Origin of the sequence: Leptospira fluminis (genome assembly GCF_004771275.1) — a bacterium.
Lineage (GTDB): Bacteria > Spirochaetota > Leptospiria > Leptospirales > Leptospiraceae > Leptospira_B > Leptospira_B fluminis.
The window spans coordinates 286,865-344,192 of sequence record NZ_RQEV01000011.1; the positions used below are offsets into that span (position 1 = coordinate 286,865).

The 57,328-nt window shown below is 46.1% G+C and carries 62 protein-coding genes (2 of these 62 cut by a window edge); 28 read left to right on the top strand and 34 right to left on the bottom strand.

All coding sequences use genetic code 11. From position 1 onward, the window contains the following. Positions 1–433, top strand: partial view of an AEC family transporter gene (locus tag EHO61_RS11480; RefSeq protein WP_135813722.1) — the 3' end only. It extends 584 nt beyond the left edge of the window; the window shows 433 of its 1,017 coding nt (coding positions 585–1,017); the start codon falls outside the window, past its left edge; the stop codon is at positions 431–433. Continuing rightward, positions 403–1,503 carry an ankyrin repeat domain-containing protein gene (locus tag EHO61_RS11485; RefSeq protein ID WP_135813814.1) on the top strand — a complete coding sequence of 367 codons (1,101 nt, stop codon included), beginning with the start codon at positions 403–405 and terminating at the stop codon, positions 1,501–1,503. The genes EHO61_RS11480 and EHO61_RS11485 overlap by 31 nt, the downstream gene beginning before the upstream one ends. Here EHO61_RS11485 and EHO61_RS11490 read toward each other — a convergent pair. Together EHO61_RS11490 and EHO61_RS11495 are read right to left on the bottom strand one after the other, a co-directional pair. Next, the gene (locus tag EHO61_RS11490) at positions 1,500–2,054 is read right to left on the bottom strand and encodes an LOG family protein (protein ID WP_135813723.1); all 555 of its coding nucleotides are present in this window, start codon (positions 2,052–2,054) and stop codon (positions 1,500–1,502) included. The genes EHO61_RS11485 and EHO61_RS11490 overlap by 4 nt on opposite strands. A gap of 42 nt (positions 2,055–2,096) precedes the next feature. Then, a complete protein-coding gene (locus tag EHO61_RS11495) occupies positions 2,097–3,020 on the bottom strand; it encodes a cation diffusion facilitator family transporter (protein ID WP_135813724.1) in 924 nt (307 codons plus the stop codon). A 136-nt stretch (positions 3,021–3,156) separates the two neighbouring features. Here EHO61_RS11495 and EHO61_RS11500 point away from each other — a divergent pair, with 136 nt between their 5' ends. After that, a complete protein-coding gene (locus EHO61_RS11500; RefSeq protein ID WP_246032105.1) occupies positions 3,157–4,425 on the top strand; it encodes an LA_2444/LA_4059 family outer membrane protein in 1,269 nt (422 codons plus the stop codon). Between the two features lie 55 nt (positions 4,426–4,480). Here EHO61_RS11500 and EHO61_RS11505 read toward each other — a convergent pair whose 3' ends face one another. Then, positions 4,481–4,999 (bottom strand): DUF6580 family putative transport protein, encoded by a 519-nt coding sequence (locus EHO61_RS11505; RefSeq protein ID WP_135813725.1) that lies wholly within the window; start codon positions 4,997–4,999, stop codon positions 4,481–4,483. 110 nt (positions 5,000–5,109) lie between these two features. On the opposite strand from EHO61_RS11505, the gene mazG reads away from it, so the two are divergent. Together mazG and EHO61_RS11515 are read left to right on the top strand one after the other, a co-directional pair. Beyond that, positions 5,110–6,312: a nucleoside triphosphate pyrophosphohydrolase gene (gene mazG / locus EHO61_RS11510; RefSeq protein WP_135813726.1), complete on the top strand. Its 1,203-nt coding sequence runs from the start codon at positions 5,110–5,112 to the stop codon at positions 6,310–6,312. A gap of 104 nt (positions 6,313–6,416) precedes the next feature. Beyond that, positions 6,417–7,286, top strand: a complete 870-nt coding sequence (locus EHO61_RS11515; protein WP_135813727.1) for a response regulator — start codon at positions 6,417–6,419, stop codon at positions 7,284–7,286. Here the strand turns inward: EHO61_RS11515 and EHO61_RS11520 are convergent. From EHO61_RS11520 to EHO61_RS11540, 5 genes are all read right to left on the bottom strand, one after another. Continuing rightward, entirely contained in the window at positions 7,283–7,933 is a 651-nt protein-coding gene (locus tag EHO61_RS11520; protein WP_135813728.1) for a hypothetical protein, read from the bottom strand. The genes EHO61_RS11515 and EHO61_RS11520 overlap by 4 nt on opposite strands. Positions 7,934–7,937: 4 nt before the next feature. Then, positions 7,938–9,134 (bottom strand): NADP-dependent isocitrate dehydrogenase, encoded by a 1,197-nt coding sequence (locus tag EHO61_RS11525; protein WP_135813729.1) that lies wholly within the window; start codon positions 9,132–9,134, stop codon positions 7,938–7,940. Between the two features lie 66 nt (positions 9,135–9,200). Further along, positions 9,201–9,776 (bottom strand): hypothetical protein, encoded by a 576-nt coding sequence (locus tag EHO61_RS11530; protein ID WP_135813730.1) that lies wholly within the window; start codon positions 9,774–9,776, stop codon positions 9,201–9,203. Positions 9,777–9,884: 108 nt separating this feature from the next. Then, positions 9,885–10,187 (bottom strand): hypothetical protein, encoded by a 303-nt coding sequence (locus EHO61_RS11535; RefSeq protein ID WP_135813731.1) that lies wholly within the window; start codon positions 10,185–10,187, stop codon positions 9,885–9,887. A gap of 13 nt (positions 10,188–10,200) precedes the next feature. Further along, positions 10,201–10,734 (bottom strand): RNA polymerase sigma factor, encoded by a 534-nt coding sequence (locus EHO61_RS11540; RefSeq protein ID WP_135813732.1) that lies wholly within the window; start codon positions 10,732–10,734, stop codon positions 10,201–10,203. Between the two features lie 235 nt (positions 10,735–10,969). On the opposite strand from EHO61_RS11540, the gene EHO61_RS11545 reads away from it, so the two are divergent. Together EHO61_RS11545 and EHO61_RS11550 are read left to right on the top strand one after the other, a co-directional pair. Next, positions 10,970–11,404 (top strand): LIC_13246 family protein, encoded by a 435-nt coding sequence (locus tag EHO61_RS11545; protein WP_135813733.1) that lies wholly within the window; start codon positions 10,970–10,972, stop codon positions 11,402–11,404. Positions 11,405–11,493: 89 nt separating this feature from the next. Next, entirely contained in the window at positions 11,494–12,621 is a 1,128-nt protein-coding gene (locus EHO61_RS11550; RefSeq protein ID WP_135813734.1) for a hypothetical protein, read from the top strand. Positions 12,622–12,646: 25 nt separating this feature from the next. Here EHO61_RS11550 and EHO61_RS11555 read toward each other — a convergent pair whose 3' ends face one another. Continuing rightward, complete coding sequence (locus tag EHO61_RS11555) at positions 12,647–14,425, bottom strand: apolipoprotein N-acyltransferase (protein ID WP_135813735.1); 1,779 nt, start codon at positions 14,423–14,425, stop codon at positions 12,647–12,649. A 190-nt stretch (positions 14,426–14,615) separates the two neighbouring features. On the opposite strand from EHO61_RS11555, the gene murA reads away from it, so the two are divergent. Continuing rightward, positions 14,616–15,914, top strand: coding sequence for a UDP-N-acetylglucosamine 1-carboxyvinyltransferase (gene murA, locus EHO61_RS11560; RefSeq protein WP_135813816.1), 1,299 nt, complete (start codon positions 14,616–14,618; stop codon positions 15,912–15,914). Next, a complete protein-coding gene (locus tag EHO61_RS11565; RefSeq protein WP_135813736.1) occupies positions 15,911–16,606 on the top strand; it encodes a 4Fe-4S dicluster domain-containing protein in 696 nt (231 codons plus the stop codon). The genes murA and EHO61_RS11565 overlap by 4 nt, the downstream gene beginning before the upstream one ends. A 20-nt stretch (positions 16,607–16,626) precedes the next feature. On the opposite strand, the gene EHO61_RS11570 is transcribed toward EHO61_RS11565, so the two are convergent. From EHO61_RS11570 to EHO61_RS11590, 5 genes are read right to left on the bottom strand one after another with little or no spacing between them, the layout of a single operon-like run. Beyond that, a complete protein-coding gene (locus EHO61_RS11570; RefSeq protein ID WP_135813737.1) occupies positions 16,627–17,118 on the bottom strand; it encodes a hypothetical protein in 492 nt (163 codons plus the stop codon). 6 nt (positions 17,119–17,124) lie between these two features. Then, on the bottom strand, positions 17,125–17,424 hold the full coding sequence (locus EHO61_RS11575; protein WP_135813738.1) for an LIC13255 family lipoprotein: 300 nt from the start codon (positions 17,422–17,424) through the stop codon (positions 17,125–17,127). 5 nt (positions 17,425–17,429) lie between these two features. Beyond that, complete coding sequence (locus tag EHO61_RS11580) at positions 17,430–18,011, bottom strand: LEA/WHy family protein (RefSeq protein WP_135813739.1); 582 nt, start codon at positions 18,009–18,011, stop codon at positions 17,430–17,432. Beyond that, positions 17,999–19,027 (bottom strand): zinc-binding dehydrogenase, encoded by a 1,029-nt coding sequence (locus tag EHO61_RS11585; protein ID WP_135813740.1) that lies wholly within the window; start codon positions 19,025–19,027, stop codon positions 17,999–18,001. The genes EHO61_RS11580 and EHO61_RS11585 overlap by 13 nt, the downstream gene beginning before the upstream one ends. A 14-nt stretch (positions 19,028–19,041) precedes the next feature. Beyond that, positions 19,042–19,362, bottom strand: coding sequence for a (2Fe-2S) ferredoxin domain-containing protein (locus tag EHO61_RS11590; protein ID WP_135767946.1), 321 nt, complete (start codon positions 19,360–19,362; stop codon positions 19,042–19,044). A gap of 192 nt (positions 19,363–19,554) precedes the next feature. Between EHO61_RS11590 and EHO61_RS11595 the strand changes: the two genes are divergently transcribed. Both EHO61_RS11595 and EHO61_RS11600 read left to right on the top strand, forming a co-directional pair. Further along, positions 19,555–20,025, top strand: coding sequence for an LIC13259/LIC11441 family protein (locus tag EHO61_RS11595; RefSeq protein WP_135813741.1), 471 nt, complete (start codon positions 19,555–19,557; stop codon positions 20,023–20,025). A gap of 25 nt (positions 20,026–20,050) precedes the next feature. Next, positions 20,051–21,010 (top strand): hypothetical protein, encoded by a 960-nt coding sequence (locus EHO61_RS11600; RefSeq protein WP_135813742.1) that lies wholly within the window; start codon positions 20,051–20,053, stop codon positions 21,008–21,010. Here EHO61_RS11600 and purF read toward each other — a convergent pair. Next, positions 21,007–22,473, bottom strand: a complete 1,467-nt coding sequence (gene purF, locus EHO61_RS11605; protein WP_135813743.1) for an amidophosphoribosyltransferase — start codon at positions 22,471–22,473, stop codon at positions 21,007–21,009. The two genes, EHO61_RS11600 and purF, sit on opposite strands and share 4 nt — an antisense overlap. 40 nt (positions 22,474–22,513) lie before the next feature. Between purF and EHO61_RS11610 the strand changes: the two genes are divergently transcribed. The 12 genes from EHO61_RS11610 to EHO61_RS11660 all read left to right on the top strand — a co-directional run bounded on the left by EHO61_RS11610 (position 22,514) and on the right by EHO61_RS11660 (position 33,769). Further along, the gene (locus EHO61_RS11610; RefSeq protein ID WP_135813744.1) at positions 22,514–23,683 is read left to right on the top strand and encodes a ribonuclease D; all 1,170 of its coding nucleotides are present in this window, start codon (positions 22,514–22,516) and stop codon (positions 23,681–23,683) included. Further along, positions 23,679–24,317, top strand: coding sequence for an NUDIX hydrolase (locus EHO61_RS11615; protein WP_425460351.1), 639 nt, complete (start codon positions 23,679–23,681; stop codon positions 24,315–24,317). Before EHO61_RS11610 ends, EHO61_RS11615 begins: the two co-directional genes overlap by 5 nt. Before the next feature lie 272 nt (positions 24,318–24,589). Next, a complete protein-coding gene (locus EHO61_RS17240; RefSeq protein ID WP_167884861.1) occupies positions 24,590–24,766 on the top strand; it encodes an LIMLP_16695 family PerRB-regulated protein in 177 nt (58 codons plus the stop codon). Beyond that, positions 24,763–25,155: a hypothetical protein gene (locus EHO61_RS11620; protein WP_135813745.1), complete on the top strand. Its 393-nt coding sequence runs from the start codon at positions 24,763–24,765 to the stop codon at positions 25,153–25,155. Before EHO61_RS17240 ends, EHO61_RS11620 begins: the two co-directional genes overlap by 4 nt. 62 nt (positions 25,156–25,217) lie before the next feature. Further along, positions 25,218–25,805: an RNA polymerase sigma factor gene (locus EHO61_RS11625; RefSeq protein WP_135813746.1), complete on the top strand. Its 588-nt coding sequence runs from the start codon at positions 25,218–25,220 to the stop codon at positions 25,803–25,805. Next, complete coding sequence (locus tag EHO61_RS11630; RefSeq protein ID WP_135813747.1) at positions 25,786–26,157, top strand: hypothetical protein; 372 nt, start codon at positions 25,786–25,788, stop codon at positions 26,155–26,157. The genes EHO61_RS11625 and EHO61_RS11630 overlap by 20 nt, the downstream gene beginning before the upstream one ends. After that, complete coding sequence (locus tag EHO61_RS11635; RefSeq protein WP_135813748.1) at positions 26,154–26,558, top strand: hypothetical protein; 405 nt, start codon at positions 26,154–26,156, stop codon at positions 26,556–26,558. The genes EHO61_RS11630 and EHO61_RS11635 overlap by 4 nt, the downstream gene beginning before the upstream one ends. Before the next feature lie 241 nt (positions 26,559–26,799). After that, a complete protein-coding gene (locus tag EHO61_RS11640; RefSeq protein ID WP_135813818.1) occupies positions 26,800–27,504 on the top strand; it encodes a response regulator in 705 nt (234 codons plus the stop codon). Beyond that, positions 27,494–28,885, top strand: a complete 1,392-nt coding sequence (locus EHO61_RS11645; protein ID WP_135813749.1) for a HAMP domain-containing sensor histidine kinase — start codon at positions 27,494–27,496, stop codon at positions 28,883–28,885. Before EHO61_RS11640 ends, EHO61_RS11645 begins: the two co-directional genes overlap by 11 nt. A gap of 98 nt (positions 28,886–28,983) precedes the next feature. After that, a complete protein-coding gene (gene argJ / locus EHO61_RS11650; protein WP_135813750.1) occupies positions 28,984–30,135 on the top strand; it encodes a bifunctional glutamate N-acetyltransferase/amino-acid acetyltransferase ArgJ in 1,152 nt (383 codons plus the stop codon). Between the two features lie 26 nt (positions 30,136–30,161). After that, positions 30,162–31,412, top strand: coding sequence for a hypothetical protein (locus EHO61_RS11655; protein WP_135813751.1), 1,251 nt, complete (start codon positions 30,162–30,164; stop codon positions 31,410–31,412). Continuing rightward, complete coding sequence (locus EHO61_RS11660) at positions 31,409–33,769, top strand: PP2C family protein-serine/threonine phosphatase (RefSeq protein WP_135813752.1); 2,361 nt, start codon at positions 31,409–31,411, stop codon at positions 33,767–33,769. Before EHO61_RS11655 ends, EHO61_RS11660 begins: the two co-directional genes overlap by 4 nt. A gap of 481 nt (positions 33,770–34,250) precedes the next feature. On the opposite strand, the gene EHO61_RS11665 is transcribed toward EHO61_RS11660, so the two are convergent. The 16 genes from EHO61_RS11665 to EHO61_RS11740 all read right to left on the bottom strand — a co-directional run bounded on the left by EHO61_RS11665 (position 34,251) and on the right by EHO61_RS11740 (position 49,730). Beyond that, entirely contained in the window at positions 34,251–34,916 is a 666-nt protein-coding gene (locus EHO61_RS11665; RefSeq protein WP_135813819.1) for a hypothetical protein, read from the bottom strand. A gap of 63 nt (positions 34,917–34,979) precedes the next feature. Beyond that, entirely contained in the window at positions 34,980–36,098 is a 1,119-nt protein-coding gene (locus EHO61_RS11670) for a suppressor of fused domain protein (protein WP_135813753.1), read from the bottom strand. Beyond that, positions 36,095–36,349: a hypothetical protein gene (locus tag EHO61_RS11675; RefSeq protein WP_135813820.1), complete on the bottom strand. Its 255-nt coding sequence runs from the start codon at positions 36,347–36,349 to the stop codon at positions 36,095–36,097. Before EHO61_RS11675 ends, EHO61_RS11670 begins: the two co-directional genes overlap by 4 nt. Before the next feature lie 399 nt (positions 36,350–36,748). Further along, on the bottom strand, positions 36,749–36,988 hold the full coding sequence (locus tag EHO61_RS11680; protein ID WP_135813754.1) for a hypothetical protein: 240 nt from the start codon (positions 36,986–36,988) through the stop codon (positions 36,749–36,751). A 63-nt stretch (positions 36,989–37,051) separates the two neighbouring features. After that, the gene (locus tag EHO61_RS11685) at positions 37,052–37,363 is read right to left on the bottom strand and encodes a hypothetical protein (protein WP_135813755.1); all 312 of its coding nucleotides are present in this window, start codon (positions 37,361–37,363) and stop codon (positions 37,052–37,054) included. 273 nt (positions 37,364–37,636) lie between these two features. Beyond that, the gene (locus EHO61_RS11690; RefSeq protein WP_135813756.1) at positions 37,637–39,178 is read right to left on the bottom strand and encodes a thiolase C-terminal domain-containing protein; all 1,542 of its coding nucleotides are present in this window, start codon (positions 39,176–39,178) and stop codon (positions 37,637–37,639) included. Positions 39,179–39,187: 9 nt separating this feature from the next. Next, positions 39,188–39,628 carry a MaoC family dehydratase gene (locus EHO61_RS11695; protein WP_135813757.1) on the bottom strand — a complete coding sequence of 147 codons (441 nt, stop codon included), beginning with the start codon at positions 39,626–39,628 and terminating at the stop codon, positions 39,188–39,190. Positions 39,629–39,661: 33 nt separating this feature from the next. Next, positions 39,662–41,278 (bottom strand): acyl-CoA dehydrogenase family protein, encoded by a 1,617-nt coding sequence (locus EHO61_RS11700; protein ID WP_135813758.1) that lies wholly within the window; start codon positions 41,276–41,278, stop codon positions 39,662–39,664. Positions 41,279–41,296: 18 nt separating this feature from the next. After that, positions 41,297–43,189, bottom strand: coding sequence for an AMP-dependent synthetase/ligase (locus tag EHO61_RS11705; RefSeq protein ID WP_135813759.1), 1,893 nt, complete (start codon positions 43,187–43,189; stop codon positions 41,297–41,299). A gap of 162 nt (positions 43,190–43,351) precedes the next feature. Beyond that, positions 43,352–43,537, bottom strand: coding sequence for a cysteine-rich CWC family protein (locus tag EHO61_RS17450; protein WP_135813760.1), 186 nt, complete (start codon positions 43,535–43,537; stop codon positions 43,352–43,354). A 2-nt stretch (positions 43,538–43,539) separates the two neighbouring features. Next, a complete protein-coding gene (gene ligA, locus EHO61_RS11715) occupies positions 43,540–45,657 on the bottom strand; it encodes an NAD-dependent DNA ligase LigA (protein WP_135813761.1) in 2,118 nt (705 codons plus the stop codon). A gap of 16 nt (positions 45,658–45,673) precedes the next feature. Then, positions 45,674–46,651: a peptidoglycan DD-metalloendopeptidase family protein gene (locus EHO61_RS11720; protein WP_135813762.1), complete on the bottom strand. Its 978-nt coding sequence runs from the start codon at positions 46,649–46,651 to the stop codon at positions 45,674–45,676. A gap of 46 nt (positions 46,652–46,697) precedes the next feature. Beyond that, positions 46,698–48,056, bottom strand: a complete 1,359-nt coding sequence (locus EHO61_RS11725) for a cytochrome P450 (RefSeq protein ID WP_135813821.1) — start codon at positions 48,054–48,056, stop codon at positions 46,698–46,700. Positions 48,057–48,190: 134 nt separating this feature from the next. Continuing rightward, complete coding sequence (locus EHO61_RS11730) at positions 48,191–48,571, bottom strand: hypothetical protein (protein ID WP_135813763.1); 381 nt, start codon at positions 48,569–48,571, stop codon at positions 48,191–48,193. Positions 48,572–48,597: 26 nt separating this feature from the next. Next, complete coding sequence (locus EHO61_RS11735) at positions 48,598–49,110, bottom strand: RNA polymerase sigma factor (protein ID WP_135766979.1); 513 nt, start codon at positions 49,108–49,110, stop codon at positions 48,598–48,600. 11 nt (positions 49,111–49,121) lie between these two features. Next, positions 49,122–49,730: a Spy/CpxP family protein refolding chaperone gene (locus EHO61_RS11740; RefSeq protein ID WP_246032108.1), complete on the bottom strand. Its 609-nt coding sequence runs from the start codon at positions 49,728–49,730 to the stop codon at positions 49,122–49,124. A 151-nt stretch (positions 49,731–49,881) separates the two neighbouring features. On the opposite strand from EHO61_RS11740, the gene EHO61_RS11745 reads away from it, so the two are divergent. Then, a complete protein-coding gene (locus EHO61_RS11745; protein WP_135813764.1) occupies positions 49,882–50,607 on the top strand; it encodes a SanA/YdcF family protein in 726 nt (241 codons plus the stop codon). Here EHO61_RS11745 and EHO61_RS11750 read toward each other — a convergent pair. Next, positions 50,604–51,566 carry an NAD-dependent epimerase/dehydratase family protein gene (locus tag EHO61_RS11750; RefSeq protein ID WP_135813765.1) on the bottom strand — a complete coding sequence of 321 codons (963 nt, stop codon included), beginning with the start codon at positions 51,564–51,566 and terminating at the stop codon, positions 50,604–50,606. The genes EHO61_RS11745 and EHO61_RS11750 overlap by 4 nt on opposite strands. 86 nt (positions 51,567–51,652) lie before the next feature. Between EHO61_RS11750 and EHO61_RS11755 the strand changes: the two genes are divergently transcribed. The 4 genes from EHO61_RS11755 to EHO61_RS11770 are packed head-to-tail and all read left to right on the top strand — an operon-like array spanning position 51,653 to position 56,121. After that, positions 51,653–52,657: an LIC_10202 family protein gene (locus EHO61_RS11755; protein ID WP_135813766.1), complete on the top strand. Its 1,005-nt coding sequence runs from the start codon at positions 51,653–51,655 to the stop codon at positions 52,655–52,657. Beyond that, positions 52,654–53,760, top strand: a complete 1,107-nt coding sequence (locus tag EHO61_RS11760; RefSeq protein ID WP_135813767.1) for a glycosyltransferase family 4 protein — start codon at positions 52,654–52,656, stop codon at positions 53,758–53,760. The genes EHO61_RS11755 and EHO61_RS11760 overlap by 4 nt, the downstream gene beginning before the upstream one ends. A 2-nt stretch (positions 53,761–53,762) precedes the next feature. After that, positions 53,763–54,830, top strand: coding sequence for a glycosyltransferase family 4 protein (locus EHO61_RS11765; RefSeq protein ID WP_135813768.1), 1,068 nt, complete (start codon positions 53,763–53,765; stop codon positions 54,828–54,830). Next, a complete protein-coding gene (locus EHO61_RS11770) occupies positions 54,814–56,121 on the top strand; it encodes a glycosyltransferase family 4 protein (protein ID WP_135813769.1) in 1,308 nt (435 codons plus the stop codon). The genes EHO61_RS11765 and EHO61_RS11770 overlap by 17 nt, the downstream gene beginning before the upstream one ends. A gap of 20 nt (positions 56,122–56,141) precedes the next feature. Here EHO61_RS11770 and EHO61_RS11775 read toward each other — a convergent pair whose 3' ends face one another. Together EHO61_RS11775 and EHO61_RS11780 are read right to left on the bottom strand one after the other, a co-directional pair. Then, entirely contained in the window at positions 56,142–56,579 is a 438-nt protein-coding gene (locus EHO61_RS11775) for a MarR family winged helix-turn-helix transcriptional regulator (RefSeq protein ID WP_135813770.1), read from the bottom strand. 108 nt (positions 56,580–56,687) lie between these two features. Further along, positions 56,688–57,328 carry the 3' portion of an inositol monophosphatase family protein gene (locus EHO61_RS11780; RefSeq protein WP_135813771.1) on the bottom strand. The gene runs 178 nt beyond the window's last position, so only the last 641 of its 819 coding nucleotides appear in the window; the start codon falls outside the window, past its right edge — the gene reads right to left on this strand; the stop codon is at positions 56,688–56,690.

Below are 57,328 nucleotides of genomic sequence, written 5' to 3' on the forward strand. Positions count from 1 at the left end.
ACTGACTCCGTTAGCTCTTTTTTCCGTCGGATACCAACTTATCGGAATACGAAAACTTAATTCGGACCTTCCGGATGCCGAAAATTTCTCGGGAGCAGTACGGGCGCCGTTGGCATGGGGTTTGGTTTATAAACTGATCTTGGGTCCTCTTTTGGCTTGGCTCGTATTCGGCGGTTATTATTTTATGATGGGTTCCGATTTTGGACAAAACGTTGCTTCTATCCGCCTTCGCGACTTTAAGATACTGGTTTTGGAAGCGGGAATGGCACCGATGATCACCGGAAGTCTGCTGGCGGCGGAGTGGGGATTGAATCCGAGGTTATCGGTTTCTTTAGTCGGAATCGGAATACCGCTTTCCTTCGTTACGACGCTGGGATTGTATTGCCTCCTGGAGAAATGGGCGTGGATTGGAACGATCTCTTTCGTGCCGTAAAAACAGGAAATAACGGAACCCTGCGCGCCCTGTTGGAGGAAGCGACGACTCGGGACGGGTATTCCGAAGAGTTTCCGGAATTAAGGGATTCCTACGGTTGCGGTCTACTTTACTGGGCCATCAAAGAAGGAGATAAGGAAGCCGCAAAATTACTCTTGGAATACGGAGCGGATCCGAACGAAACGAGTTCCCGGGGAGAGACCGCGCTTTTGATCGCCCTGGAATCCGAGCTCCCGGAATTAGCCGAGTTGGTTTTGAAATACGGAGCGGATCCTTCCCTTCGCGATATGGACGGGAACACTCCCTTAACGAAGGCGGTTAGTTCCGGAAAATTAGCTTTGGTAGAATTGTTATTCGAAGTGCCGGATTCCGCCCCGGATTTTGAGGACCGGAATGGGGAAGGATATTCACCGTTATTACTAGCGATCGATCTGGGAAATTACGAAATCGCGGAATTCCTATTGGATAAGGGAGCCGATCCGAAAAAGAAAAACTCGGAAGGAAGAACCATTCTTCATCTCACCGCCTTACATAACGATTTTGAAATTCTGGATCTGTTTTCGGAAAACCAAGAAGTCAAATCCCTTTTGGAGAATAAAGACCAGGACGGAAATACTCCGCTATTACTTTCCGCGCTATACGATTCCGTAGAATGCTTGGATCGATTGCTGAAATGGGGAGCGGATCCTCTAGCTCGAAATTTGGGCGGAAAGTCGGCAAAAGAAGAAGCCGATCGCATGAAATTCCATCACACGTTAAAAACCATAGATACGGCAACGACCCAGCTCTTCTTTAAAGCTGCGGAGGAAGGCAAGTTGGATATCGTCGAAAAGATTCTGAGTAACGGATACCAAGCGGAAATCCGAGATTCGGTCGGTCGGACACCCCTCCTACTTGCCGTTCGCTCCGGAAAGGCGGAAATCGCCGATTTGCTGGTAAAGAATGGAGCGTCCCCGTATTCCAAAGACCAGGAAGGAAACTCCCCTCTCGCACTGGCAGAACAATCCGAAAGTCCGATGTTACACCAAGTTTTTAAACAATTTTTAGAATCGAAGGAAGGGGATTCTTAAATCAATCTGATTCGTTTTAGGATTCGTTCCAGCAAAAGATCCGGATCGGAATGAATTTCGATACCGTCCCTAGTTTGGGAATCCAAAAACCCTTCCCCGACCATGTGATTCAGTTGGTTCAGCAAAGGTTGAAAAAAACCGTTCACATCCAGAAGGCCGAGAGGTTTGGAGAATACTCCCAACTGGTTCCAGGAACTCACCTCGACGAGTTCTTCCAAAGTTCCGATACCGCCCGGCAACGCGATGAAGGCCAGGGATTTTTCGTACATGAGTAACTTTCTTTCGTGCATAGTCGGAACTAGAATCAATTCGGTAATATTCTTATGCGCGATTTCCTTTCCGGAAAGAAACTCCGGTAAAACTCCCGTCACCCGTCCGCCTTTTTCCATCACGGCATCTGCGACGGTTCCCATCAATCCGGATGTTGCTCCCCCATAAACCAAATCGATTCCTTGAGAGGCGATCAAATGACCGATGAATCTTGCTGCCTGCTGGTACTTCGGATCCGTTCCGGGTCTCGATCCGCAAAAAACGCAAATGGCAGGTCTCATTTCCGGGCCAGATTGTCTCTTCTGCCATAGAAGGCAACCGGATTAATAGAAACGGGGCGCCTCCCGATCCAGAAGCGTACGACCGTTCAGATTCACTTCCACCGGATCGGGATGGATCAAAACTTCCGTATATGGAAATTCTTCTTTGAGTTCGTCCAGAATAGAATCCAAAATCTTATGACTTTCTTCCAAGGTAAGATTCTTGGGCATTTCCAAATGAAATTCCAAGAAACGCCTTTCTCCCGCGGAGCGAGTGCGGAGATCATGATAACCGAGTACCTGAGGGGACCTACCTTTTACCACTCGCAAAATGGAATCCCTGTATTCATGGGAAAGATCCCGGTCCATCAGGATATCCGTACTTTTTTTAAAAATTTCCCAGGCACCCTTTAAAAGATAAAGAGAAACCACCGCACCCGCGAAAGGATCCACCCAATCCCAACCCGTTTGCATGGCCAAAGCCACCGATAGAAGAACCAGTAGGTTTCCCAACAAATCCGAAACATAATGCAAATGATCCGCCGAGACCAAAAGAGATCCGGTTTTGCGGATCACCGATCTTTGGTACAAGACCAAAAGGGTGGTCAAAACAAGAGAAACCAACATGACGTACAGGGAGGAAACGTCGGGAATTTCCGCCTTCGGTTTCAAAAAATGCTGAGCCGCATGGAAAAGGATCCAACCTCCGGAAACGGCAACCAATAAACTCTGAAACAATCCCGCGATAGCCTCCGCCTTGCCGTATCCGTAACGATGCTCCGAGTCCGCAGGTCTGGCCGCCTGATGCAACGCGTATAAATTCACGGAGGAAGTGAGGAAATCGAGACCGGAATCCAAAGCGGAAGCCAAAAGCGCCAAGGAACCTTGAGAAAGGCCGACCCACAACTTTAGGACGGCCAATAAACCGGCAGTCGCCAGAGAAAATACTCCGGCAAGAATTTTGATTCTATTCGAGGAAGGATTCATGACTTCGTTTCCGCCCCAACACTTTTTCTTTATGTACATATATCCTTTCTTTTTTAATTTCCCAACCCAAAAAAGGATTGGAGTTTCTATTTGGAAGCTTAGGCTTCCGAATTACGAAAACCGAAGAGGTGATCTTTTGAAATCAATCCTAAGAACAAGTCTCGTTTTGCTCTTCTTCCTATCGATAGTCTCTTTCTCGTCCTTGGGAGCCCAGGGTTCCGCGGACAAAATTCCGGATCCGGACGCTTTGGAGCGGGAGGCGGACGATTTGGAATACAAGGCGGGACGTTCCCAAAACCAGGACGAACGCAGAAGATTGGCTCAAGCGGCCGTAGATAAAAGAAGGCAAGCGATCGAAGCGAGAAACGCCATTCAGGACCGGGAATTGAGCAAACCGTATACGGCAGGAGTCTTTGAATTACAATCGATCGCCATGCAATCCACTTGGGCTTCGGAAACATTGGCTAGGGATCGGAATATAGGCGCGAATACGACGAGCGCATTGCTCGGTTATTCGGGCGTGTACCAAACCGCTTCGAATAGTGCGAATTCCTTAGGAGTCAATCCGAATCTATTGAACAATAACTTCACCGCGTATTCCAATCCGCAGGGAAATTCCAGAACCGCATATCCGGTGCGTCTGTCTTATCTGAGTAAAAACAAGAATTTCGGAATGGAATTGAGTTATCTGGATTTCAGGATTAAACCCTCTTATACTACCTTCGATGGAGTGCACTCTTCTTCGAATCTTTCCGCGATCCAGTTCCATTCTCCCGAGTACAAACGAGTGGATTATTCCTTCAATTTGGCTTGGTATTTTCCGACAGGGACCGGGGCCAGAATCGGACCTTCCCTAGGGGTCAGGAACATCGATATCTATTCCAAAGAGTACGGAAATATTCCCGGAAATTACGGATTCGGTTCCATGAGCGAGAAAGCCGGAGGAATCGGTCCCCAAGCCGGATTCCGGATTTTCAAAAATCTGACCGCGAATCTTCTCGCCCATCTTCGCTTCGATTATTTTAGAACATTAGGACATTATGATAGAAACAGCACCGGTACGATTATAGGCTTAGGAGGAAATCCGTATCTACTGAACACCGGATCTACGAACACGGTAAAAGACAATTTGCTCTCTCGGGTAGGATACGAAGTGGATGTGGGAATTTCCCTATTGAGGACGAGATGGTTAAAATTTACCGTCGGATTTCAATATACGGAAATGGTTTCCCGCGTCAGCGGATACAATTACAATGCTTCCGTGTTCGGTGGAACTCCGGGAGATAATCTATACCTGAACCAAGTATCCAAAACTTTGGACCAAACCTCCACCAATACGGGCCTGCAAAAAGACGTTCACGATAAATTTTACGGATTTTATCTGGGGGCTTCCCTGATCCTTTGAAACGCTGAAAAGTCGTCGCTAAGGACGACTTTTCTCTTCACAAAGCCGGACTCGTTTAAGCGATTTGCTGTTCCGGAACGAATCCGGACTTCTCCATCAGATAAAAAGAACCGAATAGAGTGGGAATGTAAATCGCGTCTCCTAGCAAGGAATTCTGGAAAAAAGGAACCGCTGCGATATAGCAAGTCGCCAGTCCGTCCGCATCCAGAGAGTACATTCCGGAAGTAGCCCAAACGAAAAAGTTGGTCACTAGAAAAAAGGCGCTCGAACCTAACAGTCCGGTAATCGCCAACGTTCCTATGGAAAGGCGATTTTTCAACCATCGACCCGCTAAGGCGAATAATACGAACATTCCATAGACCACGGGAACTAAAGCGTGAAATCCGATGAAAGCATCGCTGAGAGCCATAATCGCTAAAGGTAAAAGAAGAGAAACCCAGCGATTTGCAAAATAAACTCCGCCAAAAAGGGATACGGCAAGTATCGGACTGAAATTCGGGGGATGAGGGAGGAATCGGCTTACAACAGCTAAAACCAAAAGAGAGACGAGAACTATATTTCTAGATGGAATCATGGTAGTTTCCATACAGTGGATTCGCAAACGGCCTCGTCAATCAATTCAAGATCGTTTTTGTCGGGGGAAAAAAGGTAGGAATTCTTATCGGCCTACCGAGCCTATCCTCTATGCAGGCTCCGAACCCTAAAGACTATACCGATTCTCTGTCTTATCTTCTAGATATAACCGCTAAACTCAGAGGACCCGACGGTTGTCCCTGGGACAAAGAACAGACGCACCAGACCTTGATTCCCTACATTCTCGAAGAGTCGCAAGAAGTCGTCGATGCCCTACTGAAGGAGGACGACGAGCATTCCAAAGAGGAACTAGGGGACCTGCTATTTCAGATCGTTCTGCACGCGCAAATCGCTTCCGAACGGGGCGCGTTCACGTTGGAAGATATCGCCAAAGATGTGGCCGAAAAATTAGTACTTAGACACCCTCACGTTTTCGATCCGGAAAGCGCAGGATTCGGATCCTCGAATGAAGTGGTCGCAAATTGGGAACTTCTGAAACAAAAAGAAAAACAAACTAGGGGAAAAAAAGAAACGGAACCTTCGTCCATTCTCAAAGAGGTTCCTGAGTCGTTTCCTTCCTTGTTGAAGGCCGAAAAATACCAAAAGAAGGCTTCCAAAGTCGGATTCGATTGGAAGGACACGCGCGGAGTGGAAGAGAAACTTAAGGAGGAACTGGAGGAATTCCTAACCGAAGTCAAGGCTATGCCCGACGTTTCCTCAAACCAAATCCGGATAGAAGAGGAATTGGGGGATTTGATTTTCAGTATCGTAAATCTTGCCAGAAAACTCGGAATTTCGGCGGAGTCTTCACTTACGAGAACCAACCGAAAATTCAAACGGAGAATCGATTTCATACAGTCCGAATTGGCAAAACATGGTAAAATCTTCGCGGAGACTCCATTGGAAGAATTGGACGAGTTGTGGAACGAAGCTAAGATCTCGGAAAAACGGACCGCCTCCGATCAACTAACCGAGAAAAAAAATCTTACTTCGGATGCGATACGGGAACTCTCGCCCTATTTTCTCTGGAAAGAGAAAGAGACTTCCGAAAATGATTGGCCTAAGGAATTCTCTTTTCACCATAAATCCGAGGAATATAGGATCGTGTTTTCAGGATTAGGCGCGATTACCCTGCTTCCCGCAAAGGACCCCTGGGGAAGGAAAGGACAACCTATCTTCTATCTCAATTTGGAGAATAAAGAACCGGGAAAGGGAATTTGGACGGATTTAGAAGGTAAATCCTTTCTAAGCTCCGATGAGATCCATCTTGGAATCCTTTCAGCCATACGCTCCTATAAGGAAATGATAAAATAATAGGAAATTTTTTGTCGTTTCATCATGAATCCGACATCAACTTTACGTAATTATCCAAGTCCTTTTTTTGTCCGGAACGTCGGATTTTATCGTCGATTTTATATATGGGAAAGAAGGCCGTAACAGGCGGATCTCAATTAGGGGAAAAGACCCCTCCCAATTCGGATCCCACGCGGAGCCCGCTAAGGGTATTAGCCGTGGATTCGGGCAAGGTTGCTCGTAAGTGGATCATCTCCGAATTTAAGGACCAGGGATTTCAGATTTTCGAAGCCTCCGGTCTACAAGAAGCATGCCACTTGACATTCATGGAAAAATTCGACGTGATCACCGTAGGGCTTTATTTCCGCGAAGGAACGGGTTTCGATCTTTGTCGTTCGATCCGTAAGAACAGGATCGACGGAAAACCGTTTGCATCCTGCAATGCAAAAATACTTTTTATCACTTCGGAATACAACGATTCGAACCGTATCAAAGCCCATGACGCAGGCGCGGACGGATTCTTGGAAAAAAAACCGGATTTAACTCCTTTAAAAGGAGCGCTACAGCTCATTATAAAAGATTTAAAGAGCGAGATCCCGTCGACGGAAAATACTTCGATTCCGGATACCTCGCGGTTGAAATCCGTGCTGATGGTGGACGATTCGGAACTAAACCTGGTGCTTTCCAAGAGATTATTGGAATCCAAAGGCTTAAAGGTTCAAACGGCCATTTCGGGAGAGCACGCATTGAGAATTCTTTTGGAAGATCCCGAAAAATACGAAGCGCTCTTGACCGACATGTACATGCCCGGGATGAACGGCAATTTTCTTTGTACTCGAGTGATGCAGGAACCGAAACTTTCCGGTTTAAAATTAGCGATCGTTACCGCTTCGAACGAACTGGATTCCGAAACCGAACAAATCCCTTCTAACGTGAAAATTCTGATAAAACCTTTCGACGCGAACGAAATACTCGATTTTATATCCGCCGATTAGGGAAGAAATTCTAATCCTACCAGGACATCGGGAAAGCATTCTTTCCGAATGTCCCCTTCCATTTTAGGTAATTTGGAATACCAACTCTTGTCCTCGTATTGCAGATCCACCCAATAAAAATAAAGGCTGGCTTCCCCGAGTTCGTTCTCGATTTTGATCTCGGAAAAATCCTTTTTCAGATCCCCTATCCTTTCGAAAGTTTCGTTGTTTTTCGTTTTGTAATGCACTTCCCAGGGTTCCGCTCGAAAGGGAGTTCCTTGCGGATTCGGTTTTCCGGGATTCAATTTCCAGCTTTTGATCAAAATTCTGGATACGTCTTCGTATTTTAAGGTTTTTGAATATAAGACGTTTTCTCTTTTATGCTTAAAGGAAAACTCCTTCGGAGCGGATTTCCAAGTCCCGACGATGGTTCTCCCGTCGCAAAAGAAGCCCTTTATCTTTGGTCCTTCGGAAGCACCGTTCTGCCCCGAAGCGGAACCTGCTTTGCCGGACTCGCCACGGACATCCAATGCCGGTTCGGTGGGCAATACGGGTTCTTTTGGTAAGGGAATTTTTTGGGCGAATATGGACCCAGCAAGGAATATCGAAAAAAGGAGGAGCCGATGCGAGCCCCTCCTTTTCCCGTTTTTGACGGAAGATTGATCCATGTCCTTAAAGGCGTTTTTGGATCGCCTCCATAAACTGGAAGGTGTCCAATTCCTTCGGATTCGAACTCGTGGTCAATAAAGTCAAATCCTTGGTCATTTCTCCGCCTTGAATCGTATCGATGACGGCCTTTTCCAATTTTTGAGCGAATTTGACGACTTCTGGCGTTCCGTCCAATTCACCTCTCTTTTCCAGAGCTCCCGTCCAAGCAAAGATGGAAGCAACGGAATTCGTGGAAGTGCTTTCCCCTTTTTGATACTTACGATAGTGACGTGTCACGGTACCGTGCGCCGCTTCGTACTCGAATTTGCCGTCGGGAGAAACCAATACGGAGGTCATCAGACCGAGAGAACCGAAACCCGAAGCGACCATATCCGACATCACGTCTCCGTCGTAATTCATCAGGGCCCAAAGCATTCCACCTTCGTTTTTGACGATCTGCGCCACAGCGTCATCGATCAAGAAATAGGAATATTCGATTCCGACTTTTTTGAGTTCATCCGCCCTCTTTTGGGAGACTTGGTCGAAAATCGCTCTGAAACGAGCGTGGTATTTTTTCGAAATCGTATCTTTGGTCGCGAACCAGATATTGATCTTTTCGGAAATCGCATAATTGAAGCATGCCTGGGCGAAACTTTCGATCGATTTGTCCAGGTTGAACTGACCCATGATCACTCCGGGTCCGTCGAAATCGTTGATCAAGACCCTTTCTTTTTCTTTTCCGTCTTTAGTAGTAAATACGATCTCCACTTTTCCGGCTTCCGGAATGTAAAGTTCGGTATCCTTGTACAAATCTCCGAAGGCATGGCGGCCGACTACGATAGGTTTTTTCCAGGACCGGAGCGCGGAAGGGATATTGTTTACGATGATCGGTTTGCGGAATACGGTTCCGTCCAAAATGGACCGGATCGTTCCGTTAGGGGATTTCCATTCTTTTTTTAGATTGTACTCTTTTACTCGATCCTGATTGGGCGTAATGGTCGCGCACTTAACGCCGACCCCGTATTTTAGAATCGCATTGGCGGAATCGACGGTAACCTTATCGTCAGTCTTGTCCCGGTATTCCACTCCGAGATCGTAATAGTCCAGTTCTATGTCCAGGTAGGGATGAATGAAACGATCCTTGATTTCCTTCCAGATGATGCGGGTCATTTCGTCCCCGTCCAGCTCCACTAATGGAGTTTTCACCTTGATCTTAGCCATTGGGTTCTCCTTCTATTAAATTCGATGAATTAAAGTTAAAGCGCGGTGTGTCCATTTTCTAAGGACTTAGGACTTGGGGAAAGAAGGATTCTCTTTAATTTTCAGGATTCCGTTACGCAGGTAATGGAGGTTTTGAGTACCGAAATAATTGATGGCAACCGGAAGGGAGACGATTCCTAAAACGGAAAAATATCGGTATTTCAGGGAATCTTTTTGCGAAACGTTCCGGATGTTCTTTTCCAGTTTGCATAGGATCCGTTTCCATCTTTCGAAAACCGGACGGAGACTCGGATTGCATTCCTCAAAATACAATTCCTCCGCGGAAGTCACGACTAGGTCCTTTAACCCGGTAGGCAAAGGGGGAGATCCGAACAAATCCCGCACTCGGACCAAGTCTTTTTCAATCTCGGATTCTTGCTGTCGAGGAATCGGTAAAATGGAACTAATCCCGATGGAAATCGGTAAAGAAAGTCGGAAGAGAAAATCCGACGCCACCATGGAATTCAGGTAGCGACGGACGGTTTCACCCAGAGAGTCCGGGTGGTCAAGCTGAATGTCGTTCAGGTTCTTGACGGTTTGGATTGTATATTGGCTGAGCTTGATCTTTTCGATCCAGAACAGACTCAATAGTTCCGTGTCCATGGCGGTATGGGTACATTTTTTAGGTTTCCCTTTTTTGGCAATCCCTATACGCCTGCGGAAATCTCCGGACGGTTTTTTCCGATCGGACCTGCGACCTTTTTCCCCGTTTTAACCTTCCCGTTTCGGATTGTCTCCCATCGATTTGCGCATTTTTCTCTTCATCCGGTATTTCCAATGTCTTCTATGTCTGCCTCCACCGAATCCGTGTCCGCCTTTGAAAAGAAGATGCGAAAGTACGAAAATTCCGAGTGCTTGCAAATACGTTATTTGTTTCCAACCGAACAATTCAGGCAAAAGCCAATTCCACAGTTGCCAAACGATCGCAGCCGCTCCAAAAAAAAACAGAGGGATAAAAAGAATCCCGACAAAAATCCTTCCCACTCTGTGCCTATATCTATGAGTTTCCTTCATAATTTGTTCCTAATCAATATTCTTCGAGGAATAAGGACTTGAGTTCCTTCAGTCTTTTTTCGAGAAAATTCTTCGCCGAAGACTTTCTGGCCGACAAGGTTCCTTCCGGAATTCCCGTCTCTTGCGAGATCTCTCGAAAAGTTTTTCCTTCGATCACATTCGCGACAAAAGCGGTCTTCTGATCCGCCGGAAGTTCCCCGATCGCGAGAGAAAGTTCTTCGAGCATCAAATTTCTATAAAATTGTCTTTCCGGACCGATTCCTTCGTAGGAATGCGAATTTTCGGATAGAAATTCGTTTTCGAGTCCTACCCCTAAGTAACGACCCGTCTTTTTTTTCCGATACCAATCCCCTACCTTGTTTCGCAATACCGCGTACACGTAGGCCAAAAGGTATTCGATGGATCCGCTGGAATCCAATTCGGTCACCGCGACCAAGAAGGATTCCTGCAAAAGATCTTCGGCCTCTTCAGGATCCGAAATTCGGGAGCGTATCCAAGCAAGGATCTTATTCCTTTCCCTTCGATAGATTTTATCCACGGATAGCAAGGGTTCCTTTTTTCCTCTAATACCGTAGTTGTTTCAAAACGAGATTCCCCGATTTTTTTTCCGAATCCCGGAAAAAAGGTAAAAAAATAATCCAGAAAGATCGCGATGAAATTTCCAGCACGCCGTCCATAAAGCCTCAGACCTCTGCTCTCTATGTTGTCCGGGACGGATTTTCCCCGGATTTTTTTGCGACTGTTCCTGCCGATTTTCGACAAGAGAGACCGGAGGAACTTAAGTGCAGACGAAGAAAATCGAAGACCTTACGGAAGATTCGGAGTGGAGAAAGTTGAACAAGGATACGCTAGGTTTTTTTAGGATCGTGAGAACGTTGAATAGATACTACGATTCCATCCGACAACCGGAGAATATCGATCCGACCTCTTTCCGAAAGAGACTCGTGGATACCGTCCCCGAAAAAACGGAGATCTTTTTTAAAAAATTCGGATCTTACGAGTATTTGGTATTTGCAAGAATATTTTCCAGAGGAAAAAGCGAGTCCGATTCTTGGATCCATATAGACGGCATCCGACAGGAACAGGACGACATGAGAGAGCGGGCCGTTCCGGATCATCCCGTTTTCAGCATACGATGTCTCAGCGATATCTACGAGGATTCCTGCACGAAAGTTACTGCCTCCGAATTGGAATCGATCGATTGCCTCGGTGCCTAAACTTCGAATGCCTGGAGGCCTAGTATTTTTCAATCGATCCGGCGAGAAATACTTGCCGGAAGAAAAGACAAGGATAGGAATAAGAGCCCATGTTTTTCCTCTCTACCGGATCTTCCATTCGATATGTCAAAACGGGCGTTATTTTATCCGCTCTCATGATCGCACTTTGCTTTCTTTCCTTAAGCGCAGAATCGGAATCCTTTCGAGCCCGAAAAGCGACCAAAAACGAAATATCCTTCCGCCCATATCCTCAAGAAGGATATTTTCAGGCCTGGAATTATTCGTTCACGGACGATCGTATTTTTATCTTCGCAACTTTCTTGGTCAGCAATCTAGGTCCGGGCACTCGAAACTCCGGCGTAAGTCTGGTGCTATACGATAAGGAAAACGGTACCCGATTTCTCACCCAGGAATTTTCCCGTAACGAACTGAAAGCGGAGCCTGGAGCATCGGAATTGGAGATTGCAAACAATTCCGTTCAAAAAAGTCAGGAAGGTCCGGAAATCAGAATGGAAATCGGAGAGACGAAACTCTTTCTCTCTTTCAAAACCGGATGGGACAAAGCCGTCTCCCTGTCCGGAGGAAAAATCGCCTTACCCGAAAAGGACAGATTCGTGCAGGCGGACATCGCTTTTTCTTTCGTTCCTGCCTGGGGATATCTGATCAGCAACGGACAGAAGATTCCTCTGGACGGACGAGGGGGAATGGAGCACCTACTGACGAATTACGAGGTATACAAGTACAGTCGACGTTGGGAACTGTTCCGAACTCAGAACCTTTCCGGCGATAGACTATATACGGGAGGGTTTATCGGAAACGAAACCTTTCCCGGACAGGAAATCCGAACAGTAAGTTCTACCGATGCGAACGGTCGGTTATTATTTTCCGCTAAGGTGCATAAATCGGAAATCTTGGAATCGGAAAAGGATTCCTTTTCCAATTACGAATTGCCGACGAAAGAAATATTGTACCTGGACGAACAAGGCGGTTGCACTCTTTCCATTCGGCGAAAGGCCGGAATCGGAAAAATCAACGTATTATCGAACCTATCATCCGTGCTTCGGTTTTTCGTGAGATTATTTTTCGCCAAACCTTACCAACTGTACTTTTTAGCGGAAGCGGAATTGAATTGCGATTCTCCTTCGAAAAATTTCGGGCAATTACCGAAGGAGAATCGTTTTGCAGGAATTTTCTCGTATTATCTCATCAATCCGTAAAAACGATCTCCGAAAAGTCGCACTTTTACTTAGCCTCTTTCTTTCTATGATTGGATAGAAGGATCGTTAGATAATAGGAAGCCGTCAAAACCATCATCAACCAAGGAATCAGATTTCCGTAAATCACGTAAAACCCGGGAGGAGAATCGAAGACTTCGATCTTCTCCCAAGTAGTTTCCGCCTTCATCAAACCGGTGGACTTCCCCGGGACAAAGCGGCCCAAGTGATCCACAAAACCGGAAATCCCCGAATTCGTAGATCGGACCAGCCATCTTCTCCATTCGATGGATCTCAACCTACCCAATTCGAAATGCTGGTCGCTTTCGGTGGTGGTTCCGTACCATTTATCGTTCGTAAGATTCGCAATGAATTCGGGATTTCCCGAATTTCTGAACTTACGTACGAATTCCGGAACGATCACTTCGTAACAAATCAAAGGAAGCATGGAGCCGGATTCCTTTAATTCAGTCTTGGTTCCGGCATAGTAGTTCCTGACCGCATCCGCGTTCAGGTCTTCCGTATCCTTCCAATGCAAAGGATCGGGTTGTTTGGAAATTTCTCCCGTTGCGGAAAAATAAGGTAGAAGTTTAAAAGACTCTCCCGGTTCGAACCTTCCGGTTTGCGGGCTGATTTCATACATGAATTCGAAAGGCATCGTTTCGCCGAAGAGAACCAGATATTGTTTTTGATAGGCGTTCGTTCGAATTCCGTTCGGATCATAGATTACGTTATTGTTATAATATCTGAGATATTCCTTTCCCGAACTCACCCTTTTGTATTTCGCGTCGATTTCATTAAAGAAAACGTTAGCTTTGTATCGATTGGCAAAGATGATCATCAAGGCTTCGAATCTGTACCAATACATTCTGTTCAATTCCGTGATCGGAGTTTTGTTGGCGGAAAAATACGGGACACCTGCCTCGGGTAAAACGATCAAATCGGGATTTTTTCCCTCTTTTCGTACCGCATCATCCACTAGGCGATCCATCCGGTCCATCAGTTCTTCGATCACTTGCAGAGGAGAACGTCCTCTTTCGTCACGGATACTCATAGGAGCATCCGGCTGCACTACCAACACTTCCAAGGTTTTGACGGGTTTTACTCCTTTCCACTTGAAATAGAGGGAAGTACCAGCGACCCAAAATAATAGGAAAAGTGCGAACGGCAGGGACCAAAATTTCGCGAACTGAAACCTCTTTTCAGGAGAACGTAGGATTTCCGGCAGATGAAAGAGATTGGTCTCGAAAATCGTGTAAGAGACGACGAAGACCAAAAAACTCAATCCGTATACGCCCGCTATTTCGACTGTCTGGGCAAGGAGTATATTTCCCGCCGCCAAGTTTCCCCAGTACCACGGAAACAGTTGCGGTCCGAGCATATCCGCTACCAGGCCGCAAAATCCGGCGACCCAGACGCTATGCCTGCCTATTTTTTTACTCAGGAAAGAATACGTAAGCAGGAAGATCGGAAATTTAAATCCGAACAGCACGCCTGCTAGAACCAAAATCAATGCCGAGACCGGCGCCGGAAAGTTTCCGAACACCTGGGCCATATGAAAAATCCAGTGGAAGGCGATCGCGTAAAAGAAGACTCCGAATAGGATTCCGTGGAAAAACAGACGTTTGTATTGTCCCGAATATTTATGAGCGATCCAAAAAAGACCGAAGGGAGCGATCCAAACGAAATGGCTCAAGTAAAACGGAGCAAAAGCCAAAAAAGCCAACACGGAAGTCCAAAGGTAGCAAAACCAATCGAACCAAACGGTTTTTTGAAATTCACGGAATTTGTTCAAAAAGGAATTCATGGGTACCAACGTTCATCGGAAGAAAATAGCGGGACGTCAATCGATTTCGACCGTCGGCGCATTCAGAACGTTCCTTTCCTAATTACGAATGGATTTCTTTTCCCACCCTAAGCCGCTGGGAGATCGAATTTACGGAAATGCTTGCCTGATCCAGGCTTACGGCGAGCCTATCAGAAAAGTCGGTGATCGAATGAGTTCCTCTTATTTCAAAATTTCAGGCAAAAATCCCTTGAGTGGTACGATAACCCCGCAGGGGAATAAGAACGAGGCGCTTCCGGTGTTAGGCGCAATCTGCATGACTCCGGGAGAAATTACCGTCGAAAATATCCCTTTGATCACCGACGTATTGATGCTTTTGGAAGTACTACGTCATCTGGGATTGGAAGTGGAGGACAAAGGCGGCGGCACTTTCCTATTTCGAAACCGCGGCCAGATAAAATCCGATTTACCCTACGAGTTATGTTCGAAACTCAGAGGCGCAGTCACTTTAGCCGGACCGATTTTGGCCAGCACGGGACGGGTGTTTTTGCCCCGCCCCGGAGGAGATAAGATCGGCAGAAGAAGAATGGATACTCACCTTCTCGCCTTGCAATCCTTAGGAGCGACTATAGAAGTATTTCCCGACGGTTACGAGATCAAAGCGGACCGCCTGAGAGGAACGGATATTTTGTTGGACGAAGCTTCCGTAACCGCAACGGAAAATGCCGTCATGGCTGCCGCACTGGCGGAAGGCACCACGATCATACGGCACGCCGCGAGTGAACCGCACGTACAACAGCTTTGTCGTTTTTTGAATTCCGCAGGCGCGAAGATATCCGGGATCGGTTCCAATATTCTCACCATCGAAGGAGTTTCTTCGCTTACGGCCCCGGAAAAAAAACATAGAATCGGATCGGACTATTTGGAAGTCGGGAGTTTTATCAGTCTAGCGGCCGTGACCGGAGGAGAAATTTTTATCCGCGATGTCGATTTGGAAGACATACGTATGATCCGAATGGTTTATTCCCGATTGGGAATCGAAGTCCGGCCACAAGATGGCGGAATTCTGGTCCCGTCCGATCAGCAGATGGAAATCATACCCGACTATCACGGCGCAACACCTAAAATAGACGATTCTCCTTGGCCCGGATTTCCGGCAGACATGACTTCGGTAGCTTTAGTGACCGCAACGCAATGCAAAGGAACCGTCCTGATCCACGAAAAGATGTTCGAATCCAGGCTATTTTTCGTGGATAATATCATCGCAATGGGAGCTCAAATCATTCTCTGCGATCCGCACAGAGCGATCGTGATCGGACACTCTAGATTGTACGGACAGAAAGTCGCAAGTCCCGATATCCGCGCGGGAATGGCGATGGTCATCGCCGCCTTATGCGCGGAAGGGACCAGCTATATCCACAATATCGTTCAAGTGGATCGAGGTTTCCAAGAGATCGACACTAGACTTCGATCGTTAGGAGCGCATATAGAGAGGATCCGGGAAGAATGAACCGAAGAGACTTTTTCCGGAAAAGTCTCTCGAAAGCTTTTGCCGTAATGGAGGAAAGCGCGGACGAAATCGCCGAGACTTGGAAACAAGTTTCGGGAGAAAAAAAACCGGATCCTATCGACACGCCGGAAGAATCGACTCCGGCTACGCGGAAGAAAAAAAGCGAAACGAATCGAAAGGAAGACCCCTCTCTATCTCAAACGAATTCTCCGAAACCGAAAAAATTCAAGGCCTTCCGTAACCTGCAATTTCCTCCCGGCGCCGATGCGAACGGAAAGCGTTTTCTTTCCAAATGCACCGGATGCGGCGATTGCATTTACGCCTGCCCATACTCCGTCCTATTTCCGGTTCCGAACGACGAATTAGGGAAACACATCCCGCACATGGACGTAAATCTGAATGCGTGCATGCTGTGTAAGGATTTTCCTTGCATAACCGCCTGCCCGGAAGGAGCGATTTTACCGTATAAGAAAAACGAAATCCCGAAATTCGGGAAAGCCAAAGGTTGGTTTCAGCATTGCATCAACTCTCGCACGGAAGAAAAGACATGCGAGGCCTGTGCAACCGCCTGTCCGGTGCCGGGCGCATTGAAATTCAAGGGGAACAAACCGACTTTCACGGCTTCCTGTATCGGTTGCGGGCAATGTGTATCTTCTTGCCCGACCTTTCCGAAAGCGATCGTAGTCAAATGATCGTTCTTGCAGAACGTCTTTCAATATCCTAGAGCCTTACGGATTTTTTCCGGGATGTCCTCGAATTTAGGATATTTGTGTTTTTTTCCGTCGGGAAACACGACGTAATAGGTACCGTTCAGGATTTCCATATAATAATTTCCCTGCTTTTTTTGACCTACGGAAGATTTGTCCATTTCCTTGACCATGGCCTGATAACGCGGAGGAAGAGCCGCCCAAGATCCGTAGACCTGGATTTCTCCCGCGTGATTTACGGTATAAAGGCCATTTTCATGCATGATCTTGATGCCGTTATAATCGAAGACTTCCAAAACGTTCACTTTGGGTTCCTTCTTCTTAGGCGCGACATTCGATTCCGGACCCTTGTATTCGTTGGGATCCATGTTGTACTGAACTAGGGATTTATGAGACGGTTTTTTTCCTCTTGTAAATAGAAGATAGAGATAGAAGATTCCGGACAAAGAAATCGCCGCAAAAATCATCAACTCGAAGTGTTTTGCCAACCACCCCATATAACCCTATTTAAGTCTATATTCGATCGCCTTACAAGTAAAAGGCACAGGGTCCCCGGCCTGAATCCAAAAACTACAATCTTCAGCCCCCACCGACAAAACGCAGTTGTTGACGTCCCTTTTCCGGGAACGTCCCGGAACAAGGTGGGTAATTCCTCTGCTGGAACTGCACTGCAAGTCCTTAGCCCCGTATGCCGCCAGCAATAAAGAAGACGCCTCTTCGAACGAATAAAAATCGTCGTCGGGTGTAGCACAGGTTCCCAACCAGACCAAGGATAGGATTAGAATCGGAAGCTTTTTACTCAAACGGACTAACTCTTGTTTTTGGACTGCAATTTTACCCTTTCGTCCACCGGAAGATCCACGTCTCCGAGAATCGACTTATAGGTAATAAAGCCCTTAATCCGCAAATTCGGATCTTTTCCGGAAAGAATATCTCTAGTTAATACGGCGGCAACTAAGAGAAGGTTTTGGTTCATCCTTTTTTCAAAGAGAGTTTCCAAACTCAAAGAGACGTTTTTCTTCGAAAATGCCGGAACGACCGTCTCCTGTTTGGAAATGATCCTAGCTAGCTCGTTCTCTTCGTTTTCCCCGGAGGGGGAAGGGGAAGTCACCGACAAATCGAAGCCGTAGACCGTGACTTCCGTATCGTTCGGATTTTCGATCTCCAAATCCACGCGCAGAAGCATTTTCGGGATCGGAGGAAAAGAAATAAATTCCACCTTCTCCGCTTTAACGTCAGCGACTCGAAATTTGCAGGATTCGAGCCGTTTTACGTTTTGCCTTAAGGCAAAACAGGAAATCGCAGACAACGAAAGGAGCAGGAAAATTCCTGCTCCGAATCGAGCGGCGACCGAGCCTTTACGCGGAAATGTCTGCTTTACGGATTCCATCCGGTTTGGATCAACACCTTTCCTCTAGTCATATTCTCTGCATATTCCTTTATGGCTCGATCCGCCTCTTTCAAAGGTATTCGAGAAGCGATTTCCGTTTGAAATTCCTGTCCTAGCAGAGATCGAACTTCGGAAGTAATTCTCCAGAGTCTCCACGGGCTCTGGGCAGGCAACCAAGAAGACAGCCAGAAGCCTTCGATTTTCTTATCCTGGAAGATACCCATTCCTGCATGATAAGAGATCGGTTCCTCCGACAAAGCCCCGTAGACGACACATTTACTTCCGTACGGCATAGCGGCCAAAACCTTCCCCGTCAATTCTCCCGCCACCGCATCTAGCATAATAGTAGCTTCCAATTTACCGGATAGAACTCTCAGTTCCCGTTCGAAATTCGGGGAAGAGGAGTCCAAGACGTGCTGAGCGCCCAGAGATTTCAGCAAGTCCGCCTGTTCTTTTCTTCTTACGATATGTATTCCGGGAATCCCGTTTCGGATCGAAAGTCTAAGGATCATCTTTCCCAATGCCGATGCGGCCGCCGTTTGGACGAATGCCTTATGCTTTTCCTTGGCAATCCGTTCCATCATCGCTAAAGCGGTGATCGGGTTTACGAACAAGCAAGCCCCTTGTTCTAGTGTGGTTTCTTTCGTGAGCGGAATACAGGAAAAACCGTCCGTAATCATATATTCCGAATATGTTCCGTCGCCTTTACCCGGAGCGGTGCAAGCGACGGCCTTTCCTAACAGGGAATTGGCGCGCCATCCGCCTCCGCTCGCGACTACGACCCCGCTTCCTTCGAAACCCGGGACCACAGGCAATTTCTTTTTAATTCCGTACAGCCCGCGCATGAACATCAGATCGGAAGGATTGATGGAGGCGGAATGCATCCTGATCAGCACGTCTCCCTTCTTTAAGGGTTTCGTTTCTTTTTCTACGATTTTTGCCCTTCCGGGTTGTTCGCTATATTCCTTTAGTTCGTAAGCCGAATACGTTTTCGGGATTTCCCATTTCTTTGACATAAACCTTTCCTTCCTTAATTTTCATCTTCCAAAAGAAGATGGCGGATCGAGTCCGCATTTTCTTTCTCTATATAATTGCGTAAAAAAATCTCGGCGTCCTCTTCCGTCTTGATCGAAAACCAAATTCCTTCCGGATAACTGACCTGGACCGGACCTAGCTCGCATCTATCCAGACATCCGGACCGCTGGATGCGTATCCGATCCTTCAAACCTAGTTCCTTAAGTCGTTTTTTCATGTATGCAAGCAGAAGAGGGGAGCCTGCCCGACCGCAGGAAGGCCTTTCCCCTTCTTCCCTAATATTATCGCAAACAAATACGTGTTTTTTATAGTACATGTTCAAATCCCTTAACATTCTCGGAAGGACGAATTCGGGTAGTTTACCCTAATATGAAACGGATTGCCCGGATTGAACCCTTTTTTTCCTTTCCGATTTTTGTTCGGAATTCCAACGAATTCCAAGAATAAAGATTTGTTTTTTGAAAGAATCATCAAAAAAACGAAACATAGATCGAATTCGGAGGGATTTATGAAACTCGGCATTCTTACGACATTTACTCTCGCTTTGTTATTTCTATATTGTGGAAAGAAGGAATTAAAACCGGTTACCGATGCGGAAAAACCTCTTTTCGAAACCGTATTGCAAAAAAACCAGGAAGTAATCGACGGTTTACTGAAGACCGAAAATCGAGCTCCGGATACGCTGGAATTGGAAAAAGCCTTGGACTCGCTGGCTTCCGCCCAGGGTGGCTTGTCCGAAACCGCCCTCGAACTCAAAAAAGCGTTAAAAGAAGTGGAAGCTCCCGATCTGGAAGGCTCTCTGATCGCATATTCCAAATTCAGCGATCTACTTGCCTCCACCATGAAAGGAAGAGGATTGGAAAACGGTCGAAATCGCTTCTATTGCCCTATGGTCAAAAAAACCTGGGTGGCCTCCGGAAGCAAAATCCGAAATCCTTATGCGCCGGAAATGCGGGATTGCGGAGACATCGTTCCTTAATTCATTTTTCGGAAATCGCCCTATCGTGACCGTGTCGACTCAAACCGCCGATTCCTGCAAAGTCGGAGTTCCGATATCCAAAGCTTGTCCGGGCAATTGCCGTACGGAATTAAGAAAAGACAAACGACTGGAGGAAGAGGATTGCAAAGCGGTCCATAAATTGGAACAGCTCCTGTACGGACAAAATACCCTCAGCGTCGGAGCTTCGGCTTTTCACCAAGCTCCGGCCGAATTGTTGGAAAAATTTTCCGAAGAATCGGAAATCGGATTCGAACTCGTTTCGTATTTCTTATTGATTTCATCTCCCGAACAGGTGCAGGAAACCGTCCGGGAGATGAGTAACCCTTTACTTTATAGAATCGTAAAGGAGGAATTCGATCTCTTTACGATGCTGAGAAAAGCCGCAGGCAGGGCCTCCAATTTTCTGGACTCCAAAATGGTTCGTTATTGGAGGAACCTGCCGGAGTCCCGGGTAATCGATTTTATCATGTACTGCGTACGGGAAAGGAAAGATCCGGAATTCGCATCCCAGTTTCTATACTTACTCTCGGGTCGTTCCCTATTGGAGCTTCGGAAACAAACCGGCATAACCGTATCGGAGGAAAAGGAACTCTATTCCGGTTTGCAGGATTCGATTTACGAATTCCCGATCCATTTTCCGGAGATGTATCCTTGTTTGATGGAGATATTCTCGGACGACCCCGAAATTTCCCTCATCCTCTCTACTATGGCAGCTCTCGTAGAAAGAAAGGAGATTCTAATCCATTCCGGAGAGGAAGTGCTGCGCATTCTCGGCAAAACCCACAAGAAACTCGCCCACCAATCCGTGCTGGATTATCTGCTTACCTTGGACCAGGATGCGGCACTCGAAATACTTTCCATGTTGGAAGAAAACAAGCACCTAAGTTCCTCTGAAAAGGAATTACTAAGTTCTTTTCTAAGAAAGGACGAGGACGATTCGGGAAAAAAATTCGGCTTTCGTTAAACCCTTTCTTCGATTTCATATTCGCGGAACAGGCTTTTCTGGTTTCCTATTTCACTTTGGAATTCCACCGGATAGTCCGCCGTAAAACATGCGTTGCAAAAGCCGCCGCCTTTGTGTTCTCGGACCGCCTTATGCATGGAATCCACGGATAAATACGCGATGGAGTCCACTCTCAGGTATTTCCGAATTTCCTCTATCGTGTGAGTCGCAGCGATCAATTCCTTATGAGTCGGTATGTCTATACCGTAATAGCAAGGCGAAATCGTAGGCGGTGCGGAAACCCGTAAATGAATCTCGGTAGCGCCCGCATTGCGGATCATTTTTATGATCTTTCTGCTTGTGGTTCCTCTCATGATGGAATCGTCCACGATTACGACTCGCTTTCCCTCCACAACGTTCTTGACCACGTTGTACTTAATCTTGGCGCCGAAATCGCGGATCTTTTGATCGGGTTCGATAAAGGTTCTGCCTATATAATGCGACCGGATCAATCCGGATTGGAACGGAATGCCCGAGGCCTCGGAATAACCCAATGCGGCGATATTGGCGGAATCCGGTACCGGAATGACTACGTCCGCTTCGACCGGTAATTCCTTGGCCAATTGACTCCCGAGAGCCTTTCGTACTTTGTAAACGGATTCCCCGAAAATATTGGAATCCGGACGAGCAAAATAAATATATTCGAATATACACAGCGCCGGTCTTGCCTGTGGAAACGGATAAAAGGACCGGGGACCTGAGCGATCTACTACGATCATTTCTCCCGGTTCTACGTCCCTTTCATATACGGTATCCGTAATATCAAACGCGCAAGTCTCGGAAGCGAACACATAAGAACCGTCGTCTCTCCTTCCCATTACGAGTGGTCGAAAACCGTTGGGGTCCCGTACGGCGATCAATTGGGTCTTGGTAAGGACCACTAACGAATACGCTCCCCTGACCTTTTTCAGGGCGGAAGAAAGAGCGGACAGAAGGTCCGTTTCTCCCGATCTCGCCATAAGATGAACGATGACTTCCGAATCGATCGTGGTTTGGAAGATGGAACCTTCCTTTTCGAGTTGAGAACGAACTTCCCAGGAATTTACCAAATTCCCGTTATGGGCCAAAGCGATGGGGCCTAAATGCGACTCCACACGCAGGGGCTGGGCATTCCGCAAAAAGCTGGCCCCCGTAGTGGAATATCGATTGTGCCCGATGGCGGAATTTCCTACGAGCTCCCGAATCTTTCCTTCGGTAAAAATATTCGCCACCAGCCCCATTCCGGCGAAACGATACAGATGCTCACCGTCGGAGGTAACGATTCCGCTGGATTCTTGGCCCCTGTGCTGCATGGAGTAAAGGCCCAGATAGGCGAAGTTGGCGGCTTCCGGGGAATTAAAAATCCCGAAAATAGCGCATTCTTCTTTTGGTTTGTCATCTCGGACTAGGGTCCGTAGATTGGACTTATTGGGAATCGAGCTCATGGTCCCCCTTCCTATGCTAATCTTCCAGGTCACGGTTTAGATGCAAATACAATCCGATTATATCGTAATCGATAATGTCCGAAGTCTTCAGTTGGCATTGATCACTCTATCTCAATCGGATTGCCTTTCCATAGACACGGAATCCTCGGGTTATTACACGTATTATTCAAAAGTCTGCCTGATCCAAATCTCTTCTAGAGGAAAAAACTACATCTTCGACCCTATACGTCTGGACGACATATCCGGGCTTGCTCCTCTCTTTGAAAATCCTGCGATTTTAAAAATATTCCATTCCGCATCCGACGATATTAAGGCACTGAAACGCGACTTTTCTTTCAAATTCGAAAACATCGCCGATACCATGTTCAGCTCCCGTTTATTAGACTTGGAACAGAACTCTCTTCTCTATTTGGTCGAACATTATCACAAAGTAAAATTATCTAAAAAGGAACAAAAATCCAATTGGGAAAAGCGTCCCTTGGATAAGAGCCAACTCCAATACGCGGCCCTGGACACCGTTTATTTGGAATCGATATGGGAAAAGATGAAGGAAGAGTTGACCAAGAGAAAATTATTGGACGAAGCCCTTTCCGAATTCAAAAAACTGGCGGAAGAGGAATCGGAACCTTTCGAAGGTTTTTCAATTACCCTGGAAAAATTCCCGAATGTCCTGGAGTTGAGTTCGGACGAACGACGAGCGCTATACGACACGCTCGTATTCCGGGACGAAAAAGCCCGACGATTAAACAAGGCGCCTTTCCGGATTTGGAATAACGACAAAGTGCTGGAATTAGTGAAGTCACGCCGGGATTCCGTAAAATTGATCGAGTCCGTGGGCAAGAAAGACGCGGATCATTTACTGTTCATATACAATAATCCGGGCGGCCCACCGATTCATAAAAACGATCTGTTTAAACGGTCCACCGAAGACCTCGCCGGAGAGGACGCGGATAGATTCAAAAGGCTCAGACAATGGAGAGAGACCATTATGTCCATTCGGAGAATGGGCCACAATCTGATGCCTTCCAACAAGAATATCGCGGAGATCGCCAAGAAAAACCCGAAAGGGATCGACGAGTTACGGGAATTGGGTATTTTTTCGGAATGGAAAGTTCAGAATTACGGTCCGTCGATTTTGAATGCGCTTCAGTCTAAACCCTACGAAACCACTCTTACGAACCTGATTCCGATCAAAAAGAAATTTGATTAAGTTAGATTTAGAAGAACTACGACAAAGATTACCGCTCAATCGAGATGGAGAAGATTCCACCCCTCCGCAAAACGTCGCGATCTCCTCGGTGATCATGCCGCTATTCCACGACGAAAACGGTTACGGTTTTTTATTACAAAAGAGAAATTCCAAACTTTTAGCACACCCCGGACAAATCGCATTTCCCGGAGGAGTAAAAGATCCGGAAGACAAGGATCTCCTTTCCACGGCTCTCCGGGAGTGGACCGAAGAAATGGGAGTCCCTTCCGATGATCTGGAAGTGATCGGAAATTATAAAGGAATCTACACTCATACCGGATTTCATATTACTCCGTTTTTATCCCTTTATAACGGGAACTTCGAATTCTCCTACAATCGGGAAGAAGTCGAAAAAATCATTCGTTTGGATTTAAATCGCCTGAACGAGGTACCATTCTATGGTCTCCGCATGAAAAGAAACCCGGAAGGACCCCCCTTGGACATCTATTACTTCGATTTACAGGAAGGATTATTGTGGGGTGCAACGGCTCGGATTTTGGTAAGTTTCCTAAGAGAGCATAGCAATTTTGAGAGAGAACCTCTCCTACGAAATCCGAATCTTTCCGTTCCTCCGTTCTTGGATCCGAAAAAATAGGATCGTTTTTCGTTTCTGAAAAATCCGAAGCGATCTGAGTTTCGGTTTCAAAAGAAGATCGGAGGACTCGGACCGGATTTTTTTTTCCGCCTTCCTCAATTTTTCTTCTAAGCAAATCGTCTCTAAAAAATGTAGTTCCGAGATTGTTTTGGTCTTTAGTCCGAATCGATACCGGACGATAACTAATACGACATAACTAAATCCGGGGAATCCGTTGGATTCTCTAAAATGTGAAAAATAAAAACGACAGTCATACTATTGGGAGAATTCTTATGAGCAGATTTAAATATATATTCGATCGCACGATACGCACCAGTTACCTAAAAGAGAGCTGGAAAGAAGAAGATTGGTATGCGACCTTGGCGGACCGTCCGGGAATCGAAACCAAAATTCCTTTCTTCAAAAAAGAAGAGGAAAATAGAATCCAAGTGGCCGTATTGAGCAGATGACACCGGAAGAAAAGGAAACGCTTTTTAAAAGTCTGGAGCAAATCCTTCGGGCCCTACAATCCTCTCAAGGAGGAGGCGAATATAAGATCGTATTATATTCGATTCCGATCGTAGGAATCATATTCGGTTGCGTTCTCCTTTTTTTCCTATTCTTTTGGTGGTACCGCCAACGCATGGCGATCATTAAAGCCGGACTATATAAAAAAGAGCCGTTTGATCTCAGGCTTTATTCCTTTTTCCTAGGCTTGGTTCTGACCTTCGTAGGGATCGCCCTTTCGATTTCGTTCATTCTTGTCTTAGGAAAATCCCTCGCCATGATCGGAGGATTGGTTCCTCTGGGAGCGGGTCTCGGGTTACTTTGTTATTATAAATGGTCGCCGAAAACTTGAACAGCAAACATGAGCGCCCGCCGGTTTTCGTTACCGGTTCGTAAGAGCTGAATCGATCTTTCATGAAACACCCAGAGCCTATCGTTTGCGATCCTGCGGACTGGGCTTGCATTCAAAAAGTCCTGGAGGGCGATTACGATTCGTTCGAAGAGCTAGTCCTTCGATACGAGACCTTGGTGTATTCTCAAGCGAGAAAAGCGTTCCGTAACGAGACAGAGGCAGAGGACTTTACCCAAGACGTTTTCTTAAAGGCCTTCGAAGGTCTTTCTACGTTCAAGGGCAGGGCAAAATTCTCGACTTGGATTTTTTCGATAGCGAGAAACGAAATCATTCGCAGATACCGAAAGGATCACCCGGAAATAGAGGCTTCGCTCGAAGGTGTTTCCGCGGAGTCCGGTCCGGATTCCAGCTCGACCCAGGAATCGAGCCTGATGGAAAAGGAAACCCACGAAAAAATCCGCTCCCTAGTGGACAAACTCCCCGAATTGTACAGAAAACCGATTTCCCTACATTACTTCGAGAACATGTCCTACAAGGATATTTCGGAAAATTTGAACTTGAAAATGAATACTCTAAAGAGTTATATTTTTCGTGGGAAGGAAATCCTCCGAGAATGGTTGAAAAAGGAAAATGAAACCGGAAAAGACTGATATTCCTCCCGATTTAAAACAGCAATTGGAACTATTCCTGGATCCGGGCAATCAGAATCCGGATGCGATTTCCGTGCCTCCCGAACTTAAAAAAAGGGTAATGTTGCACCTAATCCATTTGAAACATCTTCGTATCATTCTGATCACGACCCTACTCTTGGCTTTTTCCCCTCTGACCGCTCTTCTTTTTACGGATTGGAATTTCCTTTTACAGGCCGGAATCCTGCACGGAATCCTTGCGACGAGCGGACTTCTATTCCTTCTTTTCGCCGTCCTGATCGGGATTTATCTTGTCCAAAACAAGAGTCCATATACTAAGGAATGGAAAAATAAACTCGGGTTCGACGAATGAAAAAAGTCCTTATTACCATCGCCGCGATTTTAGCGGTATCCCTCCTATCTCCGACTTTCGCGGAAGAAACCAAAGCTCCGTTAACTGCCAAAGAGTTTCTCTCGAAGGATTTGGATTCGGTTTTTCCGATCATCCAAGGATTGAAAAAGAAGGATGCGGATATTCTAGTTTCCCAAATTCGGGAGGAAGCCAGAAAATCCTGGCCCCAGGCGGACCAATTCTACTTCCTGATAAATCATCTGTCTACGATCAGCGCAGTCGAAGAAGAGCAAACCAGATTGAAAGGCTTACTTTGGGTGTATGTTTTGGCACTGGCCCTCTTTTGCGGGTTCGTAGGTTATGTGCTCTACCGCCAGAGAAAATTGGTTCGGGAACTGAACGAACTGCTCAAGAACCGCTGACCTTAAAGAAAATCCTCCGTTTTGCGATCGGTTTTTCGGTCCAAAATTCCTTTGTTTACTGGTTGTCATAGAAACAGCGCTTGTAGTATCCTTTTTCCGAGGATTGTAATCGTTACGTAAACTTTCTGTAACCCCTTTCGGACAATCTGACGGAATGGAACCTATCCAATTGCAAGGATCCTCTTCCCCTGAACAGGGTAAAGTTCCCCAAAAGCGCAGAAAAAAGAGCTTCACCGAATTTATGAAAAATGCTTCCGGCAACCCAGGTCAAAAAATCCTAGTAGTAGACGATGAGGAAGATATAGCCGATCTTATTAAGTTTCATTTGGAAGAAAACGGATACCAAGTCGACACCTGCCAAAACGGGCTCGAAGTCCTTCCGAGAATCGAAAAGAATCTGCCTGATCTGATCGTTTTGGATCTCATGCTTCCTGGCATAGGGGGAATGGACCTATGCAAACGCATCAAGGAAAAATACGTTCTGCCTATCATCATGGTTACTGCGAAGTCCGGAGAAACCGATGCCGTCCTCGGGCTGGAATTGGGCGCGGACGATTATGTTCGCAAACCCTTCTCCACAAGGGAATTGGTCGCTAGAGTTCGCTCCGTTTTGCGCAGATCCGGCGAAGCGGAGGAAGAACAGGAATTCGAGGGGAATATCAGCGTAGGTAAGATCTTCCTGAATCCCAAAGCTCACAAGGTTTTCATAGACGGAAAAGAAATCGATCTGACTTTGATCGAATACAAGATTCTCTATCTTTTTATGACGAATACCGGCGTTGCATTTACCCGGGATAAACTTCTGGATAAAGTATGGGGAAAGGACATTTACGTTACGGATCGCGCCGTCGACGTCAATATCAAGAGACTTAGAGACAAACTCGGAGACGAGAAGGAGAGATTGGAAACGATCCGAGGCATCGGTTACAGATTCAATGAGGCGTAGTTTATTTTCGAAACTTCTTTTAAGTAACTGGCTTCTTCTCATCATCCTAATGGCGGTGGCCGGCGGCGTCCTGTTCGTGGAAGACATCGTCCATCCCGATCTCAAGATCCTGCTCTTTTCCTTTTACATCCTCTTGGCCATGTTCGGTACGTTCTACGTATCGTACTCCATAGCACGAAGCGTCACCCAAACCCTGAACCAGATCGAAAAGAAAACGGGCGAAATCAACGCGGGCGATTTTGGGTCCGAGCTTAGTCTTCCCGAAATCCGTGAATTGGCGGATCTTGCCGTTTCCATCAATCGGATGTCCGGACGTTTAAAGAATCAGTTCGTGGATCTTACCATAGAAAAGGAAAAATTTGATTCCGTCCTTCAAAACTTAAAGGAAGGCGTTTTTTCCGTGGACTTGGAAGGTTCCATTTTATTTCAAAATCGGAGTATCCCGAATTCGTTGATAGAACCGAACTCCGCTTCTAGAAAGATAGAAGATGCGGTCCAGGACGAAAGACTGCTCGAGTTCATCCAAAAAAATTTGGCCGGTAAAAGCGAACCTAAGATCGAATTGGATTTAAGTCAGAATTTTTACGCGATCAAAATGTATCCGCTTAGAACCAACGGAAATGTCCTGATGTTCATCGGCGTGATCCGCAACATCACCGAGGAAAAACAGTCGCACATCATCCGTGAGCAGTTCGTTCAAAACGCATCCCATGAACTAAAGACCCCGATCACTTCGATAAAAGGGTACACCGAAACGTTACTGGGCAGATTGCGTTTAAAGGAAGATAGCCACGAGAAGAAATTCCTGGACGCGATTTCCAGAAATACGGATCGAATGGTCCGGATCGTGGAAGATATGCTGACGATCACAAGGATAGAGAACCAAACCGCTATCGCTAGAGCGGAGGAATTCACTCTGAAATCCCTGGTGGACAACCTATCTTTTACCGTAGACGGAGTAGTATCTCCGAAGGAACAGAAATTCGTCGTGGAAATGCCGGAACCGATCACTGTTTCTGCGGACTGGGTTTTACTGGAACATATGCTTTTGAATCTGATCTCGAACGCATCCTCCTATTCACCCGACGGAAAAACGATCACGTTAAAAGTGGTTAAATTCGGTCGGGACAACGTTAATTTCCAGGTAAAGGATCAAGGTATAGGAATCAAGGACGAGGATAAGGAAAGGATTTTCGAACGGTTTTTTCGGGTCGATAAGAACAGATCCAGAAAGGAAGGCGGCACCGGCCTAGGTCTCTCTATCGTGAAGCATATCGTTCGCCTTCACCACGGTACGGTTAAGACCTTCGATAATCCCGACGGAGGAACGATCTTTTCGGTTACGATTCCTACCGTATATTCTGATAAAGTGGACGTATAAACACCAAAACCCGCTCTTTCCATTCATATTACGCTTTTCGAAAAAGTCGGGAACGGGGAGATTGAATTTTCTTAACAAGAAACGGCTAGAGGTCGGAAATGACGTATCCAAAGGGTTTTTCCTCGTTCGGCACGAATATCGGTATTAAGGATAAGACCAAAGACTTCGGCGTAATTTATTCCGAAGTCCCCTGCAAAGCTGCTGCGGTTTTTACCAAAAACAATTTCCCCGGCGCTCCCGTTATCGTAGGCAAGGAACATATCAAGTCCGGAATCCTACAGGCGATCGTAATCAACTCCAAAAATTCGAACGTCGCAACGGGAGAAAAAGGAGTGGAACATTCCCGTTCTATCTGTCGAGAGCTTGGAGCCTCCTTAGGAATTCCGGAAACTTCGGTACTTCCTTCCTCAACCGGAGTGATCGGAGTTCCCCTTCCGATAGAGATCATTCTGCCGGCCTGCAGTCGTGCAAAATCCATGTTGAAGCCGGACAATTTGGAAGAAGTCGCGGAAGCGATCATGACTACGGATACACGTCGTAAAACTTCGACCCGAAAGATCAAATCGGACCGAGGCGAAGCCGTGATTTACGGTATGGCCAAAGGCGCCGGGATGATCGAGCCGAATATGGCCACAATGCTATCCTATATTCTCACGGATGCGGAAGTCGAAGGGGATCTTTACGGAATTCTAAAAGACTGCGTCGACTCCAGTTTTAACTGCCTTTCCATCGATTCGGATACTTCGACGTCGGACACCGTCGCTTTGTTATCCAACGGTTTAGCGGGAAAAGTCGATTCTCTGGATTTCAAACGCGCGCTCCTGGAAATTTGCGTCGATCTGACCAAGGAAATCGCCAGGGATGGGGAAGGAGCAACAAAACTGATAGAAATTCGGATCCTGAAAGCGAAAGACGAATCGCAGGCCAGAAAAATCGGCAAATCCATCCTCAACTCTCCGTTGGTAAAAACGGCGATTTACGGAGGCGATCCGAATTGGGGACGATTGGTGATGGCGGTCGGAAAAGTTTTTGACGAGCCGATACGATTCGACGGTTTAGAAATCTATTTCGGAGGACTTTCCGTTAAAGGCGCGGACGCGGATACTCGTAAAAAATTATCCGATTACCTGAAAAAGAATTCCGAGATCGAAGTGAATGTGGTATTGAATACGGGGCATTACGAGATGAAATTCTGGGGTTGCGATCTCACCGAAGGTTACGTCAAAGAAAACGCCTACTATACGACCTAATCGAAACCGATTCACTCGATAATACCGTGAAAGCCTTTTTTTCGGACCATAGAATCGCATCCGCAATCATCACGATATTCGTGAGATTATTCGGAGTGATAGCCGTTCTTACCGCTTATGAAATCTGTATCAATTTCCTGCCGAAGGAGATCGAATTCGTTCGGGAAATCGGCGTGCTTACTAGCCTTATTTTCGGAGTCTTTGCGGTTCTTCCGATGCAGGAAAAAATTGCGGGCTTTTTAAAAGTCACGTTCGTTTCCGAATATCTCAGCAACGATCCCGGTTCCTCCAGAATGGCTCATAGACGCTTTGATCTGGAGGGATTAATCAGAAACGTTTTTCCGGAGTTAGTTCGTTTAACGAATAGCAATTTCGGAAAGCTTGCTATCTTGAGAAACGATCTAACATACTACGACCTTTATACTTACGCTCACAAAAAACAGAGAAAAGTAAACACGTTAGAAGGGATTAACCCAAAGTCCCCGCTTTTAAAATATATTCTAAGCAAAAGATCCGGATCCATCATCGGAGAGCCCGACCAGAACAACGTCATTAACGAGGATTTCGTAAGTCTTAGGGCGAATTTCATCTTACCGTTCGTCTTTCGGGAAAAACTCTTCGGTTTTTTAGCGGTTTCGAATATTCCCAAAGACGATGTTAGGCACGAATTGGGTTTTTTGGCGGGTAAGTGCGCTTTGGCGGTCCACAATCATATTCTATCCTCTCAAATCGCGGAAAATAAGAAATACAGAAAAGAATTCGAAAACGCAGGCAAAATCCGAAGATTTCTGGAACCTACCGAACCCCCACTGATAGGAAATACGAAAATAGACCTTCTTTCTCGCGAACCGGGGGAGCTCTTGGAATTCTTCCAATCGGAAACGGAGGATTTTTATTTCGTATTCCTACGTTTGAGCGTCACGAATGCGGTTTCCGTGCTTGCACTTTGCTATATTCTGGGAACGTTATATGCTTCCCGTATGCGCGGTGAGACGAAGGATCTTCTTCAAATCAAGACTCTCGTCGAGGAAAATCTGAAAGAGATTTCCTGGACGGAAAGATACGATCTTGCCGTCGGTAAAGTAAGCAAGGCGGATCGAAAAATCTCCCTGCGCATCGTAGGAAAACATTTTAGAATGTTCAAAAACTCCAGTCCCGAGCGGAACTTAGCCTCCATCGGTTGGGAAAACGTCGAAATTCCCGAGCAGGATCCCTTGTATCTGGCTTGGAACGAAAGAAAGATCTTATCTTTTCAGGAAATCGGAGTATCGGTGTGAGGAATATTCTTCTCGTTCTGGTTTCCGTTATTCTTTTCGGAGTATTTCTGTTCGCTGGATTATTGAAATCCTCCTCTAAGGAATCCAGACTACCTTTTTATTTTTATCCGAACGGAGTGATTGCCTTAGCGAACGGAGAATATTCCGATCTGACGGGATTAAGGATCGATCTGTTGGAATATGAAATCGCCCGTAAGCTTAAAGAAGAAGCGGGAGAAACGACCCGGTTATTCCACTTTTACGGAAAGGACAGAAGCGTTTCGAAAGAAGTACCTTTCATATTCAGATCCGCTTTGGACGTTCTCAGAGATTTTTCCCTAGATATCGTTTTATCCCTGCTTTATTTTTCGGTCGCGATCTGGTTCTTTTTTTATACCAGGGATTTATTCATCTTCCTATTATTCGGATCCTTCTCCGCTCTGTTTCTATTCAATTTCTTCCTATTGGCGTTCCAGGATTTCGCCTTTCTTTTCTTTTTCTTCTTTTTCTTCGGCGGGTTTTTGATTCTAGATGTGTCCTATCGACTGCGGGGAAAAGAAATTCCTTCTCGCTGGTTCGCTCCGCAAATTATTTTTTCCATTGTCGCCGCTTACGTCGGAGCCTCTCAAAAAGGGAATCCGGATCTTTTCCAGTCGCTTGCCAACGCGGGAATACATTTCAACGCGATTGCCGCTTCCATTTGCATTCTACAATTAGTCTTCCATACGTTCCGGAATCCGACGCAATTTCAGGCGGTGTTTAAGAAACTTTGTCTCGTACTGGCGTTTTTTTTAGCCACCATCGTTCCGTTTCTTATGACCAAAATCGACTCCTTGCAGGCCTCTACGATGATACGTTCGTACCTGATCTTGGCGTTCTTCGTATTTCCTCCTTTGGTAATTTACGGAACTTATACGTATTCTCTCGTTCCCGTTCAGATCGCCTTCAGCTCCTCTCTTACGTCTATTTATTCCATTCTGATTCTGACCTTCGGTTATTTGTTCGGTTTGGAATTCTTCGTCAGATGGAATCCCGAATTCTTAGGAGCCCACCAAAACGAATGGAACTTATTCTACGTGGTTCTCGTAGCTTACTTCCTGAGTCCTTTGAACAATAAATTGTTTTATTGGGTGGATTATTGGAGCTTTCGCAACAACCCGAAACTTCATACTGCTTTAGAGGAACTTTCCGTCATGATCGGAGCCCCGATCTCGATGCGGGCAACCATCAACAACCTAATCCGCAGGTTGGTGGACGCTCTGGACGTGCACAAACTCCAGGTGTTGATCCCGGCGGATAAATTTCCTAGAACCGACTTGAGAAATATAAATTTCGTTCGAATCCCGTTCGGTTCCGAAATATGGAACTATTTCGAAAACCATACCGAAGTGACGGTGACTTCCCATCTCGCATACGGCCTCGGAATCCGCGAATCCGTGTTTAAGTTTTTGCAACAGATGGGTGTCCAGCTCGCCTATCCGCTTTTCGATTTCGAGCAGGGAAAAGAGGTAATCGCCGTATTCCTAGTGGGGGAAAAGCGAAGTCACAGGAATTTTACCATAGGAGAGCTTAGATTCCTTAAGGAATGCACCCGTTTAGCCTCCCTTTTGATCCGGAATTATAGCCTTTTAGTGGACGAAGTGGAAAAGAAAAGGATCGTTCGCGATCTGAATATGGCTTCCATTCTGGACAAAACTCTTCATTTACCCGAATTGGAAACGATACGTCAAACGAAGGTCGGGTATTTTTCCGTACCGGCCGTCGGAATCTCCGGAGATTATCTAGATATACTCAGGATCGACGCTAGGAGACAGCTTCTTTTCCTGGGAGACGTATCTGGACACGGACTAGGTTCCGGTTACCTAGTCTCCGCCGTGCGAGGTATCATTCGCCGCTACTTGGGTGAATCTCCTTCGATCCCACAAATTTTTCATGCGATCAATCTGTTCTTGATCGAAAGATATAGAGGAAGCGAGTTCATGACTTCGGTCGCAGGCATCTACAACGCTTCCGATGGAGCCTTTTCGTTCGTGAATGCGGGTCACACATCGCCGATTTGCATACGGAAAGGCGGAAAAATAGAACTTCGAACCGAAACACAGAGAGTTTTAGGAGTTCTACCGACCGATTATAAGCTCTTAACGGTGCATTTGAATCCCGGAGATAAGTTAGTATTGTTCACCGACGGAGTAACGGAGACCTTTAACGATAAAGATGAGATCTTCGGAGATGAAAATCTACTGAAATTATTATCGATGAACCATCACTTGGAAGCGCAAGAGCTAGCAAACCTAGTAAGAAAAACTTTAGAAGAGTATCGGAATCATAAAGAGACTAGTGACGACGTATCTTTCGTCTGCTTGGAAGTGTCTGAGTAAGAATCTCTTTCACTCAAATCAACATCTTAAAATTTTTTTCGTTAAAATAATTAAAATACTTTACAATGAAAAGTTAATTGCTTAATTATGTCCCTATCCAAGGGCTTTCTTGATCTCTCGCAAAGTACGGAGGTCTGAAAAGTTCAAATCAATGGAGGACGTCAATGGTTGCAAAAAAGAAAGCAGTCAAGAAAGCAGCTAAGAAAAAAGTAGCAAAGAAAAAAGCTGCTAAGAAGAAAGTCGCGAAAAAGAAATAACTGACTTCGACAACATCTCCTTTTATACTTTTTATAAAAGGAATGAAGCTTAAAACCCGCTTTTATAAGCGGGTTTTTTCTTTTAAAGCCCTCGCAAGCGTCTCTCTTCAGTAGTTCACTTGGATTTTGCCGGATTTTGTTGTAAAAAAGCTACGGAGAAGCTCGTTTCAGACTTGGATTCTCGAATTTTCGGAAATACTTTCCCGATTTTCCGCCTTCATCCATCACAATTTAAGATAATGAAGCACTTCTTTCATCTCGTCTCGAATATCCGGAAGAGAAGTACCGTAATTCTTGATCGAATTCGCTTTACCATCGGCCGTAATTTCGAACAGCCTATACTCGTTGGAAGTGTGCGAAGACTTTTCTAGTTTGAAAAATTGAATCGCTTTCTTGGAAAACCGGTTGTACGCGGTGAATTTATGATAGTAAAACCCCTCTTTTTGCGGACTAACGGGGTAAGGCGTATAATATTCCGCTCCCAAAAGCAGAATATTCGGAGTCACGGACACGATTCTTGTCCATGTTGCGAGATTGAGCGGATAATTTTCCTCTAAGAAGGTCTTCTTATAATTCTTTTCCCAAATTCGGAGAATTTTACCGCGGATCTCGTCCGCCTGCTTCGGCCGCGACAATCCGTTCAAGCAAATTTCATAAAGGGAAAGCAAGGCCAAAGATTCCGATTTTCCGTTCTGTAATTCCTTTTGGGTCAGCTTTTTGGCGGTAATAAAATCTTCCGAATAGATATTTTCCCAGATTTTTTCCAGGACAGCGGCGTTTTTTCCCGAATCTTCCGGCAATAATTCCCATAGATTCCCGAAAAAAAGCCCGAACGTGAGAGCCAACGACAGAATCAGGGAAAAATTTCTCCATTTATATTTCTCTGCCAAGCTTGCAAGAGAGACAAACGGATTCTTACCGGGAAATGGGCTCCGTTCGAACATAGGAAAGATTTAAACGACCGATTTACGTTCCGGATCGTGGATCCAAACCGGAAGATCTTTTTCCCAAAGGGCCAAAAATTCTTTCGCTCCCTTTTCCTGGATCACTTCTCTTTCTTCTTCAGAAACGGGTAAGAGGGTCAAAAATCGGATCGGCCGTCCATTTTCCGCGACAAGACCCGCCAAAGAAGGATGTCCTGCCTTGGCATCCAACTCTTTGAATAACAAAGACGTAAACGTGACATGGAGCGCTTCCGGATCTCTCCGGCTCATCGAAATCGTATGTCCATGACCGAACCATTTTCCCATGCTCCAAGGAAAGCGAATGATTTCTCCGATTTGGTGGGGGACCCAACTTTCCGATCGATCTTCGTCCGAGACTTTCACGGCGAAAAGGAGCTCCGACCTGGCATAGTCCTCGTAGTCTTTGCGGTACAATTCCACGCCGGGCATGTTTTGCGAGCTCATGCCCAGCGTAACATAGATGTATACGTCGGGCAAAAGATTCCAGCGGAAACGTGCGATTCCCAATTGCGGAAATTTTCCCCCGTCCGCAGACCAATACTTATCATGTTTACCGAAAATGTTTTCCAGAAAGGACAGGCGGAGTTCCTGCACTTTTTTCCAAACATTGGGAGAAGAGCGGAATTCCCAATGCGCGCGATCTTGGCGGATTCTGTCCGGAATCGTACCGAATTCGGAATTCCCTAAGGGATAAGCGGTAAGGGCTTCCGTCTTAGCAAATTTAGAATACCCGTGAAAGTCGTTCACTCCGGACCAAGGAGGAAGATAGGCAATTAGCTCTTCCCGATAAAAAAAAGCGACTCCGGTCCCTTCTTCCGTCCATATAAAATGAATCTCCTCTTCCTGGAACGGCCCCACAGGAGAAGAATCTAAAACTTCCTCTTCAACCAACACAGGGGCCAATCCGGAACGTAATTCCTCTTCGTTACGGAACTTGGGCGCCTGAATTCGGTTGCATACCCAGACGGATTTCATAGAGAAATCGGGATTCTCTTCCGCTTGGAGATAAAGATAAACCGTTCTGCCGTCGTCTTCTAAAAACGCGGTAAAGGAACCGTAGGGGTTCGCTTCTTGGTATAAGATTTTCGGTTCCAAGATTTCCTTCATCGGATCGGGATTTCCACGGTACGTTTTTGGAAGCCTTGCAATAAGGTTTGGATCTTTTCTTCCATACCTGGCTCGAAAAGAATATCAGGGAAATATCCGCTCGCATTTAGCAAACCGGTAAGTTCGATTTGGTTCCAATTCGGATAGTTTCTCAGCGAATCCCATACCATCAAGGGTACGGAGTTCCCTTCTTTTTTGTATCGAACGAACATATTTACGGTTTGCGTGGGGGTGAATGAGGGATTCTTCACGTCAATAACCTCGAATACGTCCATTCTCCCTAGGAGAAAGGAAGATTCAAGCCGGTTACTGTAATTTACGAGGGGAGAAAAAGAAACGAGCCGGGGCATCCTTTCGCCCGGCTTTCCTACCGAAAAGTCAACGATGGAGGTAGTTGCTGAGTGGCTCTACGAGTACTCTCTCGCGATTTTTCCTTTCCTTATATTGTTCGAAAAGGATCAGCGTGAGAGCTGCCGTTAAAAAAATCGTTTCCATGTACTGTATTGACGGAGGTAACGAAGGGAATCTTACTTTTTGATTTTGCTTTTGGAAAAAAATTTCAGAAGTCCTCCGATTTGACGGATTCCGATTCCGCCACTGCGGAAATACGGTAAGAAAATCCGTAATCCTTTCGGATTATATGGAAGGAACTAAGAAAGAGCGTCCTTTGCCGCCTGTTTTACCGCTTTCAGAAGTCGATTTTTTAACGGGTCGGGAATCCGAGCGGAAACCTCCAAAGTGTGAACAAAAATTTCCGCAGCAAGATCGATCACTTCGGTCATCTTGACGTCGTTTTCTCTCGGAATGGAAAAGGACTTCTTCTTACCGGTTCCTTTGGAGCGCGGCTTCCTTACGGTTTTTTTCGTTGCCTTCTTCTTTTTAGCGACCATAGAACTCACGTCGGGATGAGGGTTCGCATCTTAACTTCTCCCCTCCGACCTGCCAGCAGGATTTTAGTCTTTTTCCAAAAAAATTCCCAAAACCCGATAGCTTTCGATTCCGACGGCGGGAAATTCCAGGTTTTCTCGGTCTTTATCCGAATGCGGAATACGAATTTCTCCCTGTTTTTTCCATTTTCCTTCCGTTTCGGAAAGATAGAAAAAACGGGAATATTTTCTTAGATCCAAACAATCCTCGACCTTCTCCCAATGCGCCTCTAAAGAACGAGAAGGTTCGATTTCTTTAGTATTCGGAACGAGAATCTCATCCTTTCCCAGAAAGGTTCTGATTTCTCCGGTACGTATATTTTCTGCCGTAATGAACAAGGAACGCGTCTCCCTACTACAGGAATGAAAAATTTCGGAAACGGTTCTCGCTTTTTCCTTTAAAATTATGTTCCGGAAAAAATCCGGCCCTTTTCTTTTAGACGTAACTTCGAAAGTCTTGGTTGCACCTTTCGGGCAATCAAAACCGCAATTTTAAATTCGCCCGAATCAAATACAAACTCAATTCTTTTTCGTCAAATTAGGACGAAATCGGATTTTTTTTGAATATTCTGTTTTTTTAATCGAATACTTTTTGCAAGACGAACGATCGATTTAAGAAAGGATCGCCTTCCAACGGCGCCCTTCTCTTTCGATTCGAACTTTCGTCTTGTCGTATTCCAAATGATCACCGGTCTTGATTAAGCTTCCGTTTTTTTCGTGCAGGTTCGCGAGAAGAAACCGGTTATCCTCCAATTTCACGAGTGCGAGAGAATACGGTGGCTTCCAGGGAAATCCGGGATTCATGTGTACAGTCGTTGAGGACCAGATCACTCCGGTTTCGCCCGAATCCGCTCCCGGTCGATTTAGGAAAAGAGGGTTCAATTCGGGTGGTCGGGGCTTTCGATTCGATTTTGGACGGTCGCTCGTAAATAATGCGGCGGAATTGATGCTGTCGATTCCTCCGTTCCCTCCAAGCAAAGAAACGCTAGGAAAGAGAGGTTTTTGTCCTCCGATCGATTCGGACTCCGCATACAAACCGTATTGGTGAGCGATGTCCACAAGTCCGGTCGCAGCAGAAACGGACATGGCCGCCTGGTAATTCAAAATTCCTCCGAGCAGATTGATAGGGATCTCTTTTCCCTTGGATACCGAAATCTTTCCTGCGCGTAAGGACCGAACCGTTTCCTTTTTGGAAAATTGAAAATATTCGGAGGCTTGCAGGATAACCATCCCGGTAAAACAGTCGTAGATCCAGGCGTATTCCAATTCTTCACGCTCGTATCCGGAAGAGGAAAATAATTTTTCTCCTGTATTCGTCGCAGGAGTACGGAAATCGCCTTTTAAGATGAAATACTCGCTATGTGCGGTATGAGCGGCTCCTACTAGATAAACCGGATGAAGATTTTTTCGGATCCAGCCTTTGGATTTCCACTCCTTGGCTTTCTTTTCGCTCATCAGCAGGGTCGCGAAACCGTGATCCGTAACGATCGCGATCATGGGAGAAGGATAGGGATCCGCAATGTTGCGGGAAATTTGTTTCTCCGTGATTTCCTGGCCGAACTGATAGGCGCGAGAATTGCCCAGCGCGTTTTTTCTAAAAGCTTTCGTAATTTCGACGAGATCCTCTTGGAGGATCCGATCTTCGAACATCATGCGCTTCATCAAAAGCCCATACATGGAAATCAAAGTCGCACCGTTGTCCAATTCGTATTCCGGATGGCAAACGGTTTCGTTTACCCTCTTCAAATCGGAAACTTGTTTAAATGCCGATTTCGGAATATCAGAAGCTGCGACAAGCACGACCGCATCTGGATCGGACAGAAGAATGGAACGAGCTTGTCCGATCGCACCGGTGACGCTTGCTCCTCCTAAATCGATGCAGTGCGCCCTCATGCCAGTAAAACCCAGCTCGTTCGCGATGCGAACACTGTGTCCGTATCCCTGTTTTCCCAGGGAAGCAGGCTCTATACTTACGAAATCCGTGATATTGTTCGCAAGAATTTCCTTCTTTAATTCCAGAAAATCCAGCAATCGATCCAAGGATCGTTTATAATGATGAAAAACCTTTCGATCGTGATCCCATTCTTTATATTCGGATTCGGAAAAATCTCCGACGACACTGTCTGCTACACCTAAAAGGACCGGATAATTCACTGATTTCTCCTAAATCGACCCTTCGACTTTTGCCGGAGGAAGCACTTTGCATTCTCCTTTGCCAATGGTCTCGCCTTTTTGATTCGTCCACTCTATATTCATGGAAACCGCTTTCAATCTAGGAATCTTTTCCTTCACTTCGACCTTACAAGTGATCGTATCTCCGGGAAATACCGGCTTTCGGAATTTGGTGAGAGTCTCCAAGGCGACCGTACCGAGTCCGGGGAGCTTCATCCCTAAAACCGGAGCGAGCAAGGAGGCTGCCAATCCACCATGCGCGATTCGGGTTCCGAAGGCGGTAGTTTTGGCATATTCCTCGTCGACGTGCAACGGATTGAAATCCCCGCTGATTCCCGCGAACAAATATATATCCGTTTCGGTTATCGTCTTGGTAAACGAAGCGGACTCTCCGATGGAAATCTCTTCAAAAGTCTTTCCCTTCTGATACATCAATTTTTCCTAATTTATTTTTAAATTTTCGGCTTAAACCTTAGCGGTCCCTAAAATCCGAGTCTTCAGGAATTCGATACAATCCTGCACCTCGGTTTCCACCGTATCCAAATCGTAAAATAGATGCAGGAGTTCCTTCGTCTTTATCGGATCCAATTCCTTTAGAAAAGGAACGTTTTTTAGGAATTTGGTTCCCGCAAAGAAAGTTAATAAACGAAGATCCCGTCTGCGATCTTCGGACGCGTATTCCGAATTGGATTGAATCGCGTCCCAGAGACTTAATTGAAGTACGGCGGTAAGCACCAGAAGGTCCGCGAACGCGAATTCCCAGACTTGCTTTTTCTTTCGATCGGAATTCTTTCCGACGGAGCGGATCAAATCCTTTGCCGCGGACAGAAATTGTCCTTCTGCGGAACCCTCGAATTCTAACTCCGCCTTTTTTCTGATCTCTTCCGGGTAAGCCTGTTCCAACACGCCTATGAATTTTTCATAACCCCCGTAGGTGGAAGATACGATGCTTCTCTGAATCTCGGAAGTTCCGCCTCCGATCGTACCCAACTTAACGTCTCTGTATAAACGGCTTACGGGGCACTCTCGCATATAACCCATACCTCCGAAGAGTTGAACGGCTTCGCTGGCCATCTCCTCCGCGGTCTCCGTCACAAAGATTTTTAATGCCGAACTTTCCAGCGGAAGACTCGAAGATGGATCGCTGTCCTTTTTATTCGCGACGAAATAGATCAGTCGTCTGGACGCGCAGAGGTAGATCCAATTTCGCGTCAGCTTTTCCTGAACGGCGTAAAAAGAAAGGATGGGTTTTCCGAATTGGTGTCGCTTCCACGCATAGTCCAAGCCGGCTTCCAGGGAAAACTCCATACCGCCCGGAACCGCCGCGACTAAGACCGTGCGTTCCCATTCCAACGTCGCTTTTCCGATTCTGAGAAAACCGGAATTCAAAGGACCGAGCAGATTTTCATCAGGAACAAACATATCCTGAAACGAAAGTTCCGCGGTCGTAGAGGTATTGTGTCCAAGTTTTTTTAGAACCTTGCTGACCTGAAATCCTTTCATGTGAGATTCCACGATAAAAGCGGAAACGCCCATAGGTCCCCTGGATTTGGTAGTCCGAGCCATGATAATGAAAACCTGTCCTATAGGTCCGTTCGTAATGAACATCTTACTTCCGTTAAGTATAAAGCCTCCGTCCACCTTTTGCGCGAAGGTCAACATTCCCGCGGCGTCCGAACCGGAATCCGGCTCGGTCAGTCCCAAACCAGCAATCCACTCTCCCGTCGCAAGTTTTGGAAGATACTTTCTTTTCTGAGACTCGGTTCCCTGAAAAAGAATAGGAAGAGTTCCGATGATCATATGCGCTCCCCAGGACAATCCGAAACCTCCGTCCAAACTTCCGGCGTTAAACGCTTCCTGGGCGATACAGCATTGAAGACAGGTTCCTCCTTGACCCCCGTATTCTTCCGGCACCGCCAAACCCAGAAGTCCCATATGCCCCATTTCCTTCCAAATATCGTCCCCCCAGGTTCCGTGCTCGTCCCTCTCTTCGGTACTCGGAAGAGCTTTTTCCTTGGAAAATTTTTTGACCGTCTCGTAAAATTCGAGATCGGAAGAATTCAAATATGGATTTAAAATCATTATCGTCTCCTATGCCGTTCAACTCTTGGTCAATTCGGCGACTTCCTTTTTAAAACTTTCTAATATTTCATTTCGTTTTATTTTAAGAGTTCTAGTCATTTCCCGATCCGGATCGAAGGGCCTGGGAAGGATATAAAAGGCGTTCTGCGGAATGATTTCGAAGGACTTAAATCCGTTCTTTCGGGAAATTCTCGACGAAATCTCATTCCTAAAGATCTCTCTCAAGGCTCGATTCTTATCCCAATCCTTAGTATCCGGCGGAATGTCCAAAATCTCAGTCCGTAATTTTTCGAAATCCGGCACGATCAATGCTACCGGATGTTTCGCCTCGTGTCCCGTAACTAAAACTTGGTTGATATACGGGGAATTCAAGAGCTGGTCCTCTACGGGTATAGGCTCCACATTTTCCCCGCCGGCCAAAACGATCGTGTCCTTTGCTCTTCCCGCAAAAACCAATTCGTCCCTGTAATTAAACCTCATGATGTCTCCCGTATCGAAGAATCCATCTTTATCGAAAACGACTGAATTCAATTCGGGGCGTTTATAGTATCCCAAAAGAATCTGACGGGATTTGATCCAAAGATTTCCCTTGCCGCCGGGAGGCACCGTCATCCCGAATTCGTCTTTGATGACGCATTCGTAACCTGCGATCGAAGTTCCGACCGTGCCGGGAGAAGGTTGCTTTGGTTTTCTAATCGAAAGAACCGCGGAAGTTTCTGTCATCCCGTATCCTTCCAAAACGATCAATCCGATCGCGGAAAGAAATTTATCCACGACGGAAGGTAATGCGCTCCCAGCCGAAACAGAGACCCGCATTCTTCCGCCGAGTGCACTATGAATTCCGCTAAAAACGGCCATCGCGCCCAACTTTAACGGAGAAATTAGGACCAAAATAAGGAAGGCAAAAGCTTTTCGCAATGCGTTAAAGAGAACATTCGGCTTTTCTATCACGAAGTCGTACCCGAAAAGGATCGCCTTATACTCGGCCCAGATCATTCCGATCCGAAGGAAAAAATGGAAAAGCCCTCTTTTTAACGGAGACTCTTTGGTGACCTTATTCATAATTCCGTTATATATGGATTCCCAAATTCTGGGAACCGTAGGAAATAAGGTCGGCTTGAACTCTTTCAGGTCCTCTTTTAAATTACCGATGTTGGAAATTAGAAAGCTAGCTCCTAATTCGAGTATGACGTATTCGATAGCCCTTTCGAACGCATGCCAAGGTGGCAAAAGCGAAACGCCGGAATCCGTCGATTTCAACTCTACGAATCCGATCACCTTTTCAACGGCGGAAATCCAACCCGTCTGACTCAACATGACACCTTTCGGAGCCCCGGTCGTACCCGAGGTATAGATCAAAGTCGCCAATTCGTCGGGACTTTTCTCGCCGACTCTCTTTTTGACGCAGTCAGGATGTTCGGCGAGATACTTTTCTCCTTTTGAGATCAGTTCGCCTACGCTTTCCGGGCCGTATTTCAACTCTCCGAAATCGTCTTCCAACACGAATACTTTCGATAGGGTGGGAAGTTTATCCTTTAAAGAGAGTAGTCTTTGTTTGTCTTTCTCCTTTTGAACCAGCGCATATTTACTTTCCGAATGGTTAACGATATAAAGAATATCCTCTTCCACCACGTCCGTCCCCCGAGGAACGGAGACGGCGCCCGAACTTACGATCGCCAAATCGCCGAGTATCCAGTTACAGCTCGCATCGCAGAGGTACAGTACCTTATCGTCCTTTTGTACCTCTTCCTCCAGAAAACCGGCGATCATACAATCTACGAGAAATTTGATCCGGGAGAAAGTCCTCCCGCTCATTCCTGATTTTGTTCTCTTTAAAAAACTTTCCTTTTCGGGGAACCTAGTCGCAGCGCTTTCCAGCATCCCATAAAAATTCTTCTGACCCTTTTCCAAAATCCCTCTGAGTGGCGGACAGTGATTCCGAACCGCCTAGGACGGAAACTCTACTTTGCGGGAGCCTCGCTTCAATTCATTTTTGAATCTCGGCATAAATACTACTTTAAATGAACAAATGTTTACCTAACGGTGATCGCAAAATATAAGTGGTTTATAATGTTATTCCGGGACTTCGGATGCGGTCTCGAATTCGCTCAGACAGGAAGAGCAAAGGCAATCATCGAATAAAAGGCGGAGTTTAGATAAGGTCAAGTCGTTCAAATTCGCGGAGTCGCACCAGCAACCTCCTTCGTCCGCTCTACAACCGAAAGGACGAAAGCACTTGGAACACTTTTTCTCCGCCATACTTAGGAGAATACGATATCGTTTTGTCTTAGTAAATCCAGAAATTCGTCTTCGGAAACGATTTGGACTCCCAATTCCTTCGCCTTATCCAGTTTGGAGCCTGCGCCGGGCCCTGCCAGTAGATGAGTCGTTTTGGAAGAAATGGAACCCACTTTTTTTCCGCCGTAATAGACGATCAGATCCGTCGCTTTTTCCCTAGGTTGAAAATGCTCGAAAGAACCCGTTACGCACCATGTCTGATCTGCAAACGGTCGTTTTTCCGACTTTGCGACAGGGTCCGCTTTCATTTTCAATCCCGCTTTCTTTAAGCGCTCTAAGAGTTTAAGAATTCTTTTATCGGAAAAATTCTCCACGATCGCTTCGACGGTAGAAGGGCCGATTCCGGGAATTTCCATGAGAGTTTCCGATTTTCCTTCTCCCTTTACCGCGTCCAAAATGGAATCCATGGATTCGTATCCGTGTTCGATCAGTAGTTCGGCGACCTTCGGACCGATTTCCCTAAGGCCTAGAGAAGATAGAACAAATCTGAAATCCTTCTTTTTGGATTCCTCTATCCCTTTCAAAATAATGCCGACGCTCTTTTCGCCGTAGCCCTCTTCTTCTAAAAGATTTTCCTTATGCTTTTCCAGTTCGTAGAGATCCGCAATATTCCCGATATATTCCTTGTCATAGAGAAATTCGATCTGCTTTTCTCCGAGTCCTTCTATATCCATCTGTTTGCGGGAACAGAAAAATATGATTCCGTTTTTTACACGATCCGGACAATCCGGATTCGGACAGAATCGATCCACGGAGTCTTCCCTCTTTTCCGTTTTGGTTCCGCAGGAAGGGCAGACCTGAGGAATCTTAAACACTTTCTTTCCGGGAACGACCACTTCCTCCACCGCGGGAATAATTTCTCCGCGTTTGGAAATCCGGACGACGGCGCCGATCCCGATCCCGAGTTCGTCTATATAATCCTGATTGTGCAAGGTCGCGTAAGTGACGGTGGTACCTGCAAGGTTGATCGGTTCTATCCGAGCTCGCGGGGTAATTTTCCCGGTCCTTCCTACGGCATAGTCTATTCCGACGATCTTACTTTCCTTCATCAAAGCGTCGAATTTGAAGGCGCGGGCCCACCGAGGCGAATGGGAAGTATAACCGAGAGACTGTCTTTGAGCCAAGTCGTTTAACTTGATCACCAATCCGTCCGTAGGAAATCCGAGCTTTTCTTTTTTCTTTTTAAACGCCTGGATCGTAGCCGCGACTTCGCTCCCGGAAACCAGCTTAGAATCCGGCGGCACCGGAAATTTCAGAGCTTCCACCCGGTTCATGATTTCCGCATGGGTTTTAAATTTCTGTTTTCGATCGGGAAAAAATGCGTCGTACGTGAATATCCTAAGCGGACGCTTTGCCACATCCAAGGAGCTTTTCTGTTTCAAAGAACCGGAGGTTAGATTTCTAGGATTCGCATAGCGCCCTTCGGACATTTCGTTGAATTCCTCGAATTCCGAATACGTCATGTAAACCTCTCCGCGAAGGTATACTGAAACTTTCTCCTCTAACCGCAACGGAATGCTCCGGATCGTACGAATATTGTCGGTAACGTCGTCCCCGACCCCGCCGGTTCCGCGAGTCACACCGTTGACAAGCAATCCCTCTTCGTAATATAACATAATGGAAGCTCCGTCTATCTTCCATTCCACCGAATACAATCCCTCCGGATCCGTTTTTCGAATCCAATCCAGAATTTCCGCCTCGCTATACGTGTTCTCCAACGAAAGGACCGGCAATTTGTGAGTGAATTTTACGAAGTCCTTTTCCAAATCCGAACCGACGGAAAGAGTAGGGCTCGCAGGATCCATAATTTCAGGGTAGGCTTTTTCCAGATCCTGAAGACGGCGGAACATTTTATCGAATTCGAAATCCGAAATCTTAGGCTCATTCTTTACATAGTACAAATACTGGTGATGTCTGATTTCCTTTTCCAGACTGCGTATTTCTTTTTCCGCCTTTTCGATCGGAGGGGCAAGAAAGGCCGGTGCGTTCGAATCCTGAGCGAGTACGGGTTTCTTTTCGACTTTCTTTTTCGTTTGTACGGAAGTCTTCTTGGATCCTCCGGCTGCTTTTTTTGGCGGCATAACGAATTATAATTTATTAATATTGACCGATACTGACTTTCATATAATCCATCGGATCGGTACGATTGGATTCCCCTATCCAGACTTCGTAGTGTACGTGGGGCCCGGTCACGTTTCCGGTCGCTCCCAAAGTGGCGATCAGTTGTCCCTTATAAACGACATCACCTTCCTTGACCAAAAGTCTGGTGCAATGTCCGTAAAGGCTATAATAGCCGTTCGCATGCTGTATCACTACGTGATTTCCGTAACCCCGCGGGGAATGAATCGCTCTGTACACCCTCCCGTCCCCGGTTGCGTAAATCGGAGTGTTCGGGACATTCGCCAAGTCCACTCCGTCATGGAATTCCATATAACCGAAAGTGGGGGAACGTCTCATACCGTAATAGGAAGTCAGATTGTAGGAAGAAAGCGGTTCTCCGAATGGCAGGGCGTTCATGATTCCATATCTGGAATCCAGAAAATCGTAAACGGAATCCGCAAGATTCCGATTTTTTTCCATCGAGACTCTTACGGAGCGATACCCATAAATCTCGGAAAGATAGGAACGTCCCAGCATCAAATCCTTATCGGCGGTCTCCTCCGATTTCAACTCCGTAAAAGCTATGTTTTCGATGTCGGATTCGTCGGGGAGTTTCAATAATTCTTCGGATTGTCCATCGACCAAAGAATGTATCTCCTGAAGATTTTCGGTCAAAGTTGTAAAATCGTCCCTGATATCGTCCAACTTTTCGCTATATTCGATGTATTCGTCGAAATACTTACCGTATACGGATGCGAGAGCGTTGATCTGGATACGAGTATTATTATATTTTACTATACCTAAAACCGCTATACCCACTATGGAGAAGAGCAGTCCGACCAAAAAGAAAATCGTAAAAATGGAAATTTGAAAATGAAACGATTTATCGAAGCCGTGCGGGATCAGAAGGACGGTTAATCTTTGGTGACCCTTTTCCTTAACCTGGTCGATGCGTTTTTTAATCATCTTTTCCATGGCTGAAATCCCCTCGTAAGAAGGATTTCGGCCAGGAAAGATCGGGTCAAGTGGAAACTAGATCCAAATGGATTCCGTACTTCGGTCTTAATGTGACTAAAGGCTCCATGACTACGGGCTTTTTAGTATTCAGGCGAAATCGAAACGATTTCGCAATCAAAGCCAAAACCAATACGGCTTCGGTTAAGGCAAAAACATTACCTATACAAACCCTCGGGCCTCCCCCGAAAGGCATATACGCGTTTTTAGGCCGTTGTTTCGATTTCTCTTCCTCGAATCGATCCGGATCAAAGGAATCCGGGTTTTCCCAAAACTCCGGATTTCGGTGCAGATTAAAAATGCAAATCGAGATATTCGTATTCGGCGGAACATCGTATCCCCCGAGCCGATCCCAATCCATCGCCCTCCTCTCTATCACCCAAGCGGGAGGATAAAGCCTTAGAGTTTCGTCCACGACTCTGCGCGTATAGATAAGGTTTTGAATGTCCTCTAAAGAAGGGGTTCGATCTCCCAAAACTCGAATCGACTCGGCACGAACTTTTTCGTACGCTTCCGGATGTTGGGACAAAAGATAAAAAGCCCATGACAAAGCATTGGCGGTCGTTTCGTGCCCCGCAAGGAGAAGCGTAATCGCCTCATCCCGAACCTGGATCTCACTCATTCTTTCGCCTGTCTCTTCATCCCTCGCATCCAAAAGCATGGATATGATATCGTTGGAAGGTTTACTCTTTCTTTCCTTGATCAGTTCTTCCACGATCGAGTGCATTTCCCGAATCGCTTTTTTCAATCTGACATTTCCGGGAGTAGGCCAATGAATCGGTGCGGGAAATAGTTTCTTGATCCTCTTGGTAGTCAGCTCTAAAGCGATCGTCAAAGCGGCTTCGATCCGATCGGAATAAGAGGTGACTTCCGCTTTAAAGAGAGTTCTTCCGACGATCGCGAAAGTCAGATGCATCATTTCCTTGGAAACATCCAACAACGGTCTCGATTTCCAATCGTCGATCATCCGATTCGTTTCTTCTGCCATCACCTCTACAAATTCCGAAATTCTTTGGCGATGAAAGGAAGGCTGGATAAGTTTCCGTTGTTTTTTCCAGAATTCCCCTTCGCTGTTCAATAATCCTCTTCCGAGGATTCTGCCCAGCTCTCTATAAAAGACTCCCTTATGGTAGTTTTGGTTGTTTTCCTGCAAGACCCGTCTGATATCCTCGGGTTGAGTGATCAGATGGATCGCGATTTGTCGGATTCCGAATCTTACGGTTTTGCCGTACTTTTCGTGCAACATCCTAAAAAAGCCGATCGTATCCCGGCTTAAGAAAGGCAGATAACGTAATGCAGGAATCCCGAAAGTTCCCGGAGGAAGGTGCACCCTTTTTTCCGGACCTGTTTCCTTTAAAGAAAGCACTGGATAAAACTCCCCGTCCGAACCCGGACGTTTTCTCGAATTTGTCACCCAACCAATCCGAGCTTAAGAGTTTATAGCGGCCGATGCGAATCCAAACACGCTTTTTCTATGAGATAAAAATCTCCGGGCCGAATCTATCTTTGTTCGAAGGAAGTTTCTATAAGCGTTTCCACATCCGTAAGACGAGAATTCGGTAATTGTTGGTCTTGAAATTCTTCGTTCCCTAAATCCGGAGTTTGCATGCTTGTCTCGGCGTCTTCATAGGTTCCTTCGATTTGTTCTTCCACCCAAACTTGCCAATTCGTTTGGTTGGATTCTCCCGCAGGACGAACCAAAATGGAAGAAACCGCGATTACTACTACGGTAAAACCGCTCATCGTAATCCCGGCAATCCACCGGATCCTGGACGTTCTTCTTTTCTGGAAGACCAAGCCGGACATTTGATCGTTCCAGCTTCGGCTTTCCAGACGCCGAGCAATCTCGTCTTCGAGTCGAACTTTATTTTTTTCGTCCATCGCTCTTTTGAACCGCTCCTAATTCTCTAGCTTTCTTGAAAAAAAAGTTTTTTCAGCATCTGCTTTCCGCGGAAGGATCTGGATTTTACCGTTCCTTCCGGGATACCGAGTTTTTGGGCGATTTGTTGTTCCTTATATCCTTCCGAAACTAAAGCAAGGACCGACTTATATTTCCAAGGAAGGTTGGAAATCAGATCCTTTAATTCCAATTCTGCGCCGGTCTCGTCGAATTCCTCTTTAGGATTCAGAATGGAATCTAGGACGACTTTTTCTTTCAGCCTAGAGGCTAGATTTGCCTGGCGAGTCCTTTTTTGGTTCATCCGCAAAGATTCGTTACGCGCGATCGTATATAGCCAGGTACTATGCGAAGATTCCCCCCTGAACTTATTGGCCGCCAAACTTTTGTAAGCGCGAATATACGTTTCTTGGGCAACGTCGTCTATAGAATCGTAAAACTCTTCGTATAGGTTTTTCTTTATTGCGGAGAGCACGATGTGCTTCGTCGAATCGATAAGAAGGGCAAATTCTTTTTGTTCCATGGTTTTTTTCCTCAGTGAAGGAACCCCGGTAGGGGCAATACAATTCTTTCGGGAACGAACAAGTTCAGGGGGAACCCGGGAGCTTCCCAATGCTCTTCGGGCAGGGCCAAGGACTCCTTTTCCTTCCCCCGCTTTCTCTGCTCTGCGGTTAACACCCTTTCGATAGCGAGCCGATGAGCGATCTGGTTCATCCGTATTTCGGATGTGTATTTCCCGATCGATTGTATAAGAATCCGAATCTTGGTCAGATCGGGATTTTCGTCCATCAGCAAGAGTTCCAGTTCGACCTGCTGCGGAGAAAGCAAACGGAGCCACTTTTCATGCTCCTTCTTATACTTACGGTTTATTCTCGCTATTTGTTCGAGCTGAGGCTCGGTAAGAGTATAACGGTTTCTTAAAGATTCTATGTCTCCGAATACGAACCCTGCGGCCCTTTCTTGTCGGAACATAGAGCCCGTCCGAGTGGAATTAGAAAAATTGACGGACTTGGTTTTTACGAATTCTTCCGCGAAGACTTCGAAAGGAAAAATCAGGCTTGCGGATACGAATAGAGCCAACATCCCATTTAGGTACCGTTTGTATTCGATTCTAACCATGATTTTCTCTAAGTAAGACCCCATGCTGCTTCCTGCGTTTCCTAAGATCGACCGTAAAATCTCCATTTTTGAAAAAAACGCGACCTTAAGAAGGTAGGAGAACATAATTCCGCTTTTTGAGGAGTTTGTTCGGAAAAATTCTTTTCCACTTCGTTTATTGGACTTCAATTCGCATATGAGCCGTTCTCCTTCCTCTAACGCTCCGCCGCCGATCTCTACCTGGTTCGAGAGGGAGCAAAAACGACTCTTTGTCATTTTTTCCCTGGCCTTATGTTTCGGAATCCCTGCTTCCATCGATCTTTCTATAGAGCGGGAATATGTTCTTCGAACGAATCACGCCGGCAATTACAGGTCCTTACGACCGGCAACTGTCGCGATCGTTCCGGGCGCCTCCGTATATAAAAACGCCCCTTCCCCCGTACTTAAAGATCGATTGGATTGCGCGGTGGAATTATACAAACAGGGAAAAGTACGGAAGATCCTTTTGTCCGGAGATAACGGATCGAGCTATTACAACGAAGTCAAACCAATGCTCCTTTACGTTTTGGAAAGAAAAGTGAATGAAAGGGACGTCTTTGTGGATCACGCGGGTTTCCGGACCTTGGATACTTTGGTTCGCGCAAAGCAAATCTTTCAAGTAAAGGATGCGATCTTTGTCAGTCAAAAATTCCACCAACCCAGGGCGGCTTTTATCGCAAAAAAGATCGGGCTGGAATTCCAATCCTACGAATCGGATCGTAGACCTTACGTCAGCGGACCGTTTAGTCGAGTTCGAGAATTCTTTGCGAGAACTCTTGCTTGGGTCGATATGAATTTGGCAAATACGGCGCCGAAATATCTCGGAAATCCTTACCCGATAGAAGGAAGCGGCATCAAAACTTGGAAAGGTTCGGTACTTTAAGACAAGGAAAAATCGTTGTAGCGCATGTGTTCGTAGATTTCCCGAACCGCATCTTTGACGGAAATCTTAGGCTCCCAACCCAAATCTCTCAACTTGGAATTATCTCCCCTGGAACGAAGCATCTCTGCGGGACGAATCCGACTCGGATCGACTTCGGGAAGGATTGCTTCTCCGGTAAACTCGATCAACCAATTCAGAATCTGGGAAATCTTAGTCTCGGTTCCGGAACAGATATTATAGATTTCCCCCGACTTTCCCTTTTCCGACAAAAGAACGTATGCGGAAATCACGTCTTGAACATGCAAAAAATCCCGAGTCGGATTCAGATCCCCGACCATGATTTTTTTCGGCGAACCTTTGACCGACCGAGACAAAGATTGCACTTCTAAAATCTGCCTACAGAAATTCGGAACGACGAATTTCGGATTCTGGCCTATCCCGATATGATTGAAGGGTCTCGCGACTACGGTTTCGAGGGATTCGCTACTTCTAGAATATTGCAGGCAATAGGTTTCGGCTGCGACTTTTGAGGAAGAATACGGATTGAGAGGAATAGGAACCGCTCTCTCTGAAACCGGAAGATTTTCCGGCTTTAAATTCCCATACACGTCCGCGGAGGAGACGTACAAAAACCGAATCTTACGTCCGGATTTTGCAAGCGATTCGAGTAAATTCAGAGTACCGCCGACGTTAATCTCCAGCGTCTCGATCGGATCTTCGATCGCTTTTGGAACGAAGGCCTGGCCCGCCAGGTGAAAAACGACATCAGGGGCAAAATCGTCCAAAACTCTAGCAAGGTTCGCGGAATCCCGAAGGTCGCAGGCGCGAAAAGCAAAGGACGAAGTCTTAGTTTGCTCCCGAAGGCCTAAACCCAGAACCTCGCATCCGGGCCGTTTCAGGAGCTCGCGGACAAGATATGTCCCTACAAATCCTTCTGCACCGGTTACCAGACATTTCATGGAACGAAAGATCGGCAAAAACCGAACAAAAATACGATTGTTTTGTCCACAGAGAAAAAAACAATCGAATAAAAGTCCCGGGCCTTATGGAAGAACGATCCCCAGACATCATCGAAATTAAAGACGCTGCTGTGAACGTTCGGGAGCTGATGGAAGAAATCGAATCCCGTCTAGCCAGGCGTCCTGTTACTAAAGAGGAATTGGAAAAACTCTCCCGTTGGAAGTTTTCTCCCGAATCCCCGGAGGGGTATCGAGAGTTCGATGCCGCGGAAACAGCCCATCTTTTCGAGAAAGGGATCGCTCCTCCGAAATTTACGAATCCTAAGTTTCGATTCATTCGCGGACCTTTGCGCTGGATCTTCATCAGCATGGTGGAGTTCTACGCGTTTTTGGACAAGAAACTCGCAGAGAATAGAACCCGCGCATTTTACAGCGTATTAAACGAACTGATTCTCCTAAGAGGGGATCATGAAAAACTGAAGCGGAAGTTCGAACGTTTTTATAACGAATTTGTTGAATTGAATTATTCCCTACGCAGGGAAATAAAGCCCGAGTTTCTCTGGTCCAGCGAATTCCTGTACGAAGAGGAAACGTTGGAAGAGAGTGAAAAGCTTCTCGTTTCCATGATCGCTCCCGCCGATTCGGTATTGGTATTGAATCCGGAATGGGGTAAGTTCCTAAAACATCTTCTGAAAGCACAGATTGAATTTCGCTGCGTCTCCTGGAATGCGAACCAATACGAATTTATAAAAGAGCAAATCTACAACTCCGCTGAAAACCTTTCTTTCGACGAGTTGCTTCCTCCGCCTCCTCTTCCTTCAAAAATCGTAATGCCTTCGAATCTTTGTCTCTTGCCGAATTGGGTCTTGGAAAAACTGTTCCGGAATTTAGCCCAAAAATCCGCGCCCGGGACAGAGCTTCTCTTTCGGTATTCCAATTTTTCCAACCGGTTCGCTTCACCATTTCAGCCGGTTTTACTGACTCAGATCGGAGAATCGTCTTTAAGGGAATTTCTCCGCAAGTTAGGATTTAAAAACGTAGCCGAGACGAAAGTCGGCGACGGATTTGCCGTAGTCAGCTTTAGAAAATGAAAGTATACCAACATATCACCGAATTCCGCGATCAGGACGGGATCGGAAACGATATCAAAGGGATACAATCCGCTCTGGAATCGATACGAATTCCCTCGGAAATCGTGTGCTTGGCTGATCTAAGTTCCGGAAAACTGCCGGTTCAAAATTTTTATCATATAGATTGGACCGACATCCCCGGTAATGATCAAGTCCACATCCTCCAGTACGGAGGTCCGGGATATCCGCTGGACGATTTTCTTGCGTTACGCGGAAGAAAATTCATTAGGTTTCAAAATGTCACTCCTCCGGCTTTTTTCCAACCTTTCCTGGAAGAAGATATGTTCCAACTCTTCTCGTTGGAATTTAAAAAATCCGTTATAGAATTGCATAAGATGAAACGATATGTGCAGGCCTTTCTACCGAGTTCGAAATTCAGCGCCTCCAATCTGGAGGATCTGAACATAACTCATTCGAAAGTTCTCCCGATAGTCAGAAAATACGTTTGGTCGGAAAGAAATCGTCGGAAAAAAAACGGTCATACTTTGGGCTTTGTCGGAAGATTGATTCCTAACAAAAAAATCGAGGATTTGCTTCTATTAGTATATTTCCTAAAGCGAATCAATAGTAAATATAGAATCCTAATATGCGGATCAGTCCCGACTTACTTCGAGGAATATTTCGCTAAACTGAAAAAAATGGCCTGGGACCTAGGTTTGGGAGAAAACCTACAGTTCAGAATGGGACCGACCGACCAAGAAATGGATCGCTTTTGGGATGAAATGGACGCGTACGTCAGTATGAGCGAACATGAAGGATTCGGAATTCCCTTGGTAGAAGCCTTAAGTAAAGATTTACCGGTCTTTGCATATTCCTGCACAGCCGTACCTGAAACTCTTCGCGGTGCCGGATTTTTATTTAATAACAAGGACTTAAACGGCCTGAGAAAATTGGCCGAATGGATCCATCTGATCCTCCAAACCGAAGGTTCCGGAAAACCTTTAACCGGAGAAGGAGCGTCGATTAAGCGAAGAGAAGTTGTGGAAGAATATAATTCCATTCCCTTCGAACGTTTCTTTAAGCAACTTTTGACGATTCGAGAAAAGGCTTCCTCCGCGTATTAAGAATGGCACGACAAAATATTCATCAATTCGCGGCGGGTTTTAATTTGGGAGACGCGATTTCGAACGAAATGCAATCCCTGAAGTCCGTATTCCGAAGACTAGGCTATTCATCCGAAATTTTTGCCGAAAATACCGGTCCGGGAACCGGAGCGCTGGTTAAGAAGTACAAATATTGTCACGCGAAAAATAAGGATATCATATTCTATCACCATTCCATCCATTCTTCCGTGTTCGAGTATATACAGAGAATGAAATGTCCGAAGGTCCTGGTTTATCACAACGTTACTCCTCCTTCTTATTTCGAAAAGTACGATCTGAAGCTGACTTATCTTTTAGGGCAAGGACGCGAAGAGCTCTCGCAGATACGCGATGAATTCAATGCGGTATTCGCGGTTTCGGATTTCAATAAAAGGGAATTGGAGGAATTAGGCTACGAAAACGTAAAAATATTACCCATAACGTATCAAATTCCGCCCAAACCGAACTTCGTTGCTCCCCGCACGGATGAATTACAGTTCAGGGGACCTAGATTTCTGTTTGTGGGAAGAATTACGCCGAATAAAAAACAGGACGATCTGATCCGATTCGCTTATTATTACTCCAAGACATTCGGTCCCGATTTCCAACTTTTTCTGGTCGGGTTCAGTTCCAAAGAATTGTACCTCTATCGAGAGGAGCTGGAACGGATGTTGGATTTTTACAAGTTGAGACAGAACGTTATCATTACCGACTTTTTGTCCGACGAAAGTCTACAGAGGATTTACAGGGAATGCGACCTATTCATTTCCATGAGCGAGCACGAGGGGTTTTGCGTTCCGTTGCTGGAAGCAATGGTTCACGGAATTCCGGTAATGGCCTACGATGCCGGAGCGGTCCGTGAAACTCTTTCCGGAGCGGGAGTCTTATTTAAGGAAAAACGAATGGACCTACTCGTTGAACTCGCTAACAAGATCGTAAACGACCCTGAATTAAATCGTGCCGTTCTGAAGACTCAAGAAGAACGGATCGGCAATTTTTCCAGAGTTCGCCCAGAATCCATTTTGAGGCCGGTCCTTGCAGAACTCGCGTAGACGATTAGCCATAGTAACTCCCATTTTTTCCGATCGCATTTCCGGCGGTTCGGAAAGATTGATTTTTTCCTATACTTTGATGCTTTCCAAATTTTACGAAGTGACGGTATTGTCCACGCGGACTTTGGACTATATTACTTGGAAAAACCAGATCCCCATCAAAGAACTCACCCCGGTACAGCTCGGCCCGGATACCGAAAAAAAAATCTCCTCCGAATGGTTGCCTGCCGATTCCGAAAACCGCATTCGAATCCTGCGTTTTTCGGTGGATAAGGAACGGAACATTCGTAAATTCAATAAATTCTCCGATAAAGTACTGAAAGAACGTGCTTATTCCTCCTTCCTGACGGGGACATTCACTTCTCAAGAAGATCGAGAATGGACTTGGATCGATATGCAAGGACCTTATTGTCCCGATTTGATCCAATATATAGAAACGAATGAAAGGGACTACGACCTCTTCATTTTCGTATCCTACCTATATTATCCGATGGTCCACGGATTGCCTCTAGTCGCGAAAAAGTCCCTCGTTATACCCACTCTACACGACGAGCCCCCGGCTAAATTATCGATTTATAAAAATTTGTTCAAAGACGATTCCGCCTACAGTTTCAACACTCCCGAGGAACGAAACTTATTCGAAAACATATACGGGTTTTCACCTTCGATAGAAGCGGTGATCGGCATGTATCTCGAAATTCCGGACCAGAACTCCACGGCCCGCAAGCCTACTAAGACGGAGGAAAGCCCATGCGATTTCCTATATGTCGGAAGGATAGACGAAGGAAAAGGCGTATCCGAACTCGTGGACTTTTTCGGAGAGTGGCAATCTAGATCGGGAAGAAAGGATCGTCTTTTACTCGCCGGAAAAGGCGATATGAAATTGATGCATAAGCTGACGAAAAACCCTTTCGTTCTGGCGTTGGGATTTTTAGAGGAATCGGAAAAAGCTCGCCATATAGCGGAAGCGGATCTCCTGATCAACCCGTCCCCCATGGAGAGTTTTTCCATTATCCTGATGGAAGCCTGGATCCGAAGAACGCCGGTCTTAGTGAACGGCCGATCCGATGTGCTGCGCGGGCACTGCATCCGCAGCAACGGAGGACTTTACTACGTGGACCGGGAAAGTTTCATTGCAACGACGGAATATTTAGTCTCGCATCCGAAGGAAAGAGAAGCGATGGGCAATAGCGGACGCAGATACGTGGAGCTGAATTTCAACCCGGAAACCGTGGAAAAGAAACTGATCGGTATCGTGGAACGTACGATTCGCAGACGTTATTCGGAGTAAATTCCTACCGTAGACCGGAATTAGGACTCTTTCTTTTCCATTAAACGAATCATCAATTTGTTCATAGATTCGATTTCCGGACCGCTCAAAGTCTGAAACCTTTCCCGGACACAATTGGTGAATTTCGAATCCAGCTTCTGAAAGATTCTTTTGCCGTTCGAAGTGAGGCCTAGGTCCCAGGCCCTTCTATCATCCTCGTTCCGAATGGAGTCCAATAAACCTTTCGCCCTTAGTTTTTCTATCAATACCGTAATGTACGCGGGGCTGACGTCGAGTTCTTTGGCTAAATCGGCCGATCTTAATCTCTCGTTCGGATAAAGACTTCGAAGAACGATGAATTCGTTCATGGTGTACCCTTCGCGGGAAATCAAATTGCCGAATTCCTTTTTCAGATCCCTGGAGAATGTCCGGAATCGTTCCGACAATTCCTGAAGAGTATCGACTTTTACTCGTGCCATTCCATTTATCCGATTAATAATTAACCCGGTTAAATATCAGACCTGGGAAACTTAAGAATCCTTTCCACATTTTTCCGAGGAGCCTTCTTTTTCCGGAGAGGGAACCGTTCAAAGTCGGTTCAGATATTCTTCCAAAGTTTCGACCATTTTTTCGTGTAACTTTCCGTTCGAAGCGATAATATTGGACACGTAAGGATGAAAATCGTTATTATCGAACGTACTCAATTTACCGCCGGCTTCTTGTAGGATTGCGGCGGCGGCGGTCATATCCCAAGGCTTGAGGTCTTCTTCCCAAAACGCATCGAACTTACCGTCCGCAACCCAGCATAGATCCAATCCTGCGGATCCTGTTCTTCTTATCCCTCTGGATCGGAGAAGAAAGTTCTTAAGATTAAAGATCAATCTGTCTATCCGATCACCCTTGTCGTAAGGAAATCCGGTGCAAAGAAGCGCGTTTTTCAACTCTTTCGTTTTTGAAACCGAGATGGAAACTTGATCGCGAAAAGCGCCTCCGCCGGACATGGCGTGGTACACTATTCCGAGTGCCGGCAAAGGAACGATTCCCATAACCGCATTCCTGGTTTCCACATCCTCCAAACCGATGCACACGCAGTAAAAAGGAATCCGATGGGAATAATTCACCGTACCGTCCAAAGGATCGATAATCCATTTAAACCTAGTCCGTCCTTCGTAAACGGAACCTTCTTCCCCTAAAATATGGTCTTCCGGAAAAACACGACGAATTTCGT

Bases quoted from the DNA above. Each gene is read 5' to 3' on its own strand.
- purF (WP_135813743.1), bottom strand. From the start codon at position 22,473: ATGAGCTCGATTCCCAATAAGTCCAATCTACGGACCCTAGTCCGAGAT.
- EHO61_RS11505 (WP_135813725.1), bottom strand. From the start codon at position 4,999: ATGATTCCATCTAGAAATATAGTTCTCGTCTCTCTTTTGGTTTTAGCT.
- EHO61_RS11550 (WP_135813734.1), top strand. From the start codon at position 11,494: ATGTTTTTCCTCTCTACCGGATCTTCCATTCGATATGTCAAAACGGGC.
- EHO61_RS11750 (WP_135813765.1), bottom strand. From the start codon at position 51,566: ATGAAATGTCTGGTAACCGGTGCAGAAGGATTTGTAGGGACATATCTT.
- EHO61_RS11670 (WP_135813753.1), bottom strand. From the start codon at position 36,098: ATGAAGGAAATCTTGGAACCGAAAATCTTATACCAAGAAGCGAACCCC.
- EHO61_RS11490 (WP_135813723.1), bottom strand. From the start codon at position 2,054: ATGAGACCTGCCATTTGCGTTTTTTGCGGATCGAGACCCGGAACGGAT.
- EHO61_RS11755 (WP_135813766.1), top strand. From the start codon at position 51,653: ATGGAAGAACGATCCCCAGACATCATCGAAATTAAAGACGCTGCTGTG.
- argJ (WP_135813750.1), top strand. From the start codon at position 28,984: ATGACGTATCCAAAGGGTTTTTCCTCGTTCGGCACGAATATCGGTATT.
- EHO61_RS11645 (WP_135813749.1), top strand. From the start codon at position 27,494: ATGAGGCGTAGTTTATTTTCGAAACTTCTTTTAAGTAACTGGCTTCTT.
- EHO61_RS11700 (WP_135813758.1), bottom strand. From the start codon at position 41,278: ATGATTTTAAATCCATATTTGAATTCTTCCGATCTCGAATTTTACGAG.
- EHO61_RS11625 (WP_135813746.1), top strand. From the start codon at position 25,218: ATGAAACACCCAGAGCCTATCGTTTGCGATCCTGCGGACTGGGCTTGC.
- EHO61_RS11585 (WP_135813740.1), bottom strand. From the start codon at position 19,027: ATGTCAAAGAAATGGGAAATCCCGAAAACGTATTCGGCTTACGAACTA.
- ligA (WP_135813761.1), bottom strand. From the start codon at position 45,657: ATGCCGCCAAAAAAAGCAGCCGGAGGATCCAAGAAGACTTCCGTACAA.
- EHO61_RS11530 (WP_135813730.1), bottom strand. From the start codon at position 9,776: ATGGACACGGAACTATTGAGTCTGTTCTGGATCGAAAAGATCAAGCTC.
- EHO61_RS17240 (WP_167884861.1), top strand. From the start codon at position 24,590: ATGAGCAGATTTAAATATATATTCGATCGCACGATACGCACCAGTTAC.
- EHO61_RS17450 (WP_135813760.1), bottom strand. From the start codon at position 43,537: ATGGCGGAGAAAAAGTGTTCCAAGTGCTTTCGTCCTTTCGGTTGTAGA.
- EHO61_RS11570 (WP_135813737.1), bottom strand. From the start codon at position 17,118: ATGGGGTGGTTGGCAAAACACTTCGAGTTGATGATTTTTGCGGCGATT.
- EHO61_RS11595 (WP_135813741.1), top strand. From the start codon at position 19,555: ATGAAACTCGGCATTCTTACGACATTTACTCTCGCTTTGTTATTTCTA.
- EHO61_RS11730 (WP_135813763.1), bottom strand. From the start codon at position 48,571: ATGGACGAAAAAAATAAAGTTCGACTCGAAGACGAGATTGCTCGGCGT.
- EHO61_RS11610 (WP_135813744.1), top strand. From the start codon at position 22,514: ATGCAAATACAATCCGATTATATCGTAATCGATAATGTCCGAAGTCTT.
- EHO61_RS11720 (WP_135813762.1), bottom strand. From the start codon at position 46,651: ATGGAAAAGATGATTAAAAAACGCATCGACCAGGTTAAGGAAAAGGGT.
- EHO61_RS11760 (WP_135813767.1), top strand. From the start codon at position 52,654: ATGAAAGTATACCAACATATCACCGAATTCCGCGATCAGGACGGGATC.
- EHO61_RS11555 (WP_135813735.1), bottom strand. From the start codon at position 14,425: ATGAATTCCTTTTTGAACAAATTCCGTGAATTTCAAAAAACCGTTTGG.
- murA (WP_135813816.1), top strand. From the start codon at position 14,616: ATGAGTTCCTCTTATTTCAAAATTTCAGGCAAAAATCCCTTGAGTGGT.
- EHO61_RS11535 (WP_135813731.1), bottom strand. From the start codon at position 10,187: ATGAAGGAAACTCATAGATATAGGCACAGAGTGGGAAGGATTTTTGTC.
- EHO61_RS11745 (WP_135813764.1), top strand. From the start codon at position 49,882: ATGAGCCGTTCTCCTTCCTCTAACGCTCCGCCGCCGATCTCTACCTGG.
- EHO61_RS11590 (WP_135767946.1), bottom strand. From the start codon at position 19,362: ATGTACTATAAAAAACACGTATTTGTTTGCGATAATATTAGGGAAGAA.
- EHO61_RS11680 (WP_135813754.1), bottom strand. From the start codon at position 36,988: ATGGTCGCTAAAAAGAAGAAGGCAACGAAAAAAACCGTAAGGAAGCCG.
- EHO61_RS11620 (WP_135813745.1), top strand. From the start codon at position 24,763: ATGACACCGGAAGAAAAGGAAACGCTTTTTAAAAGTCTGGAGCAAATC.
- EHO61_RS11775 (WP_135813770.1), bottom strand. From the start codon at position 56,579: ATGGCACGAGTAAAAGTCGATACTCTTCAGGAATTGTCGGAACGATTC.
- EHO61_RS11580 (WP_135813739.1), bottom strand. From the start codon at position 18,011: ATGGAATCCGTAAAGCAGACATTTCCGCGTAAAGGCTCGGTCGCCGCT.
- EHO61_RS11740 (WP_246032108.1), bottom strand. From the start codon at position 49,730: ATGGGGTCTTACTTAGAGAAAATCATGGTTAGAATCGAATACAAACGG.
- EHO61_RS11565 (WP_135813736.1), top strand. From the start codon at position 15,911: ATGAACCGAAGAGACTTTTTCCGGAAAAGTCTCTCGAAAGCTTTTGCC.
- EHO61_RS11520 (WP_135813728.1), bottom strand. From the start codon at position 7,933: ATGGATCAATCTTCCGTCAAAAACGGGAAAAGGAGGGGCTCGCATCGG.
- EHO61_RS11640 (WP_135813818.1), top strand. From the start codon at position 26,800: ATGAAAAATGCTTCCGGCAACCCAGGTCAAAAAATCCTAGTAGTAGAC.
- EHO61_RS11695 (WP_135813757.1), bottom strand. From the start codon at position 39,628: ATGTATCAGAAGGGAAAGACTTTTGAAGAGATTTCCATCGGAGAGTCC.
- EHO61_RS11515 (WP_135813727.1), top strand. From the start codon at position 6,417: ATGGGAAAGAAGGCCGTAACAGGCGGATCTCAATTAGGGGAAAAGACC.
- EHO61_RS11630 (WP_135813747.1), top strand. From the start codon at position 25,786: ATGAAACCGGAAAAGACTGATATTCCTCCCGATTTAAAACAGCAATTG.
- EHO61_RS11495 (WP_135813724.1), bottom strand. From the start codon at position 3,020: ATGAATCCTTCCTCGAATAGAATCAAAATTCTTGCCGGAGTATTTTCT.
- EHO61_RS11525 (WP_135813729.1), bottom strand. From the start codon at position 9,134: ATGGCTAAGATCAAGGTGAAAACTCCATTAGTGGAGCTGGACGGGGAC.
- EHO61_RS11735 (WP_135766979.1), bottom strand. From the start codon at position 49,110: ATGGAACAAAAAGAATTTGCCCTTCTTATCGATTCGACGAAGCACATC.
- EHO61_RS11635 (WP_135813748.1), top strand. From the start codon at position 26,154: ATGAAAAAAGTCCTTATTACCATCGCCGCGATTTTAGCGGTATCCCTC.
- mazG (WP_135813726.1), top strand. From the start codon at position 5,110: ATGCAGGCTCCGAACCCTAAAGACTATACCGATTCTCTGTCTTATCTT.
- EHO61_RS11765 (WP_135813768.1), top strand. From the start codon at position 53,763: ATGGCACGACAAAATATTCATCAATTCGCGGCGGGTTTTAATTTGGGA.